Consider the following 47,772-nt stretch of genomic DNA (forward strand, 5'->3'; position numbering starts at 1 on the left):
CTGACTACGCGACCGAAGTGTCCAACATGTCTCGCGCGCAGATCCTGCAGCAGGCTGGCTCTTCCGTACTGGCCCAAGCCAACCAGGTTCCGCAGACCATGCTGTCTCTGCTGCGTTAATTTACGCTTCTTGCGCAAACCCCGCTCCGGCGGGGTTTTTTCGTTCTGGCTTTACCGGTAACCCCTAAATAACCCCTCATTTCACCCACTATTCACCCGATTAAAACCCCTGCAGAAACGGATAATCATGCCGATAACTCATTTAACGCAGGGCTGTTTATCGTGAATTCACTGTATACCGCTGAAGGTGTAATGGATAAACACTCGCTGTGGCAGCGTTATGTACCGCTGGTGCGTCACGAAGCGTTGCGCCTGCAGGTGCGTTTGCCCGCGAGCGTAGAACTGGACGATCTGCTACAGGCGGGCGGTATCGGGTTATTGAATGCAGTTGACCGATATGACGCTCTGCAAGGAACGGCATTTACCACTTACGCAGTGCAGCGTATTCGTGGGGCGATGCTGGATGAACTACGCAGCCGCGACTGGGTGCCGCGTAGCGTTCGGCGCAATGCCCGCGAAGTGGCACAGGCGATGGGGCAACTGGAACAGGAATTAGGGCGCAACGCGACGGAAACTGAGGTGGCGGAGCGGCTGGCGATTCCTGTAGAAGAATATCGTCAGATGTTGCTTGATACCAACAACAGCCAACTCTTCTCCTATGACGAGTGGCGGGAAGAGCATGGCGATAGTATCGAGCTGGTGACAGAAGAACACCAGCAGGAAAACCCGTTACAACAGCTCCTTGAGAGCAATTTGCGCCAGCGCGTGATGGATGCCATTGAAGCCCTTCCGGAACGCGAACAACTGGTGCTCACGCTCTATTACCAGGAAGAACTCAATCTCAAAGAGATTGGCGCGGTTCTGGAAGTCGGAGAGTCACGGGTCAGCCAGTTGCACAGTCAGGCCATAAAACGGTTACGCACGAAGCTGGGTAAGTTATAGCGAACGACGTTGTCGGCGCTGAAAAATGCCGCACAACGTATTGACTACCAGGAGTTCTCATGACGGTGCAGCAATCAAAAAGACGGCCTCTAAGCCGCTACCTCAAAGACTTTAAACACAGCCAGACGCATTGCGCCCATTGCCACAAGTTACTGGATCGCATCACGCTGGTGCGCAAAGGGCAGATCGTCAATAAAATCGCCATTTCCCGCCTCGATACACTCATGGATGAAGCCGCCTGGCAGCAGGAGCAGAAAGAGTGGGTGGCGCTATGCCGTTTCTGCGGCGATCTGCACTGCAAGACGCAGAGCGATTTCTTCGACATCATTGGTTTTAAACAATTCCTGTTTGAACAGACCGAAATGAGCCACGGGACCGTACGCGAGTATGTTGTCCGTCTGCGCCGTCTCGGTAATCATCTCAGCGAGCAGAAAATTTCTCACGATCTGCTCCAGGACGGTTACCTTGATGAAAACCTGGCGCCGTGGCTGCCGGAGACCAGCACCAACAACTATCGCATCGCGCTGCGTAAGTACGCACAATATAAAGCGCATGCTCGCCCCGAGCAGCAACAGAATTCCTCCCTCCGGATGACTTCTGATATATATTAAAAATGAATAAGATGTAGCAGAGTGATTTATGTCGTTACCCATAAACGCTCTACACTACGGGCATTCATAACAACATTCGGGGTAAATATGAAATTAGCACTTCTGGGTCGCCAGGCGCTGATGGGCGTGATGGCTGTGGCGCTTGTCGCGGGAATGAGCGCAAAAACGTTTGCAGATGAAGGTCTGTTAAAGAAGGTTAAAGATCGCGGCACGCTGCTGGTGGGGCTGGAAGGTACCTATCCGCCGTTCAGTTTCCAGGGCGATGACGGTAAATTGACCGGTTTTGAAGTGGAATTTGCCGAAGCGCTCGCGAAGCATCTGGGCGTGAAAGCCACGCTGAAACCGACCAAATGGGACGGGATGCTGGCCTCTCTGGATTCTAAACGCATCGATGTGGTGATCAATCAGGTCACCATCTCCGACGAGCGGAAGAAGAAATATGATTTCTCTACCCCTTATACCGTCTCCGGTATCCAGGCGCTGGTGAAAAAAGGCAATGAAGGCGCGATTAAAACCGCAGCCGATCTGAAAGATAAGAAAGTGGGCGTGGGTCTGGGTACTAACTATGAAGAGTGGTTACGTCAGAACGTCCAGGGCGTTGATATCCGGACTTATGATGATGACCCGACGAAATATCAGGATCTGCGCGTAGGCCGTATCGACGCCATTCTGGTGGATCGTCTGGCGGCGTTGGATCTGGTTAAAAAGACCAAAGATACGCTGGCGGTCACCGGTGAAGCCTTCTCCCGTCAGGAGTCTGGCGTTGCGCTGCGTAAAGGCAATGAAGATCTGCTGAAGGCGGTGGACGCAGCGATTGCTGAAATGCAGAAAGACGGCTCGCTGAAGGCGCTTTCTGAGAAATGGTTTGGCGCGGATATCACCAAATAGTCCGAACGATATGAAAAAAAAGGCGCTTTAATCAGCGCCTTTTTTATTTCATGCGTTTGAACGTGCATAATAAAAAGAACATCACAACAACGAATAATCGGAGGCTTTATGCCACTGCACAACCTGACACGCTTTCCGCGCCTGGAATTTATCGGTGCGCCGACGCCGCTGGAATACCTGCCGCGCTTTTCTGACTACCTGGGACGGGATATCTTCATCAAACGCGATGACGTCACACCGATGGCGATGGGCGGTAATAAGCTGCGCAAGCTTGAGTTCCTGGCCGCAGATGCACTGCGTGAAGGCGCTGATACGCTGATCACGGCAGGCGCAATTCAGTCTAACCACGTGCGTCAGACGGCGGCGGTCGCCGCGAAGCTGGGACTGCACTGCGTGGCGCTGCTGGAAAACCCCATTGGCACCACGGCGGAAAACTATCTCACCAATGGCAACCGACTGCTGCTGGATCTGTTCAACGTACAGGTTGAGATGTGCGATGCGCTACATGCACCGGATGCCCAATTGCAAGAACTGGCCACCCGAATCGAAGCGCAGGGCTTTCGTCCCTACATTATACCGGTCGGTGGTTCAAACGCGTTGGGGGCATTAGGCTATGTTGAAAGCGCGCTGGAAATCGCTCAGCAGTGTGAAGGCGCGGTGCAGCTCTCTTCGGTGGTGGTAGCATCTGGCAGTGCAGGAACGCACGCCGGGCTGGCGGTTGGGCTGGAACAACTGATGCCGGATGTGGATCTGATTGGCGTAACCGTTTCACGCAGCGTAGCCGATCAAAAACCGAAAGTGGTGGCGCTGCAACAGGCTGTTGCCAGAGAACTGGAACTGACAGCGGCGGCGGAGATTTTGTTGTGGGATGACTACTATGCCCCAGGCTATGGCACGCCAAATGAAGAGGGGATGGAAGCCGTGAAGTTGTTGGCGCGTCTGGAAGGGATCCTTCTCGACCCCGTCTATACCGGAAAAGCGATGGCCGGACTGATTGACGGAATCAGCCAGAAACGCTTTAAAGACGAAGGCCCGATTCTCTTTATCCATACTGGTGGGGCGCCTGCGCTGTTTGCCTACCATCCACACGTGTAATTTCGGATAAGCTCATGCAAGAAAGTATCCAACTGGTTATTGATTCCCTGCCGTATCTGCTCAAAGGGGCGGTGTTTACGCTGCAACTCAGTATTGGCGGGATGTTCTTCGGCCTGCTGCTGGGATTTATCCTCGCGCTGATGCGCCTGTCGCCGCTGCTGCCACTGCGCTGGCTGGCGCGTTTCTATATCTCTATTTTTCGCGGTACGCCGCTTATCGCACAACTGTTTATGATCTACTACGGTCTGCCGCAGTTTGGTATTGAGCTGGATCCGGTGCCGTCCGCAATGATTGGCCTGTCGCTCAATACGGCGGCCTATGCCGCGGAAACGCTGCGCGCGGCGATTTCATCGATTGACAAAGGACAGTGGGAAGCGGCTGCCAGTATCGGGATGACGCCGTGGCAGACCATGCGTCGCGCCATTTTACCGCAGGCTGCCAGGGTAGCGCTGCCGCCGCTGAGCAACAGTTTTATCAGTCTGGTGAAAGACACGTCGCTGGCGGCCACCATCCAGGTGCCAGAACTGTTCCGTCAGGCGCAGCTGATCACCTCGCGCACGCTGGAGGTATTCACCATGTATCTCGCGGCATCGCTAATCTATTGGATCATGGCAACCGTGCTGTCTTCATTGCAGAACTACTTTGAAAATCAACTGAACCGCCAGGAGAGAGAGCCGAAATGAGTGCGATCGACGTAAAGAACCTGGTCAAGAAATTTCATGGGCAGACGGTGCTGCACGGCATCGATCTGCAAGTGCAGGCGGGAGAGGTGGTCGCGATCATCGGTCCCAGCGGGTCGGGAAAAACGACGCTTCTGCGCAGTATTAACCTGCTGGAACAACCGGAAGCGGGTACGATCACCGTGGGTGATATCACCATTGATACGGCGCGATCGCTCGGTCAGCAACGAACGCTGATTCGCCAGTTGCGCCAGCATGTTGGCTTTGTGTTCCAGAGCTTCAATCTCTTTCCCCATCGCACGGTACTGGAGAATATCATTGAAGGTCCGGTTATCGTGAAAGGCGAGGGCAAAGAAGAGGCGATGACGCGGGCGCGGGAACTGCTGGCGAAAGTGGGGTTGGCCGGGAAAGAGACCAGCTACCCGCGGCGCTTATCCGGCGGGCAGCAGCAGCGAGTGGCGATTGCCCGTGCGCTGGCCATGCGCCCGGAAGTGATTCTGTTTGATGAACCGACGTCTGCGCTCGATCCTGAGCTGGTGGGCGAGGTGTTGAGCACTATCCGTCAACTGGCGCAGGAAAAACGCACCATGGTGATTGTGACCCATGAAATGAGCTTTGCCCGCGATGTTGCGGACCGGGCGATATTTATGGATCAGGGGCGCATTGTGGAACAGGGGCCAGCCAAAGCGCTATTTGCCAATCCACAGCAACCGAGAACCCGTCAGTTTCTTGAGAAGTTTCTGCTGCAATGATTGGTTTTCTCCACTCGTCCGGGATTATCCCATTTCGGCCGAGTGGAGATGCATAAATAGTAATATCAGACGCATGACGATGAACGTATTTCCCTGGACAAAATACGCGAACTGAAACAACGCTCAAGTAATCTGCTCCCTGACCGATATTTTATACATCTACCGTATGTTTATGTGATAGGTTATTTCTCACATTTAAAATGATTATCACTCTCAAGGGTGCGAATACTGAGTATGCAGGATTTAGATTTCTTTACCTGGCGACGGACGATGCTGTTACGCTTTCACGAAATGACTTGCGCAGAAGACGTCTACAGCGAATTACAGCAGCAAACACAATTGCTGGAATTTGATTATTACGCGCTGTGTGTCAGGCATCCGGTTCCGTTCACGCGTCCTAAAATTTCCCTTCATACCACTTATCCCGATGCGTGGGTTTCGCAATATCAGGCGGAAAACTATTTCGCGATTGATCCTGTGCTGAAGCCGGAAAACTTCATTCAGGGACATCTGCCCTGGAATGACGCATTATTCAGTGACGCGCAGACAATGTGGGATGCTGCCCGTTCACACGGATTACGCAAAGGCGTCACGCAATGTCTCATGCTGCCAAATCGCGCATTAGGCTTCCTCTCGGTCTCACGGTCAAGTCTGCGTAATACGCCGTTTGCGGGCGATGAAGTCGAATTGAAACTGCAGTTGCTGGTGCGCGAAAGCTTAACGGCACTTTCCCGACTCGAAGATGAGATGGTGATGGCGCCGGAAATGCGCTTTAGCAAACGAGAAAAAGAGATTCTGAAATGGACGGCGGAAGGGAAGACTTCAGCTGAAATTGCGATGATTCTGTCGATATCAGAAAATACCGTTAACTTTCACCAGAAGAATATGCAGAAGAAGTTTAACGCGCCGAATAAGACGCAGATTGCGTGCTATGCCGCGGCGACCGGGCTTATCTGAAACAATAAACGTTCTGCGTGGCAGACGATAAACCGGCTGAAAGCACTGCTCTCAGCCGGTTTTTCTTTACTGACGGTAAGCTTGTTTAATTTGCTTAACAGTGCTGGAAAATACTGCAGCCTGCGCGTCGTCTTCGACCAGCGCGATCTGTTTTTCCATTTTAAGAATCACGCGGCCCGCATCCGCCTGGCCCATGGCTTGCAGCATCAGCGTTAACAGCGCCTTCAGGCAGGTGACTTCATTAGCCAGTTCTTGATTATTCTCGGCAGTGGAAAAATCAGGCGTACTCATTTATTTTCCTCGTAATGTTTCAGTAAAAATTTGCGATGATAAATGTTAAGGCCGCGGAGTATACCATAAGCTGAGGGAAAAATAGCAGTGGTTGTTTTTCGATCGGAAATCACACCAGCGGAGTTAAATTAAACAACAACATAAGAAGTCTATATTTTCCTCATTTATTGTTTATTCCGAGTATTTTACTCGTTAATTATTGTTACAAACTTACCTGTCTATTTAGCATTTAGGCGAGAGAAAGCGAGTTTTTGTCACTATTGTGAAACCTCGTTCCCGAAAATAGTGCGTGTAACTGGCTGTTCTTAGCCTAAGTTTCCACAAAGCGTACAGACTAATTTCCGAAAACGAGAGCAAAATCGGTTACCGGACGTTTTTTACGTTTTAAAGTTGAGATAAAACCCGCTAATATAGTGGCGATCCACTATCAGTAGCGTTATCCCTATTCTGGAGATATTCCTTTGATCAACGTTCTTCTTGTTGATGACCACGAACTGGTGCGCGCAGGGATACGACGCATTCTTGAAGATATAAAGGGTATAAAAGTTGTCGGTGAAGCAGGTTGCGGTGAGGATGCCGTTAAATGGTGTCGCGCCAACACCGTCGACGTCGTGTTGATGGACATGAACATGCCCGGTATTGGTGGCCTTGAAGCCACGCGCAGAATTGCGCGTTCAACTGCCGATATTAAAGTGATTATGTTGACCGTTCACACGGAAAACCCGTTGCCGGCAAAAGTGATGCAGGCCGGAGCCGCAGGTTACCTGAGTAAGGGTGCTGCGCCTCAGGAAGTGGTAAGTGCCATCCGCTCGGTTTATTCCGGGCAGCGCTACATTGCTTCTGACATCGCCCAGCAAATGGCATTAAGCCAGATTGAACCCGAAAAAACGGAAACCCCGTTTGCCAGTTTGTCTGAGCGCGAATTGCAGATTATGCTGATGATCACTAAAGGTCAGAAGGTGAATGAGATTTCCGAGCAGTTGAATCTCAGCCCTAAAACGGTGAACAGCTATCGCTACCGTATGTTCAGTAAACTAAACATTCATGGTGATGTAGAGCTGACTCACCTGGCAATTCGCCATGGCCTGTGTAATGCGGAGACGTTAACAAGCCAGTGAGCGATCAGTTTGACGCGAAAGCGTTCCTAAAAACCGTAACCAGTCAACCCGGCGTTTATCGTATGTATGATGCCGGTGGTACGGTTATCTATGTGGGTAAAGCGAAAGACCTGAAAAAACGGCTTTCCAGCTATTTCCGCAGCAACCTGGCTTCGCGTAAGACCGAAGCGCTGGTTGCCCTCATTCAGCAAATCGATGTGACGGTGACGCACACCGAAACGGAAGCGTTGCTGCTCGAGCACAACTATATCAAGCTGTATCAGCCGCGTTACAACGTGCTGTTACGTGATGACAAATCCTATCCCTTTATTTTTCTCAGCGCGGATACGCATCCCCGGCTGGCTATGCACCGTGGGGCGAAACATACCCGAGGCGAATACTTTGGCCCGTTTCCCAACGGCTATGCCGTCCGTGAAACGCTGGCGCTGTTACAGAAAATTTTCCCGATCCGTCAGTGTGAAAACAGCGTTTATCGCAATCGCTCGCGCCCTTGTCTGCAATACCAGATCGGCCGTTGCCTGGGGCCCTGCGTCGAAGGCCTGGTGAGTGAAGAAGAGTATGCGCAGCAGGTTGACTATGTTCGGTTGTTTTTATCCGGTAAAGATGACCAGGTCTTAACTCAACTGATCGCGCGGATGGAGAAAGCCAGTCAACATCTGGCGTTCGAAGAGGCTGCGCGTATACGCGATCAGATCCAGGCCGTGCGCCGGGTGACGGAGAAACAGTTCGTTTCCAACGCGGGAGACGATCTGGACGTGATCGGCGTTGCGTTTGATGCCGGGATGGCCTGTGTCCATGTGCTCTTTATCCGCCAGGGGAAAGTGCTGGGCAGCCGCAGTTATTTCCCGAAAGTGCCGGGAGGGACTGAACTGGGCGAAGTGGTAGAAACCTTCGTCGGGCAATTCTACCTCCAGGGCAGCCAGATGCGCACGTTGCCTGGCGAGATCCTGCTGGATTTCAATCTGCACGACAAAACGCTGCTGGCCGATTCGCTTTCTGAACTGGCGGGGCGTCGTATTAATGTGCAGACCAAACCTCGCGGCGATCGCGCGCGTTATTTGAAACTGGCGCGGACCAATGCCGCCACGGCGCTGACCACGAAACTCTCTCAGCAGTCGACCATTACCCAACGGTTGACGGCGCTGGCAACCGTGCTGAAGCTGCCAGCTGTAAAACGGATGGAATGTTTTGACATCAGCCACACGATGGGCGAACAGACGGTGGCGTCGTGCGTGGTCTTTGATGCGAACGGGCCGCTGCGTGCGGAATACCGTCGCTACAATATCACCGGCATCACGCCGGGCGATGACTATGCGGCAATGAATCAGGTACTGCGTCGCCGTTATGGTAAAGCCATCGAAGAAAGTAAGATTCCGGATGTGATCCTGATCGACGGCGGAAAAGGGCAACTGGGGCAGGCGAAGGCCGTTTTCGCCGAGCTGGATGTCCCCTGGGATAAAAACCACCCTCTGCTGTTAGGTGTTGCAAAAGGCGCTGACCGTAAAGCCGGTCTGGAAACGCTGTTCTTTGAACCGGAAGGTGAGGGATTTAGCTTGCCGCCGGATTCGCCGGCATTGCATGTGATTCAGCATATCCGCGATGAGTCCCACGATCATGCCATTGGCGGCCACCGTAAAAAACGGGCGAAAGTGAAAAACACCAGTACGCTGGAGACCATCGAAGGCGTTGGACCGAAGCGTCGCCAAATGTTGTTGAAATATATGGGTGGTTTGCAAGGATTACGTAACGCCAGCGTTGAAGAAATTGCAAAAGTGCCGGGTATTTCGCAAGGACTGGCAGAAAAGATCTTCTGGTCGTTGAAACATTGAGTCCGCTGTAGCAACATAGGGGTAAATTCTCTGACAACAGATAGTTACCCGTCACTATGCAATTTAATATTCCAACGTTGCTTACGCTGTTTCGCGTCATACTTATCCCATTCTTTGTCGTGGTGTTTTATCTGCCATTCACCTGGGCGCCGTTCGTTGCTGCGCTGATCTTCTGTATCGCTGCGGTGACCGACTGGTTTGACGGTTTTCTGGCGCGTCGCTGGAACCAGAGTACGCGCTTTGGTGCGTTTCTCGACCCGGTTGCGGATAAAGTGCTGGTGGCAATTGCGATGGTACTGGTGACCGAGCACTATCACAGTTGGTGGGTGACGCTGCCCGCGGCCACGATGATTGCACGTGAAATCATCATTTCCGCGCTGCGTGAATGGATGGCGGAACTGGGTAAGCGCAGCAGCGTGGCGGTCTCCTGGATCGGCAAAGTCAAAACCACCTCGCAAATGGCAGCGCTGGCCTGGCTGCTGTGGCGTCCGAATATCTGGGTAGAGTACGCGGGGATTGCACTGTTCTTCGTCGCTGCGGTCCTGACGCTGTGGTCAATGTTCCAGTATTTGAACGCCGCGCGTGGGGATTTGCTTGATCAGTGATCGTTTCGCCGTAAATTTCAGCAAACGAGCGTAAGTGGCGAAAAATATCGTTGACTCATTGCGTCAGGTAAGTAGAATGCAACGCATCGAACGGCAGCACAGATTGCCAGACGATAGTAAAATCAAGTGATTAACGATTTACTTGATGATGCGGGAATAGCTCAGTTGGTAGAGCACGACCTTGCCAAGGTCGGGGTCGCGAGTTCGAGTCTCGTTTCCCGCTCCAGATTAAGACATCGGCAGTTGCGGGTGTCAGTCGCAAGACAAAGATTTAAGGCGCGTTAGCAAAGCGGTTATGTAGCGGATTGCAAATCCGTCTAGTCCGGTTCGACTCCGGAACGCGCCTCCACTTTCTTCCCGAGCCCGGATGGTGGAATCGGTAGACACAAGGGATTTAAAATCCCTCGGCGTTCGCGCTGTGCGGGTTCAAGTCCCGCTCCGGGTACCATGGGAAAAGCAGAATAATCAAAGCAATAAGCAGTGTCGTGAAACCACCTACGGGTGGTTTTTTTGTGTCTGAAATTTGCCTCCAGATTGTCTGGTAACCGTCTGCGGGCGTCATTTCATGGACGAGAGTTCATGGTGTATTGTGGTGAAACCGAACGCGTTTTCTGTATACTGATCTCCAGTCTGGCGATTCGCAGTGAGGCGACATCATGTTAAGCATTGAAGCTAAGCGCAAAAGAGACGCACTTTTCAGGAATTACGCAAGCAATGTAGATTTCGTGCTTAACACGCCTCTTCATGAGCAAAGAAGAGTATGGGAAGAAGGGGCAAAGAATGTTCCGTTACCCGAAAATGTCAGCACAGAAGAAATTGATGAAGAGGGTATTTCAGCGGAGTGGGTGCGACATTCGCAGGCCGAAAAGCGGAAAGTTATTCTGTACCTTCATGGCGGAGGTAACAGTCAGGGATCAAGCATCACACACCGGAAACTGGTTGGACATATTGTCCATTGTGCAAACGTGAATGCCCTCACGCTCAACTATTCATTAGCTCCTGAAAATCCCTTTCCCGCCGGTTTGATGGATGCCAAATATGCCTGGCAGTGGCTATTAGCGCAGGGGTATCGGCCTGAAGAGATCATTCTTGGCGGTGACTCAAGCGGTGGAGGGCTGGTTTTATCTCTGCTCCTGCTACTCAAAAGTGAAAATTCTCCGTTGCCGCATTCCGGTTTTTTGTTATCTCCGATGCTTGATTACACCTTATCGGGCGACAGCATCTCTTCCTGTGCAGATAAGGACCCGCTGATCGTTATTGAGGATTTGCGGCAAACCGTCGCATACTATTGTTCTGATGCCGAAACCTCAAATCCGCTGGTTTCTCCTCTTTTTGGCGATCTGACTGGACTTCCCCCTCTCCTGGTACAGACAGGAAGCGATGAATTACTTCTCGATGACGCGATCCGCCTTGCAAAACAGGCGACAGAGGCGGGTGTTAACGTTCAAATGGAAGTCTGGAACGGTTTATGGCACGTCTTCCAGTCATCCGCAGGCAAGATACCGGAAGCAAATCGCGCAATACGCCGAATTGCTTCCTTTATTCATTCGCAGCCGCTTGAGGCGTTGTAGAGGGGACTTCAAACAAAGCGCGTCAATATAATACGCAACAGAGATATATTGGGTCTGTAAAAAACCAGGAATAATCCAGTCCCTATTTAACAAGTCAATGATAAAAATAGAATGATATTTTCACAAATAAATAGCTCTATACATTTGGCATTTTTCTGGCTATATTTAATACGGGTGATTTCTATTCTTCATCTTTCAGTAGATGAAATCATCTGATGTTACGAGAGTATTTTATCATTTAACATGAAGGCCATTATTCTGAAACGTACAGTTTTGGTGGTTTTCTGTGCATCTAATTTTATATTCTACCGGCTTTTATATGACGCCTGAAAAGTAATATTTCTTTTAAAAACAAAGAGAATTCTTATCAGGAGTATTGGTTTTTAATAAATCGGAATAATGGGAATTGGGTGCTAATTATCTTAATTAGCAAGGTTATACGCTGTTATTAAGAACCTGATATTGATGAAATATATCGTAGTGAGGAGATAGTGTTATTGTTTTATTTAAAATCATTAGCCGGGGAATTTTCTTTCTGGGGAAAAACGTTATCGCAGCGACACTGGCAATGAAAATGCTTATCAGGAGGACAGACAAATGATTCAAGGGATATTGAAAAAGATATTATTAGCAGCTTCAGGTTGTACCGTTATAGTCGCTTTTCCTGTCTACACGGAAGAATTAGTCAGCTGGAATTACACCACCGGCATAAACCAGATTGCTTCGGGTGATCATACCGTAACGGCGGGTGATGTGTTGCTGGATGCCAGCGGATATACCGGAATGTTTTATTACCAGCGTTCAATACTTAATACGACTAATGGCAGGATGAATATTGACATTGCTCAGGGCAAGACATTGAGCATTATAGGGTTTAATAATAATCCCGTTGATAACAGTTCTGCGGTTTATGCCTGGAAAAGAGGAACACTTAGCGGAACGATGACCTTTACCGGAGGCAATGTTGTCGTCAGCAATGTTGTTAAGACAGCTCTTCCAATATCTATGGCCTCTTCGCCGGGCCAGGAGGGGTATTAAATTTTGAGAGCGATGGCGCAAATAAAATCAATCTCTCTGTGCTCGTGCCTCTGGCCGATGAGGTTTCTACGCACCGCCATGGTATTGGTCTTTATGAGGGGGAACTCAATTTTGACGGAGGGCAGTTTTACATCAATGTTGATGGCGATCCGGGGAGTTACTCGATTGACAGACGCATCGGGATACTGATGTCCGGAGGCAGTTCATTGAACGTCAGGGCAGATAACATTCTGATTGATACAAATGAGTCTGCAATCATGGTCGGGAGAATTGCAGGATCGGCTAATTATCCGCTGGCCTATAATGTCGTCAACAACGCGAATCTGGAAGCAAATTTCATCCATCTGAAAAGCAGCCAGGGTATTTTATCCAGAGTGGGTAGCGATTACCTCACCCGCTCGCGTTTCACCTTCACCGGCACTACGCTCATTGAAGCTATTGTCCATGGAGATATAGACAATCTTTTTGGTGACAATGTTGGGGGGGATATTCTTTCTGCTAACTCGACAGATTTTGTCTTTAACAGCGACACGACCCTGATTGGTGAAAACCTGACGCCACTCGGTACGCGTGGTGAACATGAACACGAATATCTTGGATGGTTAGATGGGCACTGGCTTAGAGGCGTCGCGCTGATGGATACCTCATCATTAATCGCCAATGCGGATTTCAAACTCCAGAGCAACGGGGGATATTACAACACGGGACTCTACCTGTGGGAAAGTCAGGCCCTCTTCAAAGGGAGAACGTCTATTTCCGTATTAAACGGCGTGGATACAACTCGGGGTGTCTATCTTTATGGCAGTCCCGAAGAAACGACTTATGCTGAATTTCAGGATGACCTGACGGTTTCCACTTCAGGTTCTCAGGCGGAGTATATTTCCGGGATTGAAGTTCTTGCCGGAGGCAAAGCGGACATTCAGAAAGGGTTATTTATCAATGATAATCCTGCGATAACCTGGTCGCTGATTTCATCAGGCGCTGGAAGCCTGATTGATGTGAACACATCAGAAACCGGAACCGTTCAGATTGACGGCGATATTGGGGCGACAAACGGCGGTACGCTGAATATGACCCTCAATAATGCCAACTCCTGGTTAACCGCGGCCAGTTATACCGCAACAACAACGTCGACCAGCCAGGGTGTCGTAGACATGAATATCACTAACGGCGCGGTATGGAACATGACTGGCAATTCGCATGTCACTAACCTGTCGCTGTCGGGCGGGCGCGTGAATATGCTGGCGCCGGGCAATACTGGCGCGTTTAAGTCTTTGACTGTGGAAGGCGATTATACCGGCGGTGGCACCCTGATGATGAACACGGTACTCGGAGGGGATAACTCCGCAACGGACAAACTTATCGTAGAGGGAAATACCTCCGGCCACACGTTGGTGGCAATCAATAATATTGGTGGCATGGGCGCGCAGACGGTCGAAGGGATTGAAATTGTCAATGTTGCAGGAAACTCCAGTGGGACTTTCGAGAAAGAGAGTCGCATTGTTGCCGGTGCGTATGATTACAATGTGATCCGGCGCGGCAGCAACTGGTATTTAAGCAGCACTGGGGGGCTGAGTGACCCCGTTGACCCGGGCGTGCCAGCTTCGCCAGAAATCCCGCAGGTACCGGTTCACCCTGGTGGTCCTTCACAGGTTCGCCCGGAATTTGGCAGTTATCTGGCTAATAACCTGGCTGCCAATACCCTGTTCATTTCGCGGCTTCACGATCGTCTTGGCGAAACGCAGTATACCGATGCGCTAACTGGTGAGAGTAAAACTACCAGCATGTGGATACGCAACGTGGGAAGTCATACGCGCTTTAACGACGATAGCGAACAGTTAAAAACCCAGAGCAATAGTTATGTGCTGCAACTTGGCGGCGATCTGGCGCAGTGGAGTTCAGATGGTCTGGACCGCTGGCATCTTGGGCTAATGGCGGGTTATGCCAACAGCCGTAGCCGCACCACATCAGCGTTAAATAACCATCATTCCCGTGGTTCGGTCGACGGTTACAGTGTGGGTCTGTATGGTACCTGGTATGCCAACGAACCTGATCAATCCGGAAGCTATGTGGACACCTGGATGCTCTATAACTGGTTTGATAACACCGTCAATGGTCAGTATCAGCCAAGTGAAACGTATAAATCCAAAGGCATCACGGCTGCGGTTGAGGCGGGTTACAGCCTGAAGGTTGCAGAAAGTCAGCAATTGACCTACTGGATCCAGCCCAAAGCTCAGATCGTCTGGATGGATGTGCAGGCGGACGATCATCGGGAACGTAATGGCACGCCGGTGAAGGCGGATAGCACTGGTAATCTGATGACCAGTCTGGGTGTCAGAGCATACGTCAATCGTAAACCCTCCTTCGAAGAAGACAAGATGGCAGGCATCCAGCCATTTGTTGAAGCGAACTGGATCCACAACTCACACAGTCCGCGAGTGACCATGGGTGAGATGCCAAATGACGTCCAGGGAGTAAAAGATTTGGCAGAACTGAAAATTGGTGTGGAAGGACAACTCTCCTCTCGCTTGACGGTCTGGGGAAATATCTCCGGGCAAGTGGGGAGCGACCACTACAGCAATGCCCAGGGCATGGTGGGTGTGAAATACAACTGGTAAGCATGGGACTGGATATTCCATGAGAAGGGTGAGGGGCAGGGTAAAATCTGCTCCTTTTTTATTCGGGCCTGAGTCGAGTCTGTTCCAGCTAATTACAAAAGATTGGTCGTCTGTCTTCGTTTCAGAGGGTATCTTGAGAGAATCGATGTTTATCTCCCTCCATGACCATGAGAAAACGACCATGAAAAAAGACGTTCATCAGGTGAAGCAGTACCGTCGTGTGATACCTGATGTTGAAATACTGTCGTTATATTCAGCGCGCGCGTTCCCTCGTCACTCTCATGATCAATTCGGCATTGGGGTTTTCATCCAGGGAAGCCATCGCTCTTGGAGTAATATCGGCAATGTAAATGCGGTAACAGGGGATATCATCATGGTCAATCCCGGCGAAATTCACGACGGGATCCCCGCTACGGGTCCGCGGGGCTGGCATATGTTGTATATCAATCCTGACGTCTTTATAAAAGAATGGAATACCGACATACCCACAGGTGATTTAACCCTGAAGCCTGTGGCTAACGATCCTACTCTTGGTCTGATGATTAGGCAGTTTCTTCATCAGCTCGCTGCCGATGATCCTGATGCTATGGCGATTGAAGAGATGATCATGCGTTGCCTTATGCAGGCTGGACGGCACCACACCCTTTCTGCCGCACCGCGTATTCTGCCTTCTCCGACAGTACGACGGGTAAAAGAGTTCATTGATGATGCCCCGGAGGAGAACATGACATTGACAAGATTAGCCAGTCTGTGTGACATCTCCCGATTCCAGCTCATTCGCCGTTTTTCCAGGGAGGTGGGGATGACGCCGCATGCTTATCTTTTACAGTCCAGAGTTCGGCTGGCAAAAAAACTCTTGGCACAGGGCAAGAGAACTGTTGATGTTGCATTAATGGCTGGTTTTTCCGATCAAAGCCATCTGACTCATGCATTTCAGAAACAGACAGGCATCACGCCGGGGCAATATCGTTCCGCGATGGTGGATTAACCGTCTGCAATTTTCTACAAGATCTGTAGGGGTACCCTGATAAACACTGACTCTCCTGTTTTGTGTTTACCAGAGATAACGCCATGCTAATCAGTATCGAATTCTTATTAACCTCTTTGATTGTGATTATTTCGCCGGGAACCGGTGCTATCTACACCATCGCGATGGGGCTGTCGCGGGGGACAGCGATGAGTTTGCTGGCTGCAGTGGGATGTACATTAGGGATTGTTCCGCATATGTTGGCCGCCATCACGGGATTAGCCGCCATTTTCTACTCCAGTGAAATGGCGTTTACCGTCATCAAATATGCCGGGGTCGTGTGGCTGTTATATATGGCGTGGAATATCATAAAAGAGAAATCAACATTACAACCGGATGATTGCGACATTTCTCAGTCAAGGGTAAAAGTGATCCTGCACGCAATATTTATCAATCTGTTAAATCCCAAGTTGTCACTGTTCTTTTTGGCCTTCCTTCCTCAATTCATTCAAACCACATCAACCGCACCGGCAACCGATATGTTAATACTGAGTCTGATCTTCATGTTAATGACGCTGCTCGTGTTCATGTTGTATGGTGTTTTTTCATCCTTTATGCGCACGAAGGTATTAAACCACCCGATGATTTTGTCGGGACTACGGATCCTGTTTTCATGTGGTTTTGTGGGTCTGGCGGTGAATTTATTGTTAACCCAGCGTAGTTAGCGCGAGTCAGGTCTATGGCATACTATTTCTGTGGGAAGGTTATTCCTGAGAATTGCTCTTGCGGTGAGTTTATTCATTACGCCGCAAGAACGCTCTGTAATAGGATGGGATATTATCGTCAAGCAATGGCGTCAAGTTGAAACAACATTCCTGATGTGCCTCCGCGATGAGCAAATTCAGTCTGAATGGATTTTCTGGCCGGAAATTGGCCATGAAAGCGCTGCTTCATGACGTTCTCCATCACCGGAATATCCCACACGTCGCGGAACAGCGCATCAATTTTCACGACTGACTGCAGCGTCAGACCGATAGTGCTTAGCCTTTCACTCAGATTATCAAACGCGCCATTGATTTGTGCCTCAATGGGTTGTCCGATATTTCCAACACAGTAACTCACAAAGATAAAACCGCCAGCCTCAACCATTCCGGCAAGCGCCCAGTCTTCATTTATTTCATGCCTTGTAATCGTCGTCATAATGTAAGTCATTATCCTTTGGTATTACATGGGGTCGTTTCTGTCACCATACTAGCCTCAGACATTCTCATGATAAAGGGATCTTTCAAAGATGAGAAATAAAAAAAGTCAAATGTCCTTAAAGATATTTTTATCATTTTTTATAAATACTCCGACGTGGTTAATGCGTTTCTCCAGAGGGGAGGCTTCTCGATCCAGGTAAGAAAATAACATTATTTTTAGTAAGTAACATTCGGTGTAAAGAATGAGTAACGTATTTAAACTTCTTATGGTCAGTGAGAAACTCAGGCTGCTTATCCCGGCGTCATTGCATGAGACGGGTGATCTCAGGACTGCATCACTCATCAATATTCCTTTAATATGATTTTATTGTGTGCTGACAGTTTAATGTTTTTGTTTTATCTTATTGTAAATCATACGGTTACAAACATGATTTTTACTTGAGATGTCTGATGTTCTTCATTTAAGGTCGTTTAAGGCTATTTAAAATGACAGTTTAAGATATTTACAGCAATAATCAATATCACAAAGAGGGTAGCTGTCTTTATTGTGTTTTTGTTTGATTTTTTCAATTAATTTTCAGGAATGTATCGCCAGGCGAAAGGAATCGACTCAGTGGAAACGGTAAAAATATAATGTTGTAATAGATGAATTTAGCATGCAATTTTAAATCCTGGAAATATCGCTGTTACGAGTGGAGCTAATGAATAATGCATATATTCTCACATGACCAGTACTTTATTGCTGGTCTGCAGCAAATACTGTTCTTTAGTGGTCTTGATAAATCACCTGAGATTGTTGTTTTTGATCCAGGAGGTGGTACTGTTTATATTACAAACAGTATTGAATGTCTGCGTGCGGATACAATGGATACGTTAACGCATTTTACACAACTACGATGCTATTCATTGACCCGAAATGCGCCTTTAACGGAGTACTTTTACGTACTGGATCAGCTAAAGCAGAATAAGCGGATCCCTCTGCATACCCGATCATTGTCGAACAGGGAACGGATAATCATTGAATATTATCTGGCGGGACTCGGAAAGCGCGCCATTGCACGAAACATGCTGCTCAGCGAGGGAGCTATCAGCAATAGTCAGTTAAGAGCGTTGCGGAAAATGAATATGAAGAATATTGCATTGTTTCTTCAGGTTATGCGCAACTGGTGCGTCTTCAGAGCCAAATATTCCTGTGAACGCAGTATCACATTTTTGCCATAGGCTTTAAGAATTATCGATTATTCCATTGGGCAACATGTCCAGGGACGACACGGTGATGAAGAACCATTTTAGGGGGATAACGGGATTTATCCAAAGGACATGGCGATGATATTGTACTTAATTAATGGAACAGTAGAGTTCAATCCGCAGACCAGAAGCCTGAAAAATCAATCAACTGGAGAGGTTGTTTATTTACAGCAACCCGCCACGGCATGTTTCCTTTATCTTATTTTGAATCAGGGTAGGGTCATCGCGCAAAAAGAACTGGTAAACGAAGGCTGGAAAGCGCGTGATGTTGTGACCCTGCCCAATACGTTTTATCAGACTATTTTAACATTACGTAAGACACTGGAAGAGATAGGATTACCAAGACATATGGTAAAAACTATTTCCCGTCAAGGACTAACATTATCATCAGATATTGTGATTGAACCGTTTCCTCTTCAGAATCTTGCTATTTCTGAAAATTCAGCAATCAAAACGCTAACCAGTGAAAAAGAATGCACCGCAAGCATTCTACCGAACGAATCCCGCGGGCTACGCATTGGAATATCCTTTTTCTTTATTGTGACGATAATAAACTGCATGTTTATGTATCAGAATCGATTGAAAATGCCATTTCAGAATTTTGTGGCCCTGCACATGGATAAGAAAAATGATAATCGCTGCCATGTCTATTATGAAGTGACGCAGTCGGTCACTGATAATTACGCTGCGCTGATAAAAAAATATCCGAACTTTTGCCAGGACAACAATTATATCTTTCTCTCTGATTACGCCAAAACCGGACGTGCTGTGGCTTTTGTGTGCAACAAAGATGTTCGATCTGACACTGAGGCATTTTGTTCATCTCATTTTTTCTGGAATTTACACCAATGAGTAAAAATACGGTTGTATTACTCCTGATTTGGTTGTTCAGCACATCGGTGATTTCCGGTATTTACCTGTTATATCTGCTATTCAAACCGTCATACCTGGATTGTATTGGTGATGCTGACTGGAATGTTGGTGATGCCCGTTTCGTTGGCGCGGTTTCCTATCAGATGCACAAGCGAGAAGGGCTGGCCGTCATTACGGGTAAAGTGGATGGCGAGACAAAGATTAATGTCAATCGGCTGGTCTATTTTAACTATACCCAGCAGTTCAGAACGCGGATTTTACATACAGTACGCATTGTCAAAACTTTTTCCGATACCGTGACGGATGAAAAACTCGAAAAGATATTATCTCCATTCTTTTTGAAGAAAGGTGGTGAATTGACCCTGACCGTGGATGAGTATCAATCTGCGTATGTCTTTTCAAACGCCAATGTGCCGTATCTGTTTTGCAGAAAGAAATGATGAGGAGAATGGATGCCCATGTGAGGTGTCCCACGCGGCAATCAGTATCCGTTTCCTCGTTCGCCATGTAAGATAGCCGCTGGCGAGAGTGTTTACCGAGGACAAGTATGATGAAAACGGGACCGTTGAACGAAAGTGAACTGGAGTGGCTGGATGATGTGCTGACCAAGTACAACACCGAACATGCCATTCTTGACGTGGCAGAACTGGATGGACTGCTGACGGCTGTACTCAGTTCACCACGTGAAATTGAGCCAGAGCAGTGGCTGGTTGCCGTATGGGGTGGGGCGCAATATGTGCCGCGCTGGTCCTCTGAAAAAGAGATGACGCGTTTTATGAATCTCGCTTTCCAGCATATGGCGGACACCGCTGACCGGTTGAATGATTTCCCGGAACAGTTTGAACCGCTGTTTGGTCTGCGCGAAATTGAAGGGCGCGAGATTACCATTGTGGAAGAGTGGTGCTTCGGCTACATGCGCGGCGTTGCGCTTTCCGACTGGTCCGCGCTACCGGATACACTGAAACCCGCTCTTGACGCCATTGCGTTGCACGGTACAGAAGAGAATTTCGAGGTGGTTGAGAAACTCACCCCGGAAGCGTTTGAAGAAAGCGTTGAGGCGATCCGCCTGGCAGCGTTGGATCTCCATGCATACTGGATGGCGCACCCGCAGGAAACGCCAGTGCAGGTGCCAGTGAAAGCGGAAGTGAAAGTCGGCCGCAACGATCCGTGCCCGTGTGGAAGCGGTAAAAAATACAAGCAGTGCTGTCTGCACTGAAAAGAAAGGGGCTGACGCCCCTTTTCTTTATCCCACTTCGGGCAGCAGTCCGGCGGCAATCAGAAATTGTACGCCGATCACCACAATGCCACAGGTAAACACCAGTGCCAGTACGGGGCGTCCGCCCAGTACGCGATAGCCCGCCTGCGGATTCTGTTTACGACTCTGCCATGCCAGCAGTGAAGGGATGATCAGCGCCAGCACTGCCAGCGCGACGCCGGCGTAGCCCAGCGCCATCACAAAACCACGTGGATAGAAGAGGGCGAAAGCCAGCGGTGGCAGAAAGGTGATTGCGCCCGTTTGCAACCGGCCAGCGGCTGTATTACGGCGCTGAAACAGATCGGCCAGATAATCGAACAGCCCCAGTGCGACGCCGAGGAAAGAGGTTGCCAGCGCTAAGTCAGCAAAAAGGTGCACCGCCAGCTCAACGTGCGGCGAGGCAACGACCTCCCGTAACGCCTGCAACAAACCATTCAACCCGGCATGATTTGCCAGCAGTCCCATAAATGTTGTGGAGTTGATGCTACCGAGCGTCGCCAGTTGCCAGAAAATATAGGCCACTAACGGAATCGCGCTGCCGATAATAAATACCCACCGCAGTTTGCGGATGTTGCCTTCCATGTAACTCACGATGCTGGGGACGCTGCCGTGAAAGCCGAAAGAGGTGAAAATGACCGGGATAGCCGAAAGCGCCAGCCCCTGCTCAAGCGGCAGGGTCAGAAGATTGACTTTATGAATGTGCGGCATCAGCAGCGCCAGCATCACGACCAGAAAAATAATCTTGGCGCTAAAGAGAAAGCGGTTAAACAAATCGACCAGCGAGGTGCCCACGCAGACGACGCCACCGGCAACAAAGGTGAACAGTAATACGCCAGCGGTGGGGGACATTTCGCTTCCGGTCCAGTCGCTGATACTGGAGGCGAGTAACTCACCCGCGCCGCTGATATAGGCAGCGGTCAGCGCATACATCAGGAACATCATACTGAAGCCGGTTATCCACTGACCATAGCGTCCCAGATAGCGCTTAGCCAGCGTCCCTAAACCGGTGTCAGCCGGGACGTGCTGATACACTTCAAGCAGCAACAGCGCGGTGTAGCACATCAATGCCCACAACCCAATCAATAACGCTAAAGTGACACCAAAACCGACCCCGGCGGCCGCCAAAGGCATCGCCAGCATCCCTGCGCCAATCGTGGTGCCTGCCACGATGAAAACACTTCCCAGAGTTCTATTCTTCACGCTTTACACTGTCCCAGAGAAAAACAACGGTTAGATCTGCGGCGCAGGGTAAGGCAAAACGCTATTTTCGTCAAATGACCGTTACATCGACTGTATAAGAATATTTACACTCTAAATGAGCGCAACCTGCGTTGGCGCAAAGCAGCGGATGCCGTTTCGCCGTAGGCTACGCACTTTATTGAGGAGGAATGATGGATTCTGTTCATGGTCACGAAGTGTTGAATATGATGATTGAGTCAGGCGAGAACTATTCTACGGCTAGCCTCGAAGCTGCGATTAAGGCGCGGTTTGGCGAAGCGGCGCGTTTTCATACTTGCTCAGCGTCGGACATGACGGCGGGAGAACTGGTGGCGTTTCTGGCGGCGAAAGGGAAATTTATCGCTCAGGATGACGGTTTCTCTACGCACGAAAGCAAGATATGCCGTCATTAAGAAAACGGTGAGGAATTTCCTCACCGTTTTATGATTAATTTGCGGTATCGAGCGTCGACAGCTCTTTATCGATAAAATACAAACCTTCGCCGCTTTTTCCTGCCAGCGTTAATTTATTAATCACCGATTTAAACAATTTCTCTTCTTCATGCTGTTCGGCAACATACCATTGCAGGAAATTAAAGGTCGGATAATCCTGACTGGTCATTGCGGCATGCGCCAGTTCGTTAATTTTCTGGGTGATCAACTGTTCGTGTTCGTAAGTCACACGGAATAACTCATCCAGCGATGCATATTCAGCAAAAGGCGATGAGACGGTATTAATGCGCGGCAGGCTGCCGGTATCGGTCAGATAGTCAAACAGACGCTGCATGTGCGTCATCTCTTCCTGCGCGTGGCGACGCAGGAACGCGGCGGCGCCTTCAAAGCTGTGGTAGCTACACCAGGCACTCATCTGCTGATAGAGCAGGGAGGAATATAATTCCAGGTTCATTTGCTCATTCAGTTTGTCGATCATTTCTGTTTTCAGCATGACTTCGCTCCACAAAATTCATAAATATGTTGATGTGGCGTCACTATAATTTGTTATTTAAATATTTGCAAAAGGTAAAATAATAAATTTAATTATTAAAAATACGAATGGGAATAAAACGCATTTGCGCTATAAAATAATTAGCGCGGGATAAATCAGGCCAGTTAATACTGGCCCGTAAATTAATAATAATGAGGTGTTGCTTGCGAAATGGCGATGCCCTGACATTGCCAGGAGAGTGTAATTTTCGTGTTCATACACAGGGAGCCTGCATACACACTGCAGGTGCTGACGGGTTGACCGAATGGCTGGGCGCTGGCATAGCCTAGTTGCTGACATGCGCGCGTGGCGGTGCCCTGGGCGATATAATCGTCGGTATAGGCGTTTTGCAGCATCGCCTGATCGTAACTCAATCGCACAACGCCGGTTGTCGCGCTGGCATCACTCACCTGTGCCTGTCTGTTGATCGCGCATCCCGTCAGGAGTATCAGTGAGAGGGCAATAAAAAGAGTCTTCATGGTATCGCTCTGAATGTTCGGTGATACGCTATCCTAATTCACACGTCAGCGTTTCAATAGCCTGAATAACTTATAGATCAGCAACGACTAATTCACACGACGACGGTCATTTTGCGGTCACCTGAAGAAAATGTGAAGCTATCCCTCATTTTTAAAACCATCTTTCATAAAATTTGAAAGTATGTTTGCTAAGTAGTACTGTGCGGTATCGTGATGACTCAAGGCGGGACTTCCCGCATCGCATTCAGGAGAAGACAGAATGAAAATTGCACTGATGATGGAAAACAGCCAGGCGGGTAAAAACGCCATCATTCACCGCGAGCTCAAAGCGGTGGCGGATGAAAAGGGTTTTCCGGTATTCAACGTCGGGATGAGCGACGAGAATGACCACCACCTGACCTATATCCATCTTGGCATCATGGCGAGCATTCTGCTGAATTCAAAAGCGGTTGATTTTGTGGTGACCGGCTGTGGTACAGGCCAGGGCGCGTTGATGTCACTGAATATTCATCCGGGCGTGGTGTGTGGCTACTGCATTGATCCGGCGGATGCCTTCCTGTTCGCGCAGATTAACAACGGTAATGCGCTGTCTCTGCCGTTTGCGAAAGGGTTTGGCTGGGGAGCGGAACTGAACGTGCGCTTTATCTTCGAGAAAGCCTTTACGGGACGCAATGGCGAAGGTTACCCGCCAGAGCGTAAAGAACCGCAGGTGCGTAACGCCGGGATCCTTAACCAGGTCAAAGCGGCGGTGGTTAAAGACAACTATCTTGATACGCTGCGTGCAATCGATCCGGAACTGGTGAAGACGGCAGTTTCTGGTCAGCGTTTCCAGCAATGCTTCTTTGAAAATGGCCAGAGCAAAGAGATTGAAGCGTTCGTTCGCGAAATCCTCGGCTAATTTTTGCTGACAAGCCGGAGGGCGTAATGCGCATCCGGCTTTCCACTTTACTTCCTGGCAGACACCGCGCTGCCCGCCTCTTTCACCAGTCGTAACGTCTCCACCATGCCAGTCAGGCAGATAAGCGCGATGACCACAAAAACCAGACGAAAGCTGATGCCGCTAAACTGAATCCCGAGGTACAGCACCAGCAAAATAAGCCAGACAGGCGTGCTGAAGGTGATCTGGGTGGCAGAAGAGATTCTTCGTTTGCTTTCTGTGGTTCGAGCTTCTTGCATCGTGCACTTGCCATTCAAAAAAAACGATAAAAATTCACCAGAACTGATATTGCTGTAGGTAATTGATTTATCGGTGAAAGAGTCGCAAATGCAAAGAATATGTTAAGTATAAAACGTGATGCAAATCACGAAGTAGTTGATTTTTGTGATGACGGTCATACTATATGCGCATAGACGATAACACCTGCATAACAAAATAGTTGGAGTCATGGCATGAAACTGCGCAAAATCCTGAAAAGCATGTTTGAAAATTATTGCAAAACGTTTAAAGACGTACCGCCGGGCGATATGTTCCGCTGATAAAAAACCTGCTTCGGCAGGTTTTTTTATACCCGTCGTCCGCGGCGTCAGGTGTGGCTATCGTTTCGGCCTCTGAATCGGTACTATGACGGTCTTTCATCACTAACAGGAACGCCTGCTATGTCCCAACCGCTGAATGCCGATCAGGAACTGGTCTCTGACGTTGTCGCCTGCCAGCTCGTCATCAAACAAATTCTCGATGTTCTCGACGTAATTGCTCCCGTTGAAGTTCGCGAAAAAATGACCAGCCAGCTGAAAAACATTGATTTTTCAACGCATCCCGCAGCTGCTGATCCCGTCACGCGGCGCGCTATCCAGAAAGCGATCGCACTGATTGAACTGAAATTCACGCCGCAGGGCGAAGCGCACTAAAATAAGCCGTTGTTTTATATTTTAGAAATACTTTTTGCAATGCCTCCCAAAGTGGAGGCATCAGGCTGAAAAGGCTTTGCGAATTGGCCTGCCGGCGAGTGAAATGCAGGCCAATAGCGTGGTCAATTAATGCTGTTGATAATTGACGACGTTGAGCACGTGCTGATCGGTCTGCTCCGGGCACAGTCCCGCGCGTTTGGCGCTACGCACTTCCTCAAGAATCGTTTGTAATAACAGCCCATCTTGCTGCTGTTCTTTTTCCAGAGCGTGGAGAAAATTCAGGGTAGGCGCATCGTTCAGGGCTTCCGCTTCGTTGGTGAGCTGCGAAAGCGTGCTGGCGCGCTGCTCATAATCTTCCATTGTTTTCTGAAACAGTTCTTCCAGCGAATGTAAGTCTTCGCCCGGTACATCAATGGCCTTAACGACCGGATTCGCCCCGGCATTTTTCATGAAGTTAAAGACGCGCATCATTTGGGTGACGTTACTCTGGGCCTGTGTACGTAAGAAAGTCGCAGTACCCATCAGACGGTGTTCAGAACACCACTCACTCAGATGGAGGTAGAGATTGGAAGCATAAAACTCAAGATTCATTTGATTATTGAGTTTGTTTACCATTCCAACTGCAGCCATATCAATATCCTTATTTCCTGATAGAAGGGATGTGCAGCGCTAATCTGCACAACTTACTGTTAGCAGAATACGTCCATTCTGCCAGTCCATTATGTGATCGAAGAGTCAATTCCATCGCGAATCGAAAATAAGCATACCTGCATCAACGGAATAAGAAAATCCTTAAGTGGCATTGTTTATGATTTTTTACACATTACTGAAGTTAATACATCACCCCGTATTTGGTAAACATAATGTGAAATTATATATCTGATTGATTTTGTTGAAACTTGAATGGTTTTATGATTTTGAAATGATGTTTTAAGTCACAAAAGTGGATAGTTTAGCGTGGTAATATCAGAATATTGATAATCTTTACCGTCCTTGCCGCGATAATAATCCTGTGAAACCGTTCTGGCAGAAATAATGCCAGTTTGTCTCTTACTAAAAATCAGGGCAGCGACATCTTGTTCAATTATAACCGAATGATTAATTCGTCATTTTCGGTGTTATCAGCCTGTAATAAATGAGGAAAGGTGAATGAAAAGAGTGGCCGTCTTGCTGGCATCGGGTTTCGAGGAAGCGGAAGCGATCGTTACTATTGATATCTTGCGTCGTCTGAATATTGACGTCGATACCCTGGCCTGCGCGGAATCTCGCGCCGTCGTGAGCTACCACAATGTCCCAATGGTCACTGATTACACGCTGGCGGGGCAGCAGGAGCGCCTGTATGACGCGGTGGTGCTGCCGGGCGGCCCACAAGGGAGCGTAAACCTGGCGGCGAATCCACAGGTTATTGAGTTTGTCTCGCGCCATGATGCCGCCGGAAAACTAATTTGTCCCATTTGTTCAGCGGCCGCTCGTGTATTAGGCGGCAACGGCTTACTGAAGGGGCGCCGTTATGTCTGCTCAGGCGATCTCTATAAAACGGTGAGTGATGGCGTTTATGTTGATGCGCCGGTTGTGGAGGATGGGCATCTCCTGAGTGGTAAAGGATTAGGCCATATTTTTGATTTTGCCCTGACGCTGTCAGCCCGTTTGTTAGGCGATGACCAACCCGTTCGTGAACATGCTGAACATATCTATTATCCGTGGTAATTCGTTTGTACCCGAATACAGGGGTATTCGGGTACAAGGATTTGTGAGCTGACCTTATGGATTAATGTGCTACATCACTTTTTATTTGTCTGACAATTACCCCATTTCTTATGTCATTTTCCGCTGAATTTATGTACGCAATTACTGTAATTCTGCGGTGTGATGCCGCTCTCCTATGGAGAATCAATTTCCCGCTACAACTATTCCAGCACTGGCACTTATCTTGAGTTCTTTTGGTAATGCCTTGTTTTTCGTCTGAATTACATAAAGTCGTTGAATATTACCCTACATAAAATGACGCTAAAGCTGGAGTTAACCATGCACAAATTCACTAAAGCGCTGGCAGCCATCGGTCTGGCTGCCGTTATGTCACAATCCGCTATGGCAGAATCGATGAAACTGGGTTTTCTGGTGAAACAACCGGAAGAACCCTGGTTCCAGACGGAGTGGAAATTTGCCGATAAAGCCGGGAAAGATTTGGGCTTTGAAGTGATTAAAATTGCGGTGCCGGACGGCGAGAAGACGCTGAATGCGATCGACAGCCTGGCGGCGAGCGGGGCGAAGGGGTTTGTTATTTGTACCCCGGATCCAAAACTGGGTTCCGCTATTGTCGCGAAGGCGCGCGGCTATGACATGAAAGTGATCGCCGTGGACGATCAGTTCGTCAATGCCAAAGGCAAACCGATGGATACCGTCCCGTTGGTGATGATGGCGGCAACCAAAATCGGCGAGCGTCAGGGCCAGGAACTGTATAAAGAGATGCAGAAACGGGGTTGGGACATCAAAGACACCGCGGTGATGGCGATTACGGCCAACGAACTGGATACCGCACGTCGTCGTACCGGCGGTTCGATGGAAGCGCTGAAAGCCGCCGGTTTCCCGGAAAAACAGATCTACCAGGTTCCTACCAAATCTAACGATATCCCCGGCGCATTTGATGCTGCCAACTCCATGCTGGTTCAGCACCCTGAAGTTAAACACTGGTTGATTGTCGGCATGAACGATAACACGGTACTCGGCGGCGTGCGCGCCACTGAAGGCCAGGGCTTTAAGGCGGCGGACGTGATCGGCATTGGTATTAATGGCGTTGACGCAGTGAGCGAACTGTCGAAAGGGCAGGCGACCGGCTTCTACGGCTCACTGCTGCCAAGCCCGGACGTTCACGGTTATAAATCCAGCGAAATGCTCTACAACTGGGTGACTAAAGGCGCAGAACCACCGGCATTCACCGAAGTGACTGACGTGGTGCTGATCACCCGTGACAACTTCAAAGAAGAGCTGGCGAAAAAAGGGTTAGGCGGTAAGTAAGACGACAGCAAATGAAAAGCCGGATGGCATCGCTCATGTCGCCATCCGGCAACCGGTTAGAACGATACTGACTCACGGAGACGTTATGCAACAGTCTACCCCGTATCTCTCATTTCGCGGCATTGGTAAAACCTTCCCCGGCGTTAAAGCGCTTACGGATATCAGTTTTGACTGTTACGCCGGTCAGGTGCATGCGCTGATGGGTGAAAATGGCGCCGGGAAATCAACGCTTTTAAAAATTCTCAGCGGTAACTATGCGCCAACCACGGGCTCTTTGGCGATTCGCGAGCAGGAAATGCGCTTCGCGGATACCACCGCCGCGCTGAATGCCGGCGTTGCCATTATTTACCAGGAATTACATCTCGTGCCGGAGATGACCGTTGCCGAGAATATCTATCTCGGGCAACTGCCACACAAAGGCGGCATTGTGAACCGCACTCTGCTTAATTATGAAGCGGGTTTACAACTTAAACATCTGGGGATGGATATCGATCCTGCGACCCCTCTGAAATATCTCTCCATCGGCCAGTGGCAGATGGTGGAAATTGCCAAAGCACTGGCGCGCAACGCCAAGATTATTGCCTTCGATGAACCGACCAGTTCGCTCTCTGCAAGGGAGATCGAAAACCTGTTCCGGGTGATACGCGAACTGCGTAAAGAAGGGCGCGTCATTCTGTATGTTTCGCACCGCATGGAAGAGATTTTCGCGCTCAGTGATGCGATTACCGTGTTTAAAGATGGCCGTTACGTGAAAACCTTTACCGACATGCAGCAGGTCAACCACGATGCGCTGGTGCAGGCGATGGTTGGGCGCGATCTGGGCGATATTTACGGCTGGCAGCCACGTCCCTATGGCGCAGAACGCCTGCGTTTGCATGCCGTAAAAGCGCAGGGCGTACGCACACCCATCAGCCTTACGGTACGCAGCGGCGAAATCGTTGGGCTGTTTGGGCTGGTAGGCGCGGGCCGCAGTGAGTTAATGAAAGGCTTATTTGGCGGCACCCGTATCAGCGAAGGGCAGGTGTACATCGACGAAAAACCGATTGATATCCGCAAGCCGGCGAATGCTATCGCGGCAGGCATGATGCTGTGCCCGGAAGACCGGAAAGCGGAGGGGATCATCCCGGTGCATTCGGTACGTGACAACATCAACATCAGCGCCCGGCGTAAGCATGTGCTGGGGGGATGTGTGATCAACAACGGATGGGAAGAAACCAATGCTGACCAACACATTCGCTCGCTGAATATCAAAACCCCCAGTGCCGAACAGTTAATTATGAATCTCTCCGGTGGTAACCAGCAAAAGGCGATTCTCGGTCGCTGGCTATCGGAAGAGATGAAAGTGATTTTGCTCGACGAACCGACACGCGGCATTGATGTTGGCGCGAAGCACGAAATTTATAACGTTATTTATGCCCTGGCCGCACGCGGCGTTGCCGTGCTGTTCGCCTCCAGTGACCTGCCGGAAGTCCTCGGCGTGGCTGACCGCATTGTGGTGATGCGGGAAGGAGAGATCGCCGGGGAATTACTTCACGAACAGGCGGATGAGCGCCAGGCGCTAAGCCTTGCGATGCCTAAAGTTAGCCAGGCTGTCGCCTGAGAAAGGAGAGAATGATGTCTTCCGTAACAACTTCCGGATCGGGCGCACCAAAGTCGCCATCACCCTTTAGCCTGGGACGTATCTGGGACCAGTATGGCATGCTGGTGGTCTTCGCCGTCCTGTTCCTCGCCTGCGCTATTTTTGTGCCGAACTTCGCAACATTCATCAACATGAAAGGGCTGGGGCTGGCGATCTCCATGTCGGGCATGGTGGCCTGCGGCATGTTGTTCTGCCTGGCATCAGGAGATTTTGACCTGTCCGTGGCGTCGGTGATTGCCTGTGCCGGGGTGACCACGGCGGTGGTCATCAACATGACCGAAAGCCTGTGGATTGGCGTGGGGGCGGGTCTGCTGCTGGGGGTGCTGTGCGGGCTGGTTAACGGCTTCGTGATTGCACAACTCAAGATCAACGCGCTGATCACCACGCTGGCAACGATGCAAATCGTCCGTGGTCTGGCATACATCATTTCCGACGGTAAAGCGGTGGGGATTGAAGACGAGCGCTTCTTTACCCTCGGCTACGCCAACTGGTTCGGCTTACCGGCACCGATCTGGCTCACGGTAGGCTGCCTGATTATCTTTGGCTTGTTGTTGAACAAAACCACCTTCGGGCGCAACACGCTGGCGATTGGGGGCAACGAAGAGGCGGCGCGTCTGGCCGGGGTGCCGGTGGTGCGTACCAAAATCATTATTTTCGTGCTCTCCGGTCTGGTCTCTGCGGCAGCCGGGATTATCCTCGCCTCGCGTATGACAAGTGGACAGCCGATGACCTCCATTGGCTATGAACTGATCGTCATCTCCGCCTGCGTGTTAGGCGGCGTTTCCCTGAAGGGCGGCATCGGAAAAATCTCATATGTGGTGGCGGGTGTCCTGATCCTGGGGACCGTGGAGAATGCGATGAACCTGCTGAACATTTCGCCCTTCGCCCAGTACGTCGTACGCGGCTTGATCCTGCTGGCAGCAGTGATCTTCGACCGTTACAAACAAAAAGCCAAGCGTACGGTCTGATAAAAAAGTCTAACTTTTTAGTCTAGTTCCTCTCCTTTGCCAGCCGCTACACCCGGCTGGCAATTGTCTTTGCAAATGGCGAGCATCGTCACACTGTCTATACTTACGGTTGCTTATGAGGCGCGATTCGCGCGGCTCAGATATAACAATAAGGAGGAGTACCGGGTGGCAGAACCGTTAACCGTAACCCCTGAACAGTCCGTGCACTATGCTTATTTTTTTGATCTCGATGGAACCCTTGCGGAGTTAAAGCCGCATCCAGACCAGGTGGTGATTCCTCCCACGATCCTCCAGATGCTCCACCACCTTGCAGAACGCAACGCAGGGGCTTTGGCATTGATTTCAGGGCGCTCAATGGTTGAACTTGACGCGTTGGCTCACCCCTGGCGCTTTCCGCTGGCAGGGGTGCATGGGGCTGAACGCCGTGACATCAATGGGAAAATGCATATTGTGCATCTCCCTTCGGCAATAGAACGCGATATTAGCGTGCAGTTACATACGGCGCTGGCGAAACTGCCGGGGACGGAGATGGAAACCAAAGGGATGGCGTTTGCGCTGCACTATCGACAGGCGCCAGAACATGAAGCTGCGCTGCAGGCGCTGGCACTGCGTATTACGCAAACCTGGCCGCAGCTTGCGCTCCAGCAAGGGAAGTGCGTTGTCGAAATTAAGCCGAAAGGCACCAATAAAGGTGAAGCGATAGCCGCGTTTATGCGTGAAGCGCCGTTTGCCGGGCGGGTCCCTGTTTTTCTGGGTGATGATCTGACCGATGAGACCGGGTTTCGCGTGGTGAACGAGGCGGGTGGCATTTCAGTGAAGGTGGGAGAGGGGGAGACGCAGGCACAATGGCGATTAGCCGGGGTGCCAGACGTCTGGCGCTGGCTGGAGTCTGTTTACACTGCACAACAAGAAACAACCATGAATGACAGGAGAGATGGCCATGAGTCGTTTAGTCGTAGTATCTAATCGAATTGCGCCCCCCGATAACAAAACCAGTGCAGGCGGCCTGGCCGTTGGTGTGCTGGGCGCGCTGAAAGCGGCGGGGGGACTGTGGTTCGGTTGGAGTGGCGAGCTGGGTAACGAGGATCAGCCATTAAAAAAGGTCACCCGGGGCAATATCACCTGGGCGTCGTTTAACCTGAGCGAAAAAGACCACGAGGAGTATTACAACCAGTTCTCTAATGCCGTGTTGTGGCCCGCCTTTCACTACCGCTTAGATCTGGTGAATTTTCAGCGCACCGCCTGGGAAGGCTATCTGCGGGTGAACGCGCTGCTGGCAGATAAGCTGCTGCCGTTACTGAAAAAAGATGACATCCTCTGGATTCATGATTATCACCTTTTGCCGTTCGCCAGCGAACTGCGTAAACGTGGCGTGAATAATCGTATTGGTTTCTTCTTACACATTCCTTTCCCAACGCCGGAAATCTTTAATGCGTTGCCGTCATCGGAAGAGTTGCTTGAGCAGTTATGCGACTTTGACCTGCTGGGATTCCAGACTGAAAACGACAGGCTGGCCTTCCTTGACTGTCTCTCCAGCCTGACGAGAGTCACGACTCACGATACGCGCAGCCACACGGCCTGGGGAAAATCGTTCAGCACCGAGGTGTATCCCATCGGAATCGAGCCGCAGGAGATTGCACAGCAGGCTTCTGGTCCACTGCCGCCAAAACTGGCGCAACTGAAAGCGGAGCTGAAGAATCTAAAGAATATCTTTTCCGTTGAGCGACTGGATTACTCAAAAGGGTTGCCGGAGCGTTTTCAGGCCTATGAGGCGCTGCTGGAGAAATACCCTCAGCATCACGGAAAAATCCGTTATACGCAGATTGCGCCCACTTCACGTGGCGATGTGCAGGCGTATCAGGATATCCGTCATCAGCTTGAGACAGAAGCCGGGCGCATTAACGGTAAATACGGGCAGCTTGGCTGGACGCCCTTGTTCTATCTCAACCAACATTTCGACCGCAAATTACTGATGAAAGTGTTTCGCTATTCAGATGTAGGGCTGGTCACGCCGCTGCGAGATGGTATGAATCTGGTGGCGAAGGAATTTGTGGCTGCCCAGGATCCCGCCAATCCAGGCGTTCTGGTGTTGTCTCAGTTCGCCGGTGCGGCAAATGAGCTGACCTCAGCGCTGATCGTCAATCCTTACGATCGCGATGAAGTCGCGGCGGCGCTGGATCGTGCACTCACGATGCCGCTTTCCGAGCGTATTTCGCGGCATGCTGAGATGCTGGAGGTGATTGTCAAAAACGACATCAACCACTGGCAGGAGCAGTTTATCAGCGATCTAAAGACGATCACCCCGCGCAGCGCTGAAACTCTTCAGCAGCGGAAAGTCGCGACGTTTCCAAAGCTTGCCTGAGCGAGGTTTTCGGGGATCAATCACCTTCAAGCGGGACCAGCAGGACGTCCACCAGGCTTGAACTCACCACACTTTTCGCCGAGCAGGAGGCTCGCGAAAAGAAGCTATGGTTGTGGTTGCCACAGATGACCAGATCCACGTCGTGTTTGCGGCACACGTCCAGAATATGCTCGCTTAACTCGCCGTAGGTAATGAACGTCTGCGCGATCGGATAGCCCGCCTCTTTCCCCAGTTTTTCAAGAAAATCAGTGGTCTCCTCATGCATTACCGCGCGTAAATCCTCCAGCATGGGGGCGGCAAATTGATTGTATAACTCGGGGTCGGAGGCGAGGGTGATGAGGCTAATTCGTGCGTTGACGGGACGGGCAATGGAGACGGCTTTCGCCAGGAGTTGTTGGCTTTCCGGGGTGACTGCCACGGCGACAAGAATGTGGGTGTAGCTCATAACCCGCTCCTTATTGCAAGAATATGAGGTGGTTCTTCAGCATTACTCCGATTTGCTGACAACTGCAATGCCTCTATATGACAATAATGTGAACGCTATCATAATTATTCATTAATATTTCTTATAAGTGGAACTCAGGAATAACTAAAAAAGTTAACCAAATCGATTGACTTAAATTAAATCAGCGAGCCAATCAAAATTTGGTTTAACAAATTCATGTTCGCGATTAATCGCAATCTAATCATAAGCTCTGTGTATTCATAAAAAATAAGTAACAATTAACATGTTGTTTCACAAGCATAAAAATAATTTTGCTTGCGGAAGCAGATAAATGCATTTCAATTATTTTACTTGCGTGATATTAACGCTGGTTGCGTAAAATCTTTCGCCGCCCCTGACGCTTGATTTAATACCCGTGAGAATAAAATGGCGTTTTGCTGATTAATTTCCCAGCAAAATAAAAGCCCAACTGATGGATTTATGTTAACGATTAAGTTAATTTATGTGATGTGCATCACATATTTTCCAAATTCGCAGCGTGGGTTTGTTGTATGTCTCGGGTGTGACGAGTACAGTTGCGTCGAATTAGGAAAAATCTTAGGCATTTGTAAGAATTCATGTGCTCGCGTTACAACCAGGCAAGATGCCAGCGTGACGCGCGCATTGATGTTTTAAGCGCCTGAGTCGAAGGTATGTGTTTGACCTATTTGCTTTTTTTACCGGGAATTCCCGGCGACATCACGGGGTGCGGTTTTTCCGCATAAAAATAAAAGTTGGTTATTCTGGATGGGAATAATGCATACATCCGAGTTGCTGAAACACATTTATGACATCAATTTGTCATATTTACTCCTTGCACAGCGTCTAATCGTTCAGGACAAAGCGTCCGCCATGTTTCGTCTCGGAATCAATGAGGAAATGGCGACCTCTCTGGGGGCGCTGACCCTTCCGCAAATGGTAAAACTGGCAGAAACGAATCAGCTTGTGTGTCATTTCCGTTTCGACAGTCATCAAACCATTACGCGTCTGACTCAGGATTCCAGAGTAGACGATCTCCAGCAAATTCACACCGGTATCATGCTGTCCACGCGTCTGTTAAGTGAGGTCAATCAGGCTGATGAAACCGCGCGTAAGAAAAGGGCCTGATGATGAGTGAAAAAAGCATTGTTCAGGAAGCTCGTGATATCCAGTTAGCGATGGAATTGATCACACTGGGTGCCCGTTTGCAAATGCTGGAAAGCGAAACGCAGTTAAGCCGCGGTCGCCTCATCAAGCTGTACAAAGAACTTCGCGGCAGTCCCCCGCCAAAAGGCATGCTGCCGTTTTCCACTGACTGGTTTATGACCTGGGAGCAAAATATACATGCTTCCATGTTCTGTAATGCCTGGCAGTTCTTACTTAAAACGGGCCTGTGTAGCGGTGTTGATGCCGTCATTAAGGCGTATCGACTGTACCTGGAACAGTGTCCGCAGGGTGAAGATGGTCCGCTGTTGGCGTTGACTCGCGCGTGGACGCTGGTGCGTTTTGTCGAAAGCGGCTTGCTTCAGTTATCAAGCTGTAACTGCTGTGGTGGTAATTTCATTACCCACGCTCACCAACCTGCGGGCAGTTTTGCCTGCAGTTTATGCCAGCCGCCTTCCCGTGCGGTAAAAAGACGTAAACTTTCCCAGGATGCTGCCGATATTATTCCACAACTGCTGGATGAACAGATCGAACAGGCTGTTTAACCGATACGGTGTGGACGAAACACTCCAGCAGCGGTAAGTCATTACCGCTGCTTTTTTTTTGCCTCGCCAACGCGTTAACGCCCCGACTGCACATCCTGTCATAGTCAACAGCAGAAGGATGATGTCGTGCTTATCTTATTAGGTTACCTGGTGGTTATTGGTACAGTTTTCGGCGGTTACATGATGACTGGTGGAAACCTGGGGGCACTCTATCAACCGGCTGAATTTGTCATCATCGGTGGCGCGGGAATAGGGGCATTTATCGTGGGTAACAACGGTAAAGCCATCAAGGGGACACTGAAAGCGCTGCCGTTACTGTTTCGTCGTTCGAAATACACCAAAGCGATGTATATGGATCTGCTGGCACTGCTCTATCGCCTGATGGCTAAGTCTCGCCAGCAGGGGATGTTCTCGCTTGAACGAGACATTGAGAACCCGAAAGAGAGCGAAATTTTTGCCAGCTATCCCCGTATTCTGGCCGACTCGGTGATGCTGGAATTCATCGTCGATTACCTGCGCCTGATCATCAGCGGCAACATGAATACCTTCGAGATCGAAGCGCTGATGGATGAAGAGATTGAAACGCACGAAAGTGAATCGGAAGTCCCGGCCAACAGCCTGGCACTGATGGGGGATTCACTGCCGGCGTTTGGTATCGTTGCGGCGGTGATGGGGGTTGTACACGCCCTCGCGTCAGCGGATCGACCGGCTGCAGAACTGGGCTCACTGATTGCCCATGCGATGGTCGGTACATTCCTCGGTATTCTGCTGGCCTACGGTTTTATTTCACCGCTTGCCAGCGTCCTGCGTCAGAAGAGCGCGGAAACGAGCAAGATGATGCAGTGTGTGAAAATCACGTTGCTGTCAAATCTGAACGGTTACGCCCCGCCGATCGCCGTCGAGTTTGGACGTAAAACGTTGTATTCCAGCGAGCGCCCGTCATTCATTGAACTGGAAGAACATGTTCGCGCCGTGAAAAACCCGAACCAACAGCAGCAGACGACGACTGAGGGCGCATGAAGAATCGGTCTCATCCTATCGTCGTGGTTAAACGGCGCAAACATAAGGGGCATGGCGGCGGCGCACACGGATCGTGGAAGATTGCTTACGCTGACTTTATGACCGCCATGATGGCCTTTTTTCTGGTGATGTGGCTCATTTCCATCTCCAGCCCTAAAGAACTGATTCAGATTGCCGAATACTTCCGTACCCCGCTGGCGACGGCGGTGACGGGAGGGAATCGCATTTCCAATAGCCAGAGCGCGATTCCTGGCGGTGGCGATGACTTTACCCAGCAACAGGGCGAAGTGAATAAGCAGCCGAACCTCGATGAACTGAAAAAACGTATGGAACAAAATCGCCTGAGCAAACTGCGTGGTGACCTCGATCAGCTCATCGAATCGGATCCCAAACTGCGGGCGCTGCGTCCGCATCTGAAGATTGACCTGGTGCAGGAAGGGCTGCGTATTCAGATTATCGACAGCCAGAATCGCCCGATGTTTAAAACCGGTAGCGCTGAGGTTGAGCCTTATATGCGTGACATCCTGCGGGCAATCGCCCCGGTGCTGAACGGTATTCCCAACCGTATCAGCCTGTCCGGGCATACGGATGATTTCCCTTACGCGAACGGTGAGAAAGGCTATAGCAACTGGGAGCTCTCTGCCGATCGCGCCAATGCTTCGCGGCGTGAACTGGTACAGGGCGGTCTGGATGACGGAAAAGTATTACGGGTGGTCGGCATGGCCGCCACGATGCGTATGAGCGATCGCGGTCCGGATGACGCCATCAACCGCCGAATCAGTCTGTTGGTGCTGAACAAACAGTCCGAACAGGCCATTTTGCATGAAAACGCTGAAAGCCAGAACGAGCCGGTAAGTGTATTACAACAGCCTGAGGCCAGTCCGCAGGTAAGCGTTCCCACATCGCCACCAGCCAATCCGAGGTGATAGCGTGAGCATGGATATAAGCGATTTTTATCAGACTTTTTTTGATGAAGCTGACGAGTTGTTGGCTGATATGGAGCAACATCTGCTCGATCTGGCGCCCGAAGCGCCGGATGCCGAGCAACTGAATGCCATATTTCGTGCAGCGCACTCCATCAAAGGGGGCGCCGGCACGTTCGGCTTTACCGTTTTGCAGGAAACCACGCATCTGATGGAGAACCTGCTGGATGATGCGCGTCGCGGTGAGATGCAGCTCAATACCGCCATTATCAACCTGTTTTTGGAAACGAAAGATATTATGCAGGAACAGCTCGATGCCTATAAAAGTTCGCAGGAGCCGGATGCCGCCAGTTTCGAATACATCTGCACGGCATTACGCCAGTTAGCGCTGGAAGCAAAAGGTGAAACCGCGCCAGCGGTGGTGGCGAATGCCCGACTGAGCGTGGTCGACAACACGACACCTGACGACATGGTCGTGGCAGAAGAAGCGAAATTACGCATCTTTCTCTCGCGCCTGAAGGCCAGTGAAGTGGCCCTGCTGGAAGAAGAGCTGGGCAATCTGTCCACCCTGTCTGATGTCGTCAAGGGCGAAGACAGCCTGGCGGCCACGCTTGATGGCGACATTGCAGAGGATGACGTCATTGCCGTGCTGTGCTTTGTGATTGAAGCCGACCAGATTGCCTTTGAGAAAGTGGTGACAGCGACGGCACCCGCGGTCCAGCCGGAAGTGGCTGAAGTGGTTGCGGTCGAACAGCCTGTCGTCGCCGTCCCAGCGGTGAAAGCGGTTGGCAGAGAAGCGCAAACCGGACGCGTAGAGCGGGAAAAACCGGCACGCGCCAGTGAATCCACCAGCATTCGCGTGGCGGTGGAGAAGGTTGATCAGCTGATCAACCTGGTCGGTGAGCTGGTGATTACCCAGTCAATGCTGGCCCAGCGTTCGAACGAACTCGACCCGGTCAATCATGGCGATCTCATCACCAGCATGGGGCAGTTACAACGTAACGCCCGCGATCTGCAGGAATCAGTGATGTCGATTCGTATGATGCCCATGGAATACGTGTTCAGCCGCTTCCCGCGTCTGGTGCGCGACCTGGCGGGTAAGCTTGGTAAACAGGTTGAACTGACGCTGGTCGGCAGCTCGACGGAACTCGACAAGAGCCTGATTGAACGCATTATCGACCCGCTAACGCACCTGGTGCGTAACAGCCTTGACCACGGTATCGAACTGCCGGAAAAACGCATGGAATCCGGTAAGAATGTGGTGGGCAATCTGATTTTGTCGGCGGAACATCAGGGCGGCAACATCTGCATCGAAGTGACCGATGACGGGGCTGGACTGAACCGCGAGCGCATTCTGGCGAAGGCGATCTCCCAGGGGATGGCGGTCAATGAAAACATGACCGATGACGAAGTGGGGATGCTGATTTTTGCCCCAGGCTTCTCGACGGCCGAGCAGGTGACCGACGTTTCCGGACGCGGCGTGGGTATGGATGTGGTGAAACGGAATATCCAGGAGATGGGCGGCCACGTTGAAATCCAGTCGAAGCAAGGGACTGGCACCACCATTCGTATTTTGCTGCCGCTGACGCTGGCGATCCTCGACGGCATGTCCGTGCGTGTCGCCGACGAAGTCTTCATTCTGCCGCTGAATGCGGTGATGGAATCCCTGCAACCACGTGACGATGATCTGCATCCGCTGGCCGGGGGCGAGCGTGTGCTGGAAGTACGCGGCGAATATCTGCCGCTGGTTGAGTTGTGGAAAGTCTTTGAAGTGGAAGGGGCGAAAACCGAAGCCACCCAGGGCATCGTGGTGATCCTGCAAAGCGGCGGTCGCCGTTACGCGCTGTTGGTCGATCAGTTGATCGGTCAGCACCAGGTGGTGGTTAAAAACCTGGAGAGTAATTATCGCAAAGTGCCGGGTATTTCAGCCGCCACTATTCTTGGCGATGGCAGCGTCGCGCTGATTGTGGATGTCTCCGCCCTGCAGGGTTTAAATCGCGAACAACGTATGGCGATCACCGCCGCCTGATTGAGTAAGAAAGGGTAAAATATGACCGGTATGACTAATGTAAGCAAACTGGCCGGCGAGCCGTCAGGTCAGGAATTCCTGGTGTTTACGCTGGGAGATGAAGAGTACGGTATCGACATCCTGAAAGTACAGGAGATCCGTGGTTACGATCAGGTCACGCGCATTGCCAACACGCCTGCCTTCATCAAAGGGGTGACCAACCTGCGCGGCGTGATTGTGCCGATTGTCGATCTGCGCGTGAAGTTCTGCCAGGGTGATGTTGATTACAACGATAACACCGTGGTGATTGTGCTGAATCTGGGACAGCGCGTGGTGGGGATCGTTGTCGATGGCGTGTCTGATGTGCTGTCGCTGACCGCAGAGCAAATCCGTCCGGCACCGGAATTTGCCGTAACGCTGTCAACGGAATACCTGACCGGACTCGGTGCGCTGGGCGACCGGATGTTGATTCTGGTGAACATTGAGAAACTGCTGAACAGTGACGAAATGGCGCTGTTAGATATGGCCGCCTCTCACGTCGCCTAATCGCATGATCAGATGACGGCGTAAACGCCTTATCCGGCCTACCACCTCAACGTAGGCCGGATAAGCGAAGCGCTATCTGACAGTCAACCGTTATGCTCCGACCTGCTGTGACACCGCCTCCTCCTCACTCTCTTCCAGTAAACCTTCGTTTTGTGCCAGCATCGCCGTCGCAATACCGTTACCTAACACGTTAATGGCGGAACGGCCCATGTCGAGAAAATGGTCGATACCCATCAGGAGCAAAATGCCGGCGACCGGAATGTTAAAGCTCGGAATCGTTGCCGCCAGCACCACTAACGCGGAACGCGGAACGCCGGCAATACCTTTTGACGCCAGCATCAACGTGAGCATCAGGACGCTAATCTCAGCAAACGACAGATGAATGTTGTAGGCCTGCGCGATAAACATCGACGCAAAAGAGCAGTAAACCATTGAACCGACCAGGTTGAACGAGTAACCAATGGGCAGCACGAAAGAGACGATGTTGCGCGAGCAGCCAAATGTCGTCAGTTGCTCCAGCGTTTTCGGATAGGCCGCTTCAGAACTGCTGGTGGTAAAGGCCACCAGAACCGGATCCTTGAGCATACCAAGCAGGCGAAACACCTCTTTTTTCAGTACCAGATATCCCACTGCCAGCAACACCAGACAGGTCATCAGAATTGCCACGTAATAACCGCCAATGAACGAGGCGTAGTTGAGCAAAATGCCCAATCCTTCGGTGGCGATCACCGAGGAGATGGCGGCAAAAATGGCCAGCGGGGCGACGTACATCACGTAGCCGGTCACTTTCAACATAATGTGGGAAACCACGTCCAGCGCCGCCACCAGCGGGGTATTGAATTTTTCGCCCAACGACGCGCCGCCGATCCCGAAGAACATCGAGAACACCACAATCTGCAAAATTTCGTTATTGGCCATCGCACCGGCAATGCTGGTAGGAATGGTATGTGATAGGAAACCTTTCAGGCTCATCCCGCCGACGGCGAGACCGGTATCCACGGCTTCTTTCGGGATAGCCAGATTGAGTCCGCTGCCGGGTTGTTCCAGGGTGACAATAAAAAGGCCCACCAGAATGGAAAGAATAGAAGAGCTGATGAACCAGATCATCGCTTTGCCGCCCACACGTCCGATGGTGGACGTCTCGCCAAGACGCATAATGCCCACAGTCAGAGTGCTGAACACCAGGGGGGCGATAACCATCTTAATCAAACGTAAGAAGATGTCGGTGAGAAGGGTGATGTTATCCGACCAGGCGGCAATGACGCTTTCGGATGTATACGAGTGAATAACTGCACCTGACACAATACCTGCCAGCATGAAAATCACGATGAATATCGTGAGTTTATTTGCATTTGCCACTAAAAATCCCTCGGGCTGAATTTAACAATTTTTTATCAGCGATACATATGTTTTATGTATTTAATTACGCCGAATCATTTCCTACCTAACCTGGAGTAATTCGTCGTGGGTTACAACTTTTTTTTATTATTTACTTATTTTGTTGTACTCATGGCCGTGTACTTTTAAGTACGGGATGGCATAAACGTCTGTGATTGTCAGCCACGCGTCTGCCATCGCAGTGACAGGGTGGAGTGGATATCGCCTTTTGACCTGGATTTCCCTTTCGCAAACGTAAAGTTCTTATCAAGGGTGCCGATAACGTTGTTAACTCGTTTTCAGGAAGGTGCCTTATGTTTAACCGTATCCGCGTTGTCACAATGCTGATGATGGTGCTGGGGGTTTTCGCACTGCTACAGCTTGTCTCTGGTGGTTTGCTGTTTTCGTCTTTACAGCAGAATCAAAAAAGTTTTGTTATTTCCAACGATCTACGCCAACAGCAGAGTGAACTGACCTCGACATGGGATCTGATGCTGCAAACACGTATCAACCTCAGCCGTTCCTCTGCACGCATGATGATGGACGCCAACAATCAGCAGAGTAGTGCAAAAAACGATCTGCTGAAGAGCGCGAAAAATTCCCTCGCTCAGGCGGCAGAGCACTACGCCAGATTTAAAGCTATCGATCCGCTGCCAGAGATGGTGGAGGTCAGCAACAATGTGGACGAAAAATACCAGAACTATTTTGCCGGTTTAACCGAACTGGTGCAGTTCCTGGAAAGCGGCAACATGGATGCCTTTTTCGCGCAACCGACGCAGGGAATGCAAAACGGACTCGGCGACGCGAAGAGCAAGTACGCCAGCGTCAGCGAAAAACTCTATCGCCAGGCGTTTGATGAAAGCGCGCGCGACTACCAGTTTGCGCAGTGGCAACTCGCCATTCTGGCGGTGGTGCTGGTGCTGATCCTGGTGGTGGTGTGGTACGGCATTCGTCACACCCTGCTCAACCCGCTTGCCAGCGTCATCGCTCATATTCGTGAAATCGCCGGCGGTAACCTGACCAACACGCTGACCGTTGCCGGACGGAATGAAATTGGCGAACTGGCTGGTAGCGTCGATCACATGCAGCGCTCGCTGGTAGACACCGTCACCCAGGTGCGCGAAGGCTCCGATGCCATTTACGCCGGTACCACGGAAATCGCCACCGGTAACACCGATCTTTCATCGCGGACCGAACAACAGGCGTCGGCGCTGGAAGAGACGGCGGCCAGCATGGAAGAGTTAACCGCGACGGTGAAACAGAACGCCGACAATGCCCGTCAGGCGTCGCAACTGGCGCAGAGCGCCTCGGAAACCGCTCAGCACGGCGGCAAAGTGGTGGATAACGTCGTTAAAACGATGCATGAAATTGCCGGTAGCTCGAAGAAGATTGCCGACATTATCAGCGTTATCGACGGTATTGCCTTCCAGACCAATATCCTGGCACTGAACGCCGCGGTGGAAGCCGCGCGAGCAGGTGAGCAGGGGCGTGGCTTTGCGGTGGTCGCCGGTGAGGTACGTAATCTGGCCAGTCGCAGTGCGCAGGCGGCAAAAGAGATCAAAGCGCTGATTGAAGATTCCGTTTCGCGCGTGGATACCGGCTCCGTGCTGGTCGAAAGCGCGGGCGAGACCATGAACGATATCGTCAATGCGGTGACCCGCGTGACCGACATTATGGGCGAAATTGCCTCGGCTTCTGATGAACAAAGCCGTGGTATCGATCAGGTGGCGCTGGCGGTTTCTGAAATGGACCGCGTGACGCAGCAAAACGCCTCGCTGGTCCAGGAATCCGCAGCCGCCGCGGCCGCGCTGGAAGAACAGGCCAGCCGACTGACGATGGCGGTCTCTGCATTTCGTCTTGCCGCGCGTCCTTATGCGGTAAAAACCAAAGAAGAACGGACTTCTGCAGACGCGCCCCGCAGCGCGCAGAAGCCCTCGTTAAGCATGGAGCACGATACTAACTGGGAAACATTTTGACCGAAATTTAACACTGCGGCCGTTGCCGCCTGATGGGAGCGTTGATGTTTAATCGTATTCGAATCTCGACCACGCTGTTTTTGATTTTGATCCTCTGCGGTGTATTGCAGATTGGCAGTAATGGCTTGTCTTTCTGGGCATTTCGGGACGGTTTTCAGAGCCTGAATCAGGTCGAGCAGAGTAATCAGCAACGCGCGGCGCTGGCACAAACGCGCGCCGTTTTATTACAGGCGAGTACCGCCCTCAACAAGGCCGGGACATTAACGGCGCTGAGCTATCCGCCCGATGACATCAAAAGCCTGATGGTTATTGCGCGCGAAAGCCTGGCGCAGTCCGCCACGCTGTTCAATGGTTTCAAGGCTATCGAGGCGAATACAGAATCAGGCAAAGCGCTGCAGGACGCAACGGAGAAAAGCTTCACCCAGTGGCACAGCGATCTGGAACATCAGGCCACCTGGCTTGAAAACAACCAGTTGTCAGACTTTCTGACCGCGCCAGTGCAGGCGTCGCAGGATGCCTTTGATGTGAACTTTAACGCCTGGCAGCAGAACATTAATCATGTGCTGGTGGTGGCTGGGCAACAGAGCAAAAACAACTATCACATGTCGGCAGCGATCTTTATCAGCATGGTCATTATTGCCGCGCTGTTAACCAGCGGTGCGCTGTACTGGTCGCGCAAAATGATCGTCCAGCCGCTGGCGATTATCGGCAGTCATTTTGACAGCATTGCCGAGGGCAACCTGGCGCGGCCGATTGCGGTTTACGGGCGTAATGAGATTTCGGCGATCTTTGCCAGCCTGAAGGCGATGCAACAGGCGCTGCGGGAAACCGTCAGCGACGTGCGTCAGGGCAGTCTGGCGATGCACACCGGGATTTCTGAAATCGCGATGGGCAATAACGATCTCTCCTCACGCACCGAGCAGCAGGCGGCGTCATTAGCGCAGACGGCGGCCAGCATGGAGCAGTTAACAGCTACCGTCGGTCAAAACGCCGACAATGCGCGCCAGGCTTCCGGGCTGGCAAAAAGCGCCGCCGATACGGCGAAAACCGGCGGCGAACAGACCACCAAAGTCGCCAGTACGATGCAGGCGATTGCCGCCAGTTCGCAAAAGATTGGCGACATTATCGGGGTGATCGACGGTATCGCTTTCCAGACCAATATTCTGGCGCTCAACGCGGCGGTCGAAGCGGCGCGTGCTGGTGAGCAGGGGCGTGGATTTGCTGTGGTTGCCGGAGAAGTACGAAACCTGGCGAGCCGCAGCGCCCAGGCAGCAAAAGAGATTAAAGGGTTAATTGAAGAGTCGGTGAACCGCGTCCACCAGGGATCGCAACTCGTCGATACGGCTGCCCTCACCATGACGGAAATCGTCAGCTCGGTCACCCGGGTCAACGACATCATGGGCGAGATTGCCTCGGCGTCAGACGAACAGCGCAGAGGAATAGAGCAGGTGGCACAGGCCGTCACCCAGATGGATCAGGTGACGCAACAGAACGCCGCGCTGGTGGAAGAAGCCGCCGCCGCGACCGGGCAACTCGCGCATCAGGCCGACACGCTGTCAGCCCGCGTAGCAGTATTCAAACTTGAAGAGCATGTGGTAACACACCAAGAATCGGCACCGCCGCAGGCTGTGCCCGTTGTATCCTGAATGTGATTGAGAAGGCGCTATGACATCATCTCTGCCCAACGGGCAAACGTCATTATTGTTACAGATGACCCAGCGCCTTGCGCTGTCCGACGCGCACTTTCGTCGGATATGTCAATTAATCTACCAGCGTGCGGGGATCGTGCTGGCGGACCACAAGCGGGACATGGTTTACAACCGCCTGGTCCGTCGTCTGCGTACGCTGGGAATGGATGATTTTGGTCACTATCTCAGCGTGCTGGAAGCGAATCAAAGCAGCGCAGAGTGGCAGGCTTTTATCAACTCGTTGACCACTAACCTGACCGCTTTTTTCCGCGAAGGGCACCATTTCCCGGTACTGGCGGAAAGCGCGCGTCGTCACAGCGGCGAATACCGGGTCTGGAGCGCCGCGGCATCGACCGGTGAAGAGCCGTACAGTATCGCCATTACGTTGGCCGATACGCTGGGCATGGCGCCAGGGCGCTGGAAGGTGTTCGCCAGCGATATTGATACCGAAGTGCTGGAAAAGGCCCGTAGCGGGATCTATCGCTTGGACGAACTGAAGACCCTGTCGCCGCAGCAGCTCCAGCGTTATTTCATGCGCGGAACCGGTCCTCATGATGGGCTGGTGCGTGTGCGTCAGGAACTGGCAAGCCACGTCGAGTTTTCCGTGATTAACCTGCTCGATAAGCAGTACAACGTGCCGGGACCGTTCGACGCCATTTTCTGCCGCAATGTGATGATCTATTTCGATAAAACGACGCAGCAGGACATTCTGCGCCGTTTTGTCCCTCTTCTTAAGCCTGATGGTCTGCTGTTTGCCGGGCATTCAGAGAACTTTAGTAACCTCGTGCGCGACTTTAGCCTGCGCGGGCAAACGGTTTATGCGCTAAGTAAGGGTAAAGCATGAGTAAAATCAGGGTGTTGTCGGTCGATGATTCTGCATTGATGCGCCAAATCATGACCGAAATTATTAACAGCTATAGCGACATGGAGATGGTGGCAACCGCACCCGATCCGCTCGTCGCCCGGGATTTGATCAAGAAATATAACCCTGACGTGCTGACGCTGGACGTCGAAATGCCGCGGATGGACGGCCTCGATTTTCTTGAAAAGCTGATGCGACTGCGTCCGATGCCGGTGGTGATGGTGTCGTCGCTGACGGGGAAAGGCTCGGAAGTGACGCTGCGGGCGCTGGAACTGGGGGCGATCGATTTTGTCACCAAGCCGCAGTTGGGGATCCGCGAAGGGATGCTGGCCTACAGCGAGATGATTGCGGAGAAAGTGCGCACGGCGTCACGCGCACGTCTGACAGCCCATAAACCGCTTGCGGCGCCGGTCACCTTAAAAGCGGGACCGCTGCTCAGTTCGGAAAAACTGATTGCGATTGGCGCCTCGACGGGGGGCACCGAGGCAATTCGCCATGTGCTGCAACCGCTGCCACTCTCCAGTCCGGCGGTCATTATTACGCAGCATATGCCGCCCGGTTTTACCCGCTCGTTTGCTGAACGTCTGAACAAGCTATGTCAGATAACCGTGAAAGAGGCGGAGGACGGCGAGCGTGTTCTGCCGGGTCATGCCTACATTGCGCCGGGCGATAAACACATGGAACTGGCACGCAGCGGAGCAAACTATCAAATCAAAATTCATGACGGTCCGCCGGTTAACCGGCACCGGCCGTCGGTGGATGTGCTGTTTCATTCGGTAGCGATTCATGCGGGGCGCAATGCCGTCGGGGTGATCCTGACGGGAATGGGCAACGACGGCGCCGCCGGAATGTTAGCGATGCACCAGGCGGGCGCCTGGACGATTGCGCAAAATGAAGCAAGTTGTGTGGTGTTCGGCATGCCGCGCGAAGCCATCAATATGGGTGGCGTCAGCGAAGTGGTCGATCTTAGTCAGGTTAGCCAGCAGATGCTGGCGAAAATCAGTGCCGGACAGGCAATACGTATTTGAATCAGGAGTAATTTTTTATGGCGGATAAAGAGCTTAAGTTTTTGGTTGTGGATGACTTTTCCACCATGCGTCGCATCGTGCGTAACCTGCTTAAGGAGTTGGGATTTAACAACGTGGAAGAAGCCGAAGATGGCGCGGATGCGTTGAATAAACTGCAGGCAGGTGGGTTTGGTTTTGTCATTTCCGACTGGAACATGCCGAACATCGACGGTCTCGAGTTGCTGAAAACCATTCGCGCGGACAGCGGAATGTCCTCACTGCCGGTGCTGATGGTCACGGCAGAAGCGAAGAAAGAGAACATCATTGCCGCGGCGCAGGCCGGGGCCAGCGGCTACGTAGTGAAACCGTTCACGGCGGCGACGCTGGAAGAAAAACTCAATAAAATCTTTGAGAAACTGGGCATGTAAGGGGCTGACCATGATGCAACCACAGATTAAACCCGTAGATGAACATTCTGCCGGGGATATCATTGCCCGCATTGGTAGTCTGACCCGTATGCTGCGTGACAGCCTGCGCGAACTGGGACTGGACCAGGCGATTGCCGAAGCGGCAGAAGCCATTCCTGATGCCCGTGACCGTCTGGACTATGTGGTACAGATGACCGCGCAGGCGGCTGAGCGCGCCCTGAATAGCGTTGAGGCCTCTCAGCCGCATCAGGACGAGATGGAGAAAGGGGCGAAGGCGCTGAGCAAGCGTTGGGACGAGTGGTTTGAAAACCCGATTGAGCTCTCAGACGCCCGCGAGCTGGTGACAGACACCCGAAAATACCTCGGCGATGTGCCCGGGCATACCAGTTTCACCAACGCACAGTTGCTTGACATCATGATGGCGCAGGACTTCCAGGATCTGACCGGTCAGGTGATCAAACGCATGATGGATGTGATTCAGGAGATTGAACGTCAGCTGCTGATGGTACTACTGGAAAATATTCCGGAGCAGAGTTCTCGACCCAAACGCGAAAGTGAAAGTCTGCTGAATGGTCCGCAGGTCGATGCGACCAAAGCGGGCGTTGTCGCCAGCCAGGACCAGGTGGACGACCTGCTGGATAGTTTAGGTTTTT

General features: G+C 51.2%; 51 protein-coding genes and 3 tRNA genes. 45 read left to right on the plus strand and 9 right to left on the minus strand.

What is annotated here, in order from left to right:
• The 8 genes from JTI98_RS13305 to sdiA all read left to right on the plus strand — a co-directional run.
• Positions 1–119 (plus strand): flagellin (locus JTI98_RS13305; protein WP_252869639.1); only part of this gene is annotated, 119 nt, incomplete at its 5' end.
• A gap of 162 nt (positions 120–281) precedes the next feature.
• Entirely contained in the window at positions 282–1,001 is a 720-nt protein-coding gene (gene fliA / locus JTI98_RS13310) for an RNA polymerase sigma factor FliA (RefSeq protein ID WP_044257600.1), read from the plus strand.
• A 59-nt stretch (positions 1,002–1,060) separates the two neighbouring features.
• Positions 1,061–1,612, plus strand: coding sequence for a flagella biosynthesis regulatory protein FliZ (gene fliZ / locus JTI98_RS13315; protein WP_043000300.1), 552 nt, complete (start codon positions 1,061–1,063; stop codon positions 1,610–1,612).
• 87 nt (positions 1,613–1,699) lie between these two features.
• Positions 1,700–2,500 (plus strand): cystine ABC transporter substrate-binding protein, encoded by an 801-nt coding sequence (gene tcyJ / locus JTI98_RS13320; protein WP_043000301.1) that lies wholly within the window; start codon positions 1,700–1,702, stop codon positions 2,498–2,500.
• Positions 2,501–2,608: 108 nt separating this feature from the next.
• The gene (gene dcyD / locus JTI98_RS13325) at positions 2,609–3,595 is read left to right on the plus strand and encodes a D-cysteine desulfhydrase (RefSeq protein WP_044257602.1); all 987 of its coding nucleotides are present in this window, start codon (positions 2,609–2,611) and stop codon (positions 3,593–3,595) included.
• Positions 3,596–3,609: 14 nt separating this feature from the next.
• Complete coding sequence (tcyL, locus tag JTI98_RS13330; RefSeq protein WP_042318310.1) at positions 3,610–4,278, plus strand: cystine ABC transporter permease; 669 nt, start codon at positions 3,610–3,612, stop codon at positions 4,276–4,278.
• Positions 4,275–5,027, plus strand: coding sequence for an L-cystine ABC transporter ATP-binding protein TcyN (tcyN, locus tag JTI98_RS13335; protein ID WP_216081358.1), 753 nt, complete (start codon positions 4,275–4,277; stop codon positions 5,025–5,027). Before tcyL ends, tcyN begins: the two co-directional genes overlap by 4 nt.
• A gap of 234 nt (positions 5,028–5,261) precedes the next feature.
• Complete coding sequence (gene sdiA / locus JTI98_RS13340; RefSeq protein ID WP_216081359.1) at positions 5,262–5,984, plus strand: transcriptional regulator SdiA; 723 nt, start codon at positions 5,262–5,264, stop codon at positions 5,982–5,984.
• A gap of 66 nt (positions 5,985–6,050) precedes the next feature.
• On the opposite strand, the gene JTI98_RS13345 is transcribed toward sdiA, so the two are convergent.
• Positions 6,051–6,275 (minus strand): DUF2594 family protein, encoded by a 225-nt coding sequence (locus tag JTI98_RS13345; protein WP_042318315.1) that lies wholly within the window; start codon positions 6,273–6,275, stop codon positions 6,051–6,053.
• A gap of 461 nt (positions 6,276–6,736) precedes the next feature.
• On the opposite strand from JTI98_RS13345, the gene uvrY reads away from it, so the two are divergent.
• The 11 genes from uvrY to JTI98_RS13400 all read left to right on the plus strand — a co-directional run bounded on the left by uvrY (position 6,737) and on the right by JTI98_RS13400 (position 16,746).
• A complete protein-coding gene (uvrY, locus tag JTI98_RS13350) occupies positions 6,737–7,393 on the plus strand; it encodes a UvrY/SirA/GacA family response regulator transcription factor (protein ID WP_216081360.1) in 657 nt (218 codons plus the stop codon).
• Entirely contained in the window at positions 7,390–9,222 is a 1,833-nt protein-coding gene (gene uvrC, locus JTI98_RS13355) for an excinuclease ABC subunit UvrC (RefSeq protein ID WP_058588222.1), read from the plus strand. Before uvrY ends, uvrC begins: the two co-directional genes overlap by 4 nt.
• Positions 9,223–9,278: 56 nt before the next feature.
• Positions 9,279–9,827, plus strand: coding sequence for a CDP-diacylglycerol--glycerol-3-phosphate 3-phosphatidyltransferase (gene pgsA / locus JTI98_RS13360; RefSeq protein ID WP_042318323.1), 549 nt, complete (start codon positions 9,279–9,281; stop codon positions 9,825–9,827).
• A 150-nt stretch (positions 9,828–9,977) separates the two neighbouring features.
• A tRNA-Gly gene (locus tag JTI98_RS13365) sits at positions 9,978–10,053 on the plus strand.
• A gap of 49 nt (positions 10,054–10,102) precedes the next feature.
• Positions 10,103–10,176, plus strand: a tRNA-Cys gene (locus tag JTI98_RS13370).
• Positions 10,177–10,188: 12 nt separating this feature from the next.
• A tRNA-Leu gene (locus tag JTI98_RS13375) sits at positions 10,189–10,275 on the plus strand.
• A 208-nt stretch (positions 10,276–10,483) separates the two neighbouring features.
• Positions 10,484–11,398: an alpha/beta hydrolase gene (locus tag JTI98_RS13380; RefSeq protein ID WP_216081361.1), complete on the plus strand. Its 915-nt coding sequence runs from the start codon at positions 10,484–10,486 to the stop codon at positions 11,396–11,398.
• A gap of 597 nt (positions 11,399–11,995) precedes the next feature.
• Positions 11,996–12,436: a hypothetical protein gene (locus JTI98_RS13385; RefSeq protein WP_216081362.1), complete on the plus strand. Its 441-nt coding sequence runs from the start codon at positions 11,996–11,998 to the stop codon at positions 12,434–12,436.
• A gap of 38 nt (positions 12,437–12,474) precedes the next feature.
• On the plus strand, positions 12,475–15,054 hold the full coding sequence (locus JTI98_RS13390; protein WP_252869584.1) for an autotransporter outer membrane beta-barrel domain-containing protein: 2,580 nt from the start codon (positions 12,475–12,477) through the stop codon (positions 15,052–15,054).
• 181 nt (positions 15,055–15,235) lie between these two features.
• Positions 15,236–16,042, plus strand: a complete 807-nt coding sequence (locus tag JTI98_RS13395; protein ID WP_058588332.1) for an AraC family transcriptional regulator — start codon at positions 15,236–15,238, stop codon at positions 16,040–16,042.
• A gap of 83 nt (positions 16,043–16,125) precedes the next feature.
• On the plus strand, positions 16,126–16,746 hold the full coding sequence (locus JTI98_RS13400; RefSeq protein ID WP_058588219.1) for a LysE family translocator: 621 nt from the start codon (positions 16,126–16,128) through the stop codon (positions 16,744–16,746).
• Positions 16,747–16,864: 118 nt separating this feature from the next.
• Here the strand turns inward: JTI98_RS13400 and JTI98_RS13405 are convergent, their stop codons facing one another.
• A complete protein-coding gene (locus JTI98_RS13405; protein WP_252869585.1) occupies positions 16,865–17,233 on the minus strand; it encodes a RidA family protein in 369 nt (122 codons plus the stop codon).
• Positions 17,234–18,087: 854 nt separating this feature from the next.
• Between JTI98_RS13405 and JTI98_RS21455 the strand changes: the two genes are divergently transcribed.
• The 4 genes from JTI98_RS21455 (at position 18,088) to JTI98_RS13425 (ending at position 20,560) form a co-directional block, all read left to right on the plus strand.
• Positions 18,088–18,444, plus strand: a complete 357-nt coding sequence (locus JTI98_RS21455; RefSeq protein ID WP_371811934.1) for a LuxR C-terminal-related transcriptional regulator — start codon at positions 18,088–18,090, stop codon at positions 18,442–18,444.
• A gap of 99 nt (positions 18,445–18,543) precedes the next feature.
• Positions 18,544–19,323: a winged helix-turn-helix domain-containing protein gene (locus JTI98_RS13415; RefSeq protein WP_216081363.1), complete on the plus strand. Its 780-nt coding sequence runs from the start codon at positions 18,544–18,546 to the stop codon at positions 19,321–19,323.
• Complete coding sequence (locus tag JTI98_RS13420) at positions 19,320–19,784, plus strand: hypothetical protein (protein ID WP_216081364.1); 465 nt, start codon at positions 19,320–19,322, stop codon at positions 19,782–19,784. Before JTI98_RS13415 ends, JTI98_RS13420 begins: the two co-directional genes overlap by 4 nt.
• Positions 19,785–19,894: 110 nt before the next feature.
• Complete coding sequence (locus tag JTI98_RS13425; RefSeq protein ID WP_043000313.1) at positions 19,895–20,560, plus strand: YecA family protein; 666 nt, start codon at positions 19,895–19,897, stop codon at positions 20,558–20,560.
• Between the two features lie 27 nt (positions 20,561–20,587).
• Here JTI98_RS13425 and tyrP read toward each other — a convergent pair whose 3' ends face one another.
• Entirely contained in the window at positions 20,588–21,799 is a 1,212-nt protein-coding gene (gene tyrP / locus JTI98_RS13430) for a tyrosine transporter TyrP (protein WP_216081365.1), read from the minus strand.
• A 191-nt stretch (positions 21,800–21,990) separates the two neighbouring features.
• Between tyrP and JTI98_RS13435 the strand changes: the two genes are divergently transcribed.
• Positions 21,991–22,230, plus strand: coding sequence for a YecH family metal-binding protein (locus JTI98_RS13435; protein WP_061077863.1), 240 nt, complete (start codon positions 21,991–21,993; stop codon positions 22,228–22,230).
• 34 nt (positions 22,231–22,264) lie between these two features.
• Here the strand turns inward: JTI98_RS13435 and ftnA are convergent, their stop codons facing one another.
• Complete coding sequence (ftnA, locus tag JTI98_RS13440) at positions 22,265–22,762, minus strand: non-heme ferritin (protein ID WP_216081366.1); 498 nt, start codon at positions 22,760–22,762, stop codon at positions 22,265–22,267.
• Positions 22,763–22,944: 182 nt separating this feature from the next.
• On the minus strand, positions 22,945–23,280 hold the full coding sequence (yecR, locus tag JTI98_RS13445) for a YecR family lipoprotein (RefSeq protein ID WP_044327825.1): 336 nt from the start codon (positions 23,278–23,280) through the stop codon (positions 22,945–22,947).
• A gap of 259 nt (positions 23,281–23,539) precedes the next feature.
• On the opposite strand from yecR, the gene JTI98_RS13450 reads away from it, so the two are divergent.
• Positions 23,540–24,178 (plus strand): RpiB/LacA/LacB family sugar-phosphate isomerase, encoded by a 639-nt coding sequence (locus tag JTI98_RS13450; protein WP_043000317.1) that lies wholly within the window; start codon positions 23,540–23,542, stop codon positions 24,176–24,178.
• A 47-nt stretch (positions 24,179–24,225) separates the two neighbouring features.
• Here the strand turns inward: JTI98_RS13450 and JTI98_RS13455 are convergent, their stop codons facing one another.
• Positions 24,226–24,456 (minus strand): hypothetical protein, encoded by a 231-nt coding sequence (locus JTI98_RS13455; RefSeq protein ID WP_044257609.1) that lies wholly within the window; start codon positions 24,454–24,456, stop codon positions 24,226–24,228.
• A 213-nt stretch (positions 24,457–24,669) separates the two neighbouring features.
• Here JTI98_RS13455 and azuC point away from each other — a divergent pair, with 213 nt between their 5' ends.
• Positions 24,670–24,756, plus strand: coding sequence for a stress response protein AzuC (gene azuC / locus JTI98_RS13460; RefSeq protein ID WP_086513008.1), 87 nt, complete (start codon positions 24,670–24,672; stop codon positions 24,754–24,756).
• A gap of 120 nt (positions 24,757–24,876) precedes the next feature.
• Positions 24,877–25,128 carry a DUF2766 family protein gene (locus JTI98_RS13465; protein ID WP_043000319.1) on the plus strand — a complete coding sequence of 84 codons (252 nt, stop codon included), beginning with the start codon at positions 24,877–24,879 and terminating at the stop codon, positions 25,126–25,128.
• A gap of 126 nt (positions 25,129–25,254) precedes the next feature.
• Here the strand turns inward: JTI98_RS13465 and JTI98_RS13470 are convergent, their stop codons facing one another.
• Positions 25,255–25,758: a non-heme ferritin-like protein gene (locus JTI98_RS13470; RefSeq protein WP_043000320.1), complete on the minus strand. Its 504-nt coding sequence runs from the start codon at positions 25,756–25,758 to the stop codon at positions 25,255–25,257.
• Positions 25,759–26,277: 519 nt separating this feature from the next.
• On the opposite strand from JTI98_RS13470, the gene JTI98_RS13475 reads away from it, so the two are divergent.
• The 6 genes from JTI98_RS13475 to otsA all read left to right on the plus strand — a co-directional run bounded on the left by JTI98_RS13475 (position 26,278) and on the right by otsA (position 33,112).
• The gene (locus JTI98_RS13475; RefSeq protein ID WP_216081367.1) at positions 26,278–26,835 is read left to right on the plus strand and encodes a DJ-1/PfpI family protein; all 558 of its coding nucleotides are present in this window, start codon (positions 26,278–26,280) and stop codon (positions 26,833–26,835) included.
• A 318-nt stretch (positions 26,836–27,153) separates the two neighbouring features.
• A complete protein-coding gene (gene araF, locus JTI98_RS13480; RefSeq protein WP_044328751.1) occupies positions 27,154–28,143 on the plus strand; it encodes an arabinose ABC transporter substrate-binding protein AraF in 990 nt (329 codons plus the stop codon).
• Positions 28,144–28,228: 85 nt separating this feature from the next.
• Entirely contained in the window at positions 28,229–29,743 is a 1,515-nt protein-coding gene (gene araG / locus JTI98_RS13485) for an arabinose ABC transporter ATP-binding protein AraG (RefSeq protein ID WP_044328750.1), read from the plus strand.
• 14 nt (positions 29,744–29,757) lie between these two features.
• Positions 29,758–30,750 carry an arabinose ABC transporter permease AraH gene (gene araH, locus JTI98_RS13490; protein ID WP_043000324.1) on the plus strand — a complete coding sequence of 331 codons (993 nt, stop codon included), beginning with the start codon at positions 29,758–29,760 and terminating at the stop codon, positions 30,748–30,750.
• A 165-nt stretch (positions 30,751–30,915) separates the two neighbouring features.
• Complete coding sequence (otsB, locus tag JTI98_RS13495; protein ID WP_043000325.1) at positions 30,916–31,716, plus strand: trehalose-phosphatase; 801 nt, start codon at positions 30,916–30,918, stop codon at positions 31,714–31,716.
• On the plus strand, positions 31,691–33,112 hold the full coding sequence (gene otsA / locus JTI98_RS13500) for an alpha,alpha-trehalose-phosphate synthase (RefSeq protein WP_044328734.1): 1,422 nt from the start codon (positions 31,691–31,693) through the stop codon (positions 33,110–33,112). The genes otsB and otsA overlap by 26 nt, the downstream gene beginning before the upstream one ends.
• Positions 33,113–33,128: 16 nt before the next feature.
• Here otsA and uspC read toward each other — a convergent pair whose 3' ends face one another.
• Complete coding sequence (gene uspC, locus JTI98_RS13505) at positions 33,129–33,557, minus strand: universal stress protein UspC (protein WP_043000327.1); 429 nt, start codon at positions 33,555–33,557, stop codon at positions 33,129–33,131.
• Positions 33,558–34,352: 795 nt separating this feature from the next.
• Here uspC and flhD point away from each other — a divergent pair.
• From flhD to cheW, 6 genes are all read left to right on the plus strand, one after another.
• Positions 34,353–34,703 (plus strand): flagellar transcriptional regulator FlhD, encoded by a 351-nt coding sequence (gene flhD / locus JTI98_RS13510; RefSeq protein ID WP_216081368.1) that lies wholly within the window; start codon positions 34,353–34,355, stop codon positions 34,701–34,703.
• 2 nt (positions 34,704–34,705) lie between these two features.
• On the plus strand, positions 34,706–35,284 hold the full coding sequence (gene flhC / locus JTI98_RS13515) for a flagellar transcriptional regulator FlhC (protein ID WP_042318680.1): 579 nt from the start codon (positions 34,706–34,708) through the stop codon (positions 35,282–35,284).
• 126 nt (positions 35,285–35,410) lie between these two features.
• Positions 35,411–36,304: a flagellar motor stator protein MotA gene (gene motA / locus JTI98_RS13520; protein WP_043000329.1), complete on the plus strand. Its 894-nt coding sequence runs from the start codon at positions 35,411–35,413 to the stop codon at positions 36,302–36,304.
• On the plus strand, positions 36,301–37,230 hold the full coding sequence (gene motB, locus JTI98_RS13525; protein WP_043000330.1) for a flagellar motor protein MotB: 930 nt from the start codon (positions 36,301–36,303) through the stop codon (positions 37,228–37,230). Before motA ends, motB begins: the two co-directional genes overlap by 4 nt.
• 4 nt (positions 37,231–37,234) lie before the next feature.
• Positions 37,235–39,256, plus strand: coding sequence for a chemotaxis protein CheA (cheA, locus tag JTI98_RS13530; protein ID WP_216081369.1), 2,022 nt, complete (start codon positions 37,235–37,237; stop codon positions 39,254–39,256).
• Between the two features lie 21 nt (positions 39,257–39,277).
• Positions 39,278–39,781, plus strand: a complete 504-nt coding sequence (gene cheW, locus JTI98_RS13535) for a chemotaxis protein CheW (protein WP_043000332.1) — start codon at positions 39,278–39,280, stop codon at positions 39,779–39,781.
• A 90-nt stretch (positions 39,782–39,871) separates the two neighbouring features.
• On the opposite strand, the gene JTI98_RS13540 is transcribed toward cheW, so the two are convergent.
• Positions 39,872–41,140: a dicarboxylate/amino acid:cation symporter gene (locus JTI98_RS13540; protein WP_044327049.1), complete on the minus strand. Its 1,269-nt coding sequence runs from the start codon at positions 41,138–41,140 to the stop codon at positions 39,872–39,874.
• Positions 41,141–41,472: 332 nt separating this feature from the next.
• Between JTI98_RS13540 and tar the strand changes: the two genes are divergently transcribed.
• The 6 genes from tar to cheZ form a co-directional block, all read left to right on the plus strand.
• Positions 41,473–43,134, plus strand: coding sequence for a methyl-accepting chemotaxis protein II (tar, locus tag JTI98_RS13545; RefSeq protein ID WP_044264796.1), 1,662 nt, complete (start codon positions 41,473–41,475; stop codon positions 43,132–43,134).
• Positions 43,135–43,178: 44 nt separating this feature from the next.
• Entirely contained in the window at positions 43,179–44,780 is a 1,602-nt protein-coding gene (gene tap / locus JTI98_RS13550) for a methyl-accepting chemotaxis protein IV (protein WP_046401583.1), read from the plus strand.
• A gap of 19 nt (positions 44,781–44,799) precedes the next feature.
• Positions 44,800–45,666, plus strand: coding sequence for a protein-glutamate O-methyltransferase CheR (gene cheR / locus JTI98_RS13555; RefSeq protein WP_043000336.1), 867 nt, complete (start codon positions 44,800–44,802; stop codon positions 45,664–45,666).
• Complete coding sequence (locus JTI98_RS13560; RefSeq protein WP_043000337.1) at positions 45,663–46,712, plus strand: chemotaxis response regulator protein-glutamate methylesterase; 1,050 nt, start codon at positions 45,663–45,665, stop codon at positions 46,710–46,712. Before cheR ends, JTI98_RS13560 begins: the two co-directional genes overlap by 4 nt.
• Before the next feature lie 17 nt (positions 46,713–46,729).
• Positions 46,730–47,119, plus strand: a complete 390-nt coding sequence (gene cheY / locus JTI98_RS13565; RefSeq protein WP_043000338.1) for a chemotaxis response regulator CheY — start codon at positions 46,730–46,732, stop codon at positions 47,117–47,119.
• A 10-nt stretch (positions 47,120–47,129) separates the two neighbouring features.
• Positions 47,130–47,772, plus strand: a 643-nt coding sequence (gene cheZ, locus JTI98_RS13570) for a protein phosphatase CheZ (RefSeq protein WP_043000339.1), incomplete at its 3' end; no start/stop codon positions are given.

The sequence above is a fragment of the Citrobacter sp. MGH 55 genome, from assembly GCF_016906145.1.
Lineage (GTDB): Bacteria > Pseudomonadota > Gammaproteobacteria > Enterobacterales > Enterobacteriaceae > Citrobacter_A > Citrobacter_A amalonaticus.

What these genes read in the sequence shown, in the direction of transcription:
- fliZ (WP_043000300.1), top strand. Translation starts at nt 1,061, where the DNA reads ATGACGGTGCAGCAATCAAAAAGACGGCCTCTAAGCCGCTACCTCAAA.
- tcyJ (WP_043000301.1), top strand. Translation starts at nt 1,700, where the DNA reads ATGAAATTAGCACTTCTGGGTCGCCAGGCGCTGATGGGCGTGATGGCT.
- dcyD (WP_044257602.1), top strand. Translation starts at nt 2,609, where the DNA reads ATGCCACTGCACAACCTGACACGCTTTCCGCGCCTGGAATTTATCGGT.
- tcyL (WP_042318310.1), top strand. Translation starts at nt 3,610, where the DNA reads ATGCAAGAAAGTATCCAACTGGTTATTGATTCCCTGCCGTATCTGCTC.
- tcyN (WP_216081358.1), top strand. Translation starts at nt 4,275, where the DNA reads ATGAGTGCGATCGACGTAAAGAACCTGGTCAAGAAATTTCATGGGCAG.
- sdiA (WP_216081359.1), top strand. Translation starts at nt 5,262, where the DNA reads ATGCAGGATTTAGATTTCTTTACCTGGCGACGGACGATGCTGTTACGC.
- JTI98_RS13345 (WP_042318315.1), bottom strand. Translation starts at nt 6,275, where the DNA reads ATGAGTACGCCTGATTTTTCCACTGCCGAGAATAATCAAGAACTGGCT.
- pgsA (WP_042318323.1), top strand. Translation starts at nt 9,279, where the DNA reads ATGCAATTTAATATTCCAACGTTGCTTACGCTGTTTCGCGTCATACTT.
- JTI98_RS13380 (WP_216081361.1), top strand. Translation starts at nt 10,484, where the DNA reads ATGTTAAGCATTGAAGCTAAGCGCAAAAGAGACGCACTTTTCAGGAAT.
- JTI98_RS13385 (WP_216081362.1), top strand. Translation starts at nt 11,996, where the DNA reads ATGATTCAAGGGATATTGAAAAAGATATTATTAGCAGCTTCAGGTTGT.
- JTI98_RS13395 (WP_058588332.1), top strand. Translation starts at nt 15,236, where the DNA reads ATGAAAAAAGACGTTCATCAGGTGAAGCAGTACCGTCGTGTGATACCT.
- JTI98_RS13400 (WP_058588219.1), top strand. Translation starts at nt 16,126, where the DNA reads ATGCTAATCAGTATCGAATTCTTATTAACCTCTTTGATTGTGATTATT.
- JTI98_RS13405 (WP_252869585.1), bottom strand. Translation starts at nt 17,233, where the DNA reads ATGACTTACATTATGACGACGATTACAAGGCATGAAATAAATGAAGAC.
- JTI98_RS21455 (WP_371811934.1), top strand. Translation starts at nt 18,088, where the DNA reads ATGGATACGTTAACGCATTTTACACAACTACGATGCTATTCATTGACC.
- JTI98_RS13415 (WP_216081363.1), top strand. Translation starts at nt 18,544, where the DNA reads ATGGCGATGATATTGTACTTAATTAATGGAACAGTAGAGTTCAATCCG.
- JTI98_RS13420 (WP_216081364.1), top strand. Translation starts at nt 19,320, where the DNA reads ATGAGTAAAAATACGGTTGTATTACTCCTGATTTGGTTGTTCAGCACA.
- JTI98_RS13425 (WP_043000313.1), top strand. Translation starts at nt 19,895, where the DNA reads ATGAAAACGGGACCGTTGAACGAAAGTGAACTGGAGTGGCTGGATGAT.
- JTI98_RS13435 (WP_061077863.1), top strand. Translation starts at nt 21,991, where the DNA reads ATGGATTCTGTTCATGGTCACGAAGTGTTGAATATGATGATTGAGTCA.
- ftnA (WP_216081366.1), bottom strand. Translation starts at nt 22,762, where the DNA reads ATGCTGAAAACAGAAATGATCGACAAACTGAATGAGCAAATGAACCTG.
- yecR (WP_044327825.1), bottom strand. Translation starts at nt 23,280, where the DNA reads ATGAAGACTCTTTTTATTGCCCTCTCACTGATACTCCTGACGGGATGC.
- JTI98_RS13450 (WP_043000317.1), top strand. Translation starts at nt 23,540, where the DNA reads ATGAAAATTGCACTGATGATGGAAAACAGCCAGGCGGGTAAAAACGCC.
- JTI98_RS13455 (WP_044257609.1), bottom strand. Translation starts at nt 24,456, where the DNA reads ATGCAAGAAGCTCGAACCACAGAAAGCAAACGAAGAATCTCTTCTGCC.
- azuC (WP_086513008.1), top strand. Translation starts at nt 24,670, where the DNA reads ATGAAACTGCGCAAAATCCTGAAAAGCATGTTTGAAAATTATTGCAAA.
- JTI98_RS13465 (WP_043000319.1), top strand. Translation starts at nt 24,877, where the DNA reads ATGTCCCAACCGCTGAATGCCGATCAGGAACTGGTCTCTGACGTTGTC.
- JTI98_RS13470 (WP_043000320.1), bottom strand. Translation starts at nt 25,758, where the DNA reads ATGGCTGCAGTTGGAATGGTAAACAAACTCAATAATCAAATGAATCTT.
- JTI98_RS13475 (WP_216081367.1), top strand. Translation starts at nt 26,278, where the DNA reads ATGAAAAGAGTGGCCGTCTTGCTGGCATCGGGTTTCGAGGAAGCGGAA.
- araF (WP_044328751.1), top strand. Translation starts at nt 27,154, where the DNA reads ATGCACAAATTCACTAAAGCGCTGGCAGCCATCGGTCTGGCTGCCGTT.
- araG (WP_044328750.1), top strand. Translation starts at nt 28,229, where the DNA reads ATGCAACAGTCTACCCCGTATCTCTCATTTCGCGGCATTGGTAAAACC.
- araH (WP_043000324.1), top strand. Translation starts at nt 29,758, where the DNA reads ATGTCTTCCGTAACAACTTCCGGATCGGGCGCACCAAAGTCGCCATCA.
- otsA (WP_044328734.1), top strand. Translation starts at nt 31,691, where the DNA reads ATGAGTCGTTTAGTCGTAGTATCTAATCGAATTGCGCCCCCCGATAAC.
- uspC (WP_043000327.1), bottom strand. Translation starts at nt 33,557, where the DNA reads ATGAGCTACACCCACATTCTTGTCGCCGTGGCAGTCACCCCGGAAAGC.
- flhD (WP_216081368.1), top strand. Translation starts at nt 34,353, where the DNA reads ATGCATACATCCGAGTTGCTGAAACACATTTATGACATCAATTTGTCA.
- flhC (WP_042318680.1), top strand. Translation starts at nt 34,706, where the DNA reads ATGAGTGAAAAAAGCATTGTTCAGGAAGCTCGTGATATCCAGTTAGCG.
- motB (WP_043000330.1), top strand. Translation starts at nt 36,301, where the DNA reads ATGAAGAATCGGTCTCATCCTATCGTCGTGGTTAAACGGCGCAAACAT.
- cheW (WP_043000332.1), top strand. Translation starts at nt 39,278, where the DNA reads ATGACCGGTATGACTAATGTAAGCAAACTGGCCGGCGAGCCGTCAGGT.
- tar (WP_044264796.1), top strand. Translation starts at nt 41,473, where the DNA reads ATGTTTAACCGTATCCGCGTTGTCACAATGCTGATGATGGTGCTGGGG.
- tap (WP_046401583.1), top strand. Translation starts at nt 43,179, where the DNA reads ATGTTTAATCGTATTCGAATCTCGACCACGCTGTTTTTGATTTTGATC.
- cheR (WP_043000336.1), top strand. Translation starts at nt 44,800, where the DNA reads ATGACATCATCTCTGCCCAACGGGCAAACGTCATTATTGTTACAGATG.
- JTI98_RS13560 (WP_043000337.1), top strand. Translation starts at nt 45,663, where the DNA reads ATGAGTAAAATCAGGGTGTTGTCGGTCGATGATTCTGCATTGATGCGC.
- cheY (WP_043000338.1), top strand. Translation starts at nt 46,730, where the DNA reads ATGGCGGATAAAGAGCTTAAGTTTTTGGTTGTGGATGACTTTTCCACC.